Origin of the sequence: Micromonospora sp. NPDC050795, from assembly GCF_044456785.1 — a bacterium.
Classification (GTDB): domain Bacteria; phylum Actinomycetota; class Actinomycetes; order Mycobacteriales; family Micromonosporaceae; genus Micromonospora.
Genome location: NZ_JBITGE010000010.1, coordinates 57,112 through 114,782 on the forward strand (window position 1 = coordinate 57,112; position 57,671 = coordinate 114,782).

47 protein-coding genes and 1 pseudogene (2 of these 48 only partly in view) are annotated in these 57,671 nt (G+C 70.8%); 28 read left to right on the forward strand and 20 right to left on the reverse strand.

The window, feature by feature from the left end:
- The 3 genes from ACIBEF_RS11305 to ACIBEF_RS11315 form a co-directional block, all read right to left on the reverse strand.
- Positions 1–319: the start of an AMP-binding protein gene (locus ACIBEF_RS11305; RefSeq protein ID WP_396793199.1), read on the reverse strand. 1,253 nt of this gene lie to the left of the window's left edge; the window shows 319 of its 1,572 coding nt (coding positions 1–319); the start codon lies at positions 317–319; its stop codon lies off the left edge, out of view.
- A 37-nt stretch (positions 320–356) separates the two neighbouring features.
- Entirely contained in the window at positions 357–1,547 is a 1,191-nt protein-coding gene (locus ACIBEF_RS11310) for a cytochrome P450 (protein WP_396793201.1), read from the reverse strand.
- A gap of 77 nt (positions 1,548–1,624) precedes the next feature.
- On the reverse strand, positions 1,625–2,419 hold the full coding sequence (locus tag ACIBEF_RS11315; protein WP_396793203.1) for a TIGR03084 family metal-binding protein: 795 nt from the start codon (positions 2,417–2,419) through the stop codon (positions 1,625–1,627).
- Positions 2,420–2,814: 395 nt separating this feature from the next.
- On the opposite strand from ACIBEF_RS11315, the gene ACIBEF_RS11320 reads away from it, so the two are divergent.
- Positions 2,815–3,009: a DNA-binding protein gene (locus tag ACIBEF_RS11320; protein WP_355008720.1), complete on the forward strand. Its 195-nt coding sequence runs from the start codon at positions 2,815–2,817 to the stop codon at positions 3,007–3,009.
- Between the two features lie 162 nt (positions 3,010–3,171).
- Positions 3,172–4,371 (forward strand): FAD-dependent oxidoreductase, encoded by a 1,200-nt coding sequence (locus tag ACIBEF_RS11325; protein ID WP_396793205.1) that lies wholly within the window; start codon positions 3,172–3,174, stop codon positions 4,369–4,371.
- Here the strand turns inward: ACIBEF_RS11325 and ACIBEF_RS11330 are convergent.
- On the reverse strand, positions 4,358–5,410 hold the full coding sequence (locus tag ACIBEF_RS11330; RefSeq protein ID WP_396793207.1) for an LLM class F420-dependent oxidoreductase: 1,053 nt from the start codon (positions 5,408–5,410) through the stop codon (positions 4,358–4,360). The two genes, ACIBEF_RS11325 and ACIBEF_RS11330, sit on opposite strands and share 14 nt — an antisense overlap.
- A gap of 224 nt (positions 5,411–5,634) precedes the next feature.
- Between ACIBEF_RS11330 and ACIBEF_RS11335 the strand changes: the two genes are divergently transcribed.
- Complete coding sequence (locus ACIBEF_RS11335; RefSeq protein WP_357204124.1) at positions 5,635–6,084, forward strand: SCP2 sterol-binding domain-containing protein; 450 nt, start codon at positions 5,635–5,637, stop codon at positions 6,082–6,084.
- Positions 6,085–6,151: 67 nt separating this feature from the next.
- Positions 6,152–6,433: a hypothetical protein gene (locus tag ACIBEF_RS11340; protein WP_396793209.1), complete on the forward strand. Its 282-nt coding sequence runs from the start codon at positions 6,152–6,154 to the stop codon at positions 6,431–6,433.
- 162 nt (positions 6,434–6,595) lie between these two features.
- Here the strand turns inward: ACIBEF_RS11340 and ACIBEF_RS11345 are convergent, their stop codons facing one another.
- From ACIBEF_RS11345 to ACIBEF_RS11365, 5 genes are all read right to left on the reverse strand, one after another.
- Positions 6,596–7,366 carry a MerR family transcriptional regulator gene (locus ACIBEF_RS11345; protein WP_396793211.1) on the reverse strand — a complete coding sequence of 257 codons (771 nt, stop codon included), beginning with the start codon at positions 7,364–7,366 and terminating at the stop codon, positions 6,596–6,598.
- 164 nt (positions 7,367–7,530) lie between these two features.
- Complete coding sequence (locus tag ACIBEF_RS11350; RefSeq protein ID WP_396793212.1) at positions 7,531–8,367, reverse strand: helix-turn-helix domain-containing protein; 837 nt, start codon at positions 8,365–8,367, stop codon at positions 7,531–7,533.
- A 1,003-nt stretch (positions 8,368–9,370) separates the two neighbouring features.
- On the reverse strand, positions 9,371–10,471 hold the full coding sequence (locus ACIBEF_RS11355; RefSeq protein WP_396793214.1) for a carboxymuconolactone decarboxylase family protein: 1,101 nt from the start codon (positions 10,469–10,471) through the stop codon (positions 9,371–9,373).
- 60 nt (positions 10,472–10,531) lie between these two features.
- Entirely contained in the window at positions 10,532–12,166 is a 1,635-nt protein-coding gene (locus tag ACIBEF_RS11360; protein WP_396793216.1) for a GMC family oxidoreductase N-terminal domain-containing protein, read from the reverse strand.
- Positions 12,163–12,732: a DUF5987 family protein gene (locus ACIBEF_RS11365; RefSeq protein WP_357196735.1), complete on the reverse strand. Its 570-nt coding sequence runs from the start codon at positions 12,730–12,732 to the stop codon at positions 12,163–12,165. The genes ACIBEF_RS11360 and ACIBEF_RS11365 overlap by 4 nt, the downstream gene beginning before the upstream one ends.
- Before the next feature lie 375 nt (positions 12,733–13,107).
- Between ACIBEF_RS11365 and ACIBEF_RS11370 the strand changes: the two genes are divergently transcribed.
- The 13 genes and pseudogenes from ACIBEF_RS11370 (at position 13,108) to ACIBEF_RS11430 (ending at position 30,712) form a co-directional block, all read left to right on the forward strand.
- Positions 13,108–14,172 carry a carboxymuconolactone decarboxylase family protein gene (locus tag ACIBEF_RS11370; RefSeq protein ID WP_396793218.1) on the forward strand — a complete coding sequence of 355 codons (1,065 nt, stop codon included), beginning with the start codon at positions 13,108–13,110 and terminating at the stop codon, positions 14,170–14,172.
- 256 nt (positions 14,173–14,428) lie between these two features.
- Positions 14,429–15,007: a hypothetical protein gene (locus ACIBEF_RS11375; RefSeq protein WP_396793220.1), complete on the forward strand. Its 579-nt coding sequence runs from the start codon at positions 14,429–14,431 to the stop codon at positions 15,005–15,007.
- Positions 15,004–15,576 (forward strand): copper resistance CopC family protein, encoded by a 573-nt coding sequence (locus ACIBEF_RS11380; protein WP_396793222.1) that lies wholly within the window; start codon positions 15,004–15,006, stop codon positions 15,574–15,576. Before ACIBEF_RS11375 ends, ACIBEF_RS11380 begins: the two co-directional genes overlap by 4 nt.
- Before the next feature lie 103 nt (positions 15,577–15,679).
- Positions 15,680–16,672, forward strand: coding sequence for a DUF1702 family protein (locus tag ACIBEF_RS11385; protein ID WP_396793223.1), 993 nt, complete (start codon positions 15,680–15,682; stop codon positions 16,670–16,672).
- 146 nt (positions 16,673–16,818) lie between these two features.
- A complete protein-coding gene (locus tag ACIBEF_RS11390) occupies positions 16,819–17,787 on the forward strand; it encodes a DUF1702 family protein (RefSeq protein ID WP_396793224.1) in 969 nt (322 codons plus the stop codon).
- A 75-nt stretch (positions 17,788–17,862) separates the two neighbouring features.
- Positions 17,863–23,661 carry a type I polyketide synthase gene (locus ACIBEF_RS11395; RefSeq protein WP_396793225.1) on the forward strand — a complete coding sequence of 1,933 codons (5,799 nt, stop codon included), beginning with the start codon at positions 17,863–17,865 and terminating at the stop codon, positions 23,659–23,661.
- A gap of 5 nt (positions 23,662–23,666) precedes the next feature.
- Positions 23,667–24,107, forward strand: a complete 441-nt coding sequence (locus ACIBEF_RS11400; protein ID WP_396793227.1) for an acyl-CoA thioesterase — start codon at positions 23,667–23,669, stop codon at positions 24,105–24,107.
- A gap of 21 nt (positions 24,108–24,128) precedes the next feature.
- Positions 24,129–24,662: a flavin reductase family protein gene (locus ACIBEF_RS11405; protein WP_396793229.1), complete on the forward strand. Its 534-nt coding sequence runs from the start codon at positions 24,129–24,131 to the stop codon at positions 24,660–24,662.
- Positions 24,659–26,014 (forward strand): cytochrome P450, encoded by a 1,356-nt coding sequence (locus tag ACIBEF_RS11410; protein ID WP_396793231.1) that lies wholly within the window; start codon positions 24,659–24,661, stop codon positions 26,012–26,014. The genes ACIBEF_RS11405 and ACIBEF_RS11410 overlap by 4 nt, the downstream gene beginning before the upstream one ends.
- A 323-nt stretch (positions 26,015–26,337) precedes the next feature.
- On the forward strand, positions 26,338–28,272 hold the full coding sequence (locus tag ACIBEF_RS11415) for a CRTAC1 family protein (RefSeq protein WP_396793399.1): 1,935 nt from the start codon (positions 26,338–26,340) through the stop codon (positions 28,270–28,272).
- Complete coding sequence (locus tag ACIBEF_RS11420; RefSeq protein ID WP_396793233.1) at positions 28,269–29,315, forward strand: enediyne biosynthesis protein; 1,047 nt, start codon at positions 28,269–28,271, stop codon at positions 29,313–29,315. The genes ACIBEF_RS11415 and ACIBEF_RS11420 overlap by 4 nt, the downstream gene beginning before the upstream one ends.
- Positions 29,316–29,400: 85 nt before the next feature.
- A pseudogene (locus ACIBEF_RS11425) lies at positions 29,401–30,005 on the forward strand (hypothetical protein).
- Entirely contained in the window at positions 29,978–30,712 is a 735-nt protein-coding gene (locus ACIBEF_RS11430; RefSeq protein ID WP_396793234.1) for a hypothetical protein, read from the forward strand. The pseudogene ACIBEF_RS11425 and the gene ACIBEF_RS11430 overlap by 28 nt, the downstream one beginning before the upstream one ends.
- A gap of 23 nt (positions 30,713–30,735) precedes the next feature.
- On the opposite strand, the gene ACIBEF_RS11435 is transcribed toward ACIBEF_RS11430, so the two are convergent.
- A complete protein-coding gene (locus tag ACIBEF_RS11435; RefSeq protein WP_396793236.1) occupies positions 30,736–31,278 on the reverse strand; it encodes an SRPBCC family protein in 543 nt (180 codons plus the stop codon).
- 179 nt (positions 31,279–31,457) lie between these two features.
- Between ACIBEF_RS11435 and ACIBEF_RS11440 the strand changes: the two genes are divergently transcribed.
- Positions 31,458–33,002, forward strand: coding sequence for an NAD(P)-binding domain-containing protein (locus ACIBEF_RS11440; protein ID WP_396793237.1), 1,545 nt, complete (start codon positions 31,458–31,460; stop codon positions 33,000–33,002).
- Here the strand turns inward: ACIBEF_RS11440 and ACIBEF_RS11445 are convergent.
- The 8 genes from ACIBEF_RS11445 to ACIBEF_RS11480 form a co-directional block, all read right to left on the reverse strand.
- Positions 32,986–33,585, reverse strand: coding sequence for a nitroreductase family protein (locus tag ACIBEF_RS11445; RefSeq protein ID WP_355008772.1), 600 nt, complete (start codon positions 33,583–33,585; stop codon positions 32,986–32,988). The genes ACIBEF_RS11440 and ACIBEF_RS11445 overlap by 17 nt on opposite strands.
- Before the next feature lie 162 nt (positions 33,586–33,747).
- Complete coding sequence (locus ACIBEF_RS11450; RefSeq protein WP_396793239.1) at positions 33,748–34,899, reverse strand: glutamate--cysteine ligase; 1,152 nt, start codon at positions 34,897–34,899, stop codon at positions 33,748–33,750.
- A 72-nt stretch (positions 34,900–34,971) separates the two neighbouring features.
- Positions 34,972–36,114 carry a M20/M25/M40 family metallo-hydrolase gene (locus tag ACIBEF_RS11455; RefSeq protein ID WP_396793241.1) on the reverse strand — a complete coding sequence of 381 codons (1,143 nt, stop codon included), beginning with the start codon at positions 36,112–36,114 and terminating at the stop codon, positions 34,972–34,974.
- 91 nt (positions 36,115–36,205) lie between these two features.
- A complete protein-coding gene (locus ACIBEF_RS11460) occupies positions 36,206–36,772 on the reverse strand; it encodes a carboxymuconolactone decarboxylase family protein (protein ID WP_355008744.1) in 567 nt (188 codons plus the stop codon).
- 238 nt (positions 36,773–37,010) lie between these two features.
- Positions 37,011–37,976: an alpha/beta hydrolase family esterase gene (locus tag ACIBEF_RS11465; protein WP_396793242.1), complete on the reverse strand. Its 966-nt coding sequence runs from the start codon at positions 37,974–37,976 to the stop codon at positions 37,011–37,013.
- 154 nt (positions 37,977–38,130) lie between these two features.
- Positions 38,131–39,054, reverse strand: a complete 924-nt coding sequence (locus ACIBEF_RS11470) for an AEC family transporter (RefSeq protein WP_396793244.1) — start codon at positions 39,052–39,054, stop codon at positions 38,131–38,133.
- 97 nt (positions 39,055–39,151) lie between these two features.
- Entirely contained in the window at positions 39,152–40,108 is a 957-nt protein-coding gene (locus ACIBEF_RS11475; RefSeq protein ID WP_396793246.1) for a hypothetical protein, read from the reverse strand.
- Entirely contained in the window at positions 40,105–40,461 is a 357-nt protein-coding gene (locus ACIBEF_RS11480) for a PadR family transcriptional regulator (protein WP_396793248.1), read from the reverse strand. Before ACIBEF_RS11480 ends, ACIBEF_RS11475 begins: the two co-directional genes overlap by 4 nt.
- A 277-nt stretch (positions 40,462–40,738) precedes the next feature.
- On the opposite strand from ACIBEF_RS11480, the gene ACIBEF_RS11485 reads away from it, so the two are divergent.
- The 4 genes from ACIBEF_RS11485 to ACIBEF_RS11500 all read left to right on the forward strand — a co-directional run bounded on the left by ACIBEF_RS11485 (position 40,739) and on the right by ACIBEF_RS11500 (position 45,482).
- Entirely contained in the window at positions 40,739–41,530 is a 792-nt protein-coding gene (locus tag ACIBEF_RS11485) for an SCO2525 family SAM-dependent methyltransferase (protein ID WP_396793250.1), read from the forward strand.
- Between the two features lie 218 nt (positions 41,531–41,748).
- Entirely contained in the window at positions 41,749–43,590 is a 1,842-nt protein-coding gene (locus tag ACIBEF_RS11490; RefSeq protein ID WP_396793252.1) for an SCO2524 family protein, read from the forward strand.
- A complete protein-coding gene (locus ACIBEF_RS11495; protein ID WP_350853374.1) occupies positions 43,591–44,520 on the forward strand; it encodes an SCO2523 family variant P-loop protein in 930 nt (309 codons plus the stop codon).
- Between the two features lie 5 nt (positions 44,521–44,525).
- Positions 44,526–45,482 carry an SCO2522 family protein gene (locus ACIBEF_RS11500; protein WP_396793401.1) on the forward strand — a complete coding sequence of 319 codons (957 nt, stop codon included), beginning with the start codon at positions 44,526–44,528 and terminating at the stop codon, positions 45,480–45,482.
- Positions 45,483–45,488: 6 nt separating this feature from the next.
- On the opposite strand, the gene ACIBEF_RS11505 is transcribed toward ACIBEF_RS11500, so the two are convergent.
- A complete protein-coding gene (locus ACIBEF_RS11505) occupies positions 45,489–46,445 on the reverse strand; it encodes an SCO2521 family protein (RefSeq protein WP_396793254.1) in 957 nt (318 codons plus the stop codon).
- Positions 46,446–46,742: 297 nt separating this feature from the next.
- Between ACIBEF_RS11505 and ACIBEF_RS11510 the strand changes: the two genes are divergently transcribed.
- The 4 genes from ACIBEF_RS11510 (at position 46,743) to ACIBEF_RS11525 (ending at position 53,568) form a co-directional block, all read left to right on the forward strand.
- The gene (locus ACIBEF_RS11510) at positions 46,743–50,954 is read left to right on the forward strand and encodes a HEAT repeat domain-containing protein (protein WP_396793256.1); all 4,212 of its coding nucleotides are present in this window, start codon (positions 46,743–46,745) and stop codon (positions 50,952–50,954) included.
- Between the two features lie 76 nt (positions 50,955–51,030).
- Entirely contained in the window at positions 51,031–52,830 is a 1,800-nt protein-coding gene (locus tag ACIBEF_RS11515) for a RyR domain-containing protein (protein ID WP_396793258.1), read from the forward strand.
- A complete protein-coding gene (locus ACIBEF_RS11520; RefSeq protein WP_396793260.1) occupies positions 52,820–53,332 on the forward strand; it encodes a hypothetical protein in 513 nt (170 codons plus the stop codon). Before ACIBEF_RS11515 ends, ACIBEF_RS11520 begins: the two co-directional genes overlap by 11 nt.
- A 62-nt stretch (positions 53,333–53,394) precedes the next feature.
- A complete protein-coding gene (locus ACIBEF_RS11525) occupies positions 53,395–53,568 on the forward strand; it encodes a hypothetical protein (protein WP_167457586.1) in 174 nt (57 codons plus the stop codon).
- Between the two features lie 56 nt (positions 53,569–53,624).
- On the opposite strand, the gene ACIBEF_RS11530 is transcribed toward ACIBEF_RS11525, so the two are convergent.
- The gene (locus tag ACIBEF_RS11530; protein ID WP_396793262.1) at positions 53,625–56,711 is read right to left on the reverse strand and encodes a hypothetical protein; all 3,087 of its coding nucleotides are present in this window, start codon (positions 56,709–56,711) and stop codon (positions 53,625–53,627) included.
- Positions 56,712–57,053: 342 nt separating this feature from the next.
- Here ACIBEF_RS11530 and ACIBEF_RS11535 point away from each other — a divergent pair, with 342 nt between their 5' ends.
- Together ACIBEF_RS11535 and ACIBEF_RS11540 are read left to right on the forward strand one after the other, a co-directional pair.
- Positions 57,054–57,509 carry a hypothetical protein gene (locus ACIBEF_RS11535; protein WP_396793264.1) on the forward strand — a complete coding sequence of 152 codons (456 nt, stop codon included), beginning with the start codon at positions 57,054–57,056 and terminating at the stop codon, positions 57,507–57,509.
- Positions 57,494–57,671, forward strand: partial view of a trypsin-like serine peptidase gene (locus ACIBEF_RS11540; RefSeq protein WP_396793265.1) — the beginning only. It continues 422 nt past the right edge of the window; only the first 178 of its 600 coding nucleotides appear in the window; the start codon lies at positions 57,494–57,496; its stop codon lies beyond the right edge, outside the window. The genes ACIBEF_RS11535 and ACIBEF_RS11540 overlap by 16 nt, the downstream gene beginning before the upstream one ends.

Consider the following 57,671-nt stretch of genomic DNA (forward strand, 5'->3'; position numbering starts at 1 on the left):
CGGCGAGCGCGGCGTGCGCGGTCCCGGTGCCGGCGAGGCACACCATCGGCGCCCCCGAATTGAGTGCGCCGACGAGCGCGACGACCAGGTCCGCGCCGGGGGACGCGAGTACGGCCACCGGTCGTCCAGGTCCGGCACCGTACGCCCGTACCGCCGCCCGCACACCGGCCGCGCGGCGTGCCAGCTCGCCGTAGGTGAGCTCGACGTCGCCGTCCGACACGGCGATCGCTTCGGGATGCCGCCGGGCCTGCGCCCGGATCAGGTCGGCCACGGTCGGGCCGGCCTCGGCCGACTCCAGACCCTGGGTGTTCGCGGTCACGCCTCCTCCTTTCCAGATCGGTTGGGGCGACGGGAGTTCAGCGCAGCCGCACGGGCAGCGCGTTCAGGCCGTGCATGACGACGCTCGCCCGCCAGGCCAGCGATTCGGCCGGGTTGGCCAGCCGCAGGTGCGGATAGCGGCGCACCAGCGCGCGGATGGCGATCGTCGCGTCCAGCCGGGCCAGCGGCGCGCCGATGCAGTGGTGCAGTCCGTGCCCGAACGCCACGTGCGCGTTCTGCGGCCGGTCGACGCGCAGCGTGGCCGGCTCGGCGAACTTCTCCGGATCGCGATTGGCCGCCAGCAGCGAGACCAGCACCACCGCGCCGGCCGGAATGGTGGCCCCGCCGACGGCCACCGTCTGCCGCGCCCGCCGGGCGGCCACCTGCACGGGACTCTCGTACCGGAGAACCTCCTCCACGGCGTCCGGCACCAGGTCCGGATCGGCGCGCAGCCGCTCGAGCTGCGGCCGGTCGGTCAGCAGCGCCAGCATCGCGTTGCCGATCAGGTTGACAGTGGTTTCGTGTCCGGCGATCAGCAGGAGGAACACCATGGAGGTGAGCTCGTCCTCGGTGAGCCGGTCACCGCCGTCCCGCACCTGTGCCAGGGCGGAGAGGAGGTCGTCACCCGGCGCGCGGCGTTTGTCGCGCAGCAGGCCCTGGGCGTAGTCCAGCATCTCCCCGGCGGCCGCCTCCAGCTCGGCGAGGCTCAGCGCGCTCGCCGTCAGTGTGGTCGTCCAGCGGTGAAAGGAGGCGTCGTCCGACTCGGGGATGCCGAGCAGCCCGCCGAGCACCCGGATGGGCAGCGGCAACGCGTACGCCGCGACGAGGTCGACCTCGTCCGCGCCGGCCATCGCGTCCAGCAGATCCTCGGCGATCCGCTCGATGCGTGGCCGCATGTCCTCCATCCGCCGCCGGGTGAACGCCGCGGAGATCAGCCTGCGCAGGCGGGTGTGGTCCGGCGGTTCCCGGTTCAGCATGTGATTGTTCATGCCGAGGCGGAGCCGCTCGGAAAGACCGCGCCGGTCGGCTACCGCGCCGGTGCGGCCCTCCAAGCGGGTGTCGGCCAGGCACCGGCGCACCTCGTCGTACCCGACCACCAGCCACGCCGGACCGCCGGACGGCAGCGTCACCCGGTGCACCGGTCCCAGCGCCGCCAGGCGTGCGGATCCGGCGTGCCGCTGTGCCGCGGCACCCAGCAGGAAGTCCGCGGCGTGCGGCGCGACGGTCATTCCGTCATCCTGGCAACAGCGGGCGTCGCGCAGCGCCTTCGTGGTTGCGCTGCTGAAACGAGGTGCCTCCGGCATGATCAGGACCGGCCGAACTGTCCCGGCCTGCGACTCGCACCGGCCGGCCCGCGGTACGCCTGGGCGATGTCCAGCCAGTGCTCGGCGTCGGCCCCCGTCGCGGTCAGGGACAGGTCGTCGCGGTGCCGGCGACGCGTGACGAGCAGGCAGAAGTCCTCGGCCGGTCCGGAGATCCGCTGCTCGGCGTCCTCCGGGCCGAACTGCCAGACGGCGCCGGACGGAGCGGTGAGCGTGTAGCCGAACTCGACGTCGGGGGTCGACTCGCCGCGAGCCTGATAGCCGAAGTCCCAGGTGCGCACGGCGAAGCCGCACAGGAACCGGATCCGGTCCGTCCGCACCTGACGCACGCCGAGCGTGTCGGCGATGTCCTGACCGTGGCCGAACAGCTCCATCATGCCGGCGCAGGCGAGCACGGGCGCGGGCAGTGGCCGCACCAGCCAGGGCACCACTTGACCGTCCGGCACGGCGGCGAGAGCCTTCTCGGCCGTGGTGCGTTCCTCCCGCCACCGGTTCAGCAGGACGTGCGGCGGGTCGGAGAGATAGGCCGACAGCGCCACGTCGACGTTGCGGTCGAAGTCACCGCTCATAGTCGCGACGCGGGCACGGAAGCCGTCCGGGTCCGCGGCGGCGAAACCGGCCAGCCGGAATGTCGCGGCCAGGTGGGCCACCTGATGGGCGATGGTCCAACCGGGAGCCGGTGTGTCCAGCTTCCACTGTGTGTCGTCCAGGCCGGCGAGCAGCCGGTCCAGCTCGTCACCGTCAGCGGTCAGGGCGGGGATCGGGTCGGGTCCGGTCACCGTGAGGTCCTCTCGATCGGGCGTACGGGTGGCGTCGGGCCGGTGCGAGCCGGGCGGCGGTGTGGACTGGATCGGCGTCGGTTCTCTGCAGGCGGGGCCCGTGCGCCAATCCCCGGAAAACGTCTCCATGGTCGACCTCGCACGGAGGGTGACGCACCTTCGTCAGTGCGCAGCGGGGCAGTGTGGATCTTCGCCGCCGGGGTGTTCGGGGCGACTGCGCACGAACGCGTACGCGTGGCACGGGTGGTGCCGCTGGACCCGGACCCTGGTCGGCCGCTTTGCGGCGCGGCGCGCGACTCACCGGGACCGGAACGTTTCCGGACCGCCTTCGCACCGTCGCTGGGGCACCATGAACGCCGGACGGGCGCGTCCAAAGAATCGAAGGGAGTCACACGATGGCGCAAGGCACCGATCTGCCGAGCTCACTGGGCAAGCCCGCGCTGCGGGCGCTCGAGGGTGCCGGCTACACCAAGCTGGAGCAGTTCACCAAGATCAGCGAGTCCGAGGTCAAGGAGCTGCACGGGATGGGCCCCAAAGCCCTGAGCACGCTCAAGTCGTCGATGAAGGCGAAGGGCCTCTCCTTCAAATGAACCGTGACGACCGGGTGGGTGGCTGTTCGCCACCCACCCGGTCTCGTCGTAACGGGCACCCGCCACCGCACTTTGGAAGAAGGCATCTGATGTGAAACGGGTACGAAGGCCACACACCAGCTCCATCGCGAGGCAGTGGGGCGTCGACTCGGAGGAAGCGGCATGACACAGGCCAGAACAGCCATGATCATCGGTAGCGGCATCGCCGGCAGTGTGGCGGCGCTCGCGTTGCACCGGGCAGGCATCGAGCCGACCGTGTTCGAGGCGTACGACCGACCGTCCGACGATGTCGGCGGCGAGTTGATGCTGGCGCCCAACGGCATCGACGCGCTCGGCATCGTCGGGGTCGAGGACGAGGTGCACCGCCTTGGCAGCCCCATCCGCCGCACCGTGATGACGGACGGCCGAGGCCGCCCGTTCGGCGATTTCGAGCACCTGCCCGATCTGCCGCCGAGCCGCGCGGTCAAGCGCGCGGACCTGCAACGACTGCTGCGCGAGCGGACCGAGGCGGCGGGTGTCCGCATCGTCTACGGCCGGCGTCTGGTCGGCGCCACGGAGTCGCCGAACAGCATCACCGCGAGCTTCGCCGACGGCAGCAGCGCGACCGCCGACGTCCTGATCGGCGCGGACGGCATCCGATCGGCCGTCCGGCGCCTCATCGACCCGGGCGCACCCACGGCGCAGTACACCGGGATGCTCGGCCTGGGCGGCGCCGTGGAGGTGCCGTCGGTCGGTGAGCCGGGCGTCATGCATCTGGCGAACGGGCACGACGCCTTCTTCGGCCACTGGATCGGATCCGACGGACGCGTCAACTGGTTCAGCAACATCACCAGCGACGAGCCGATGGCGATGTCCGAGGCGCGCCGGGTGCCCGCGGACCGATGGCTGAACCGGTTGCGCCGGGTGCACGCCGAGGACGTACCGGCGCGCGACGTGCTCAACCGGGCCGGGCCGCAGGACGTGTTCCCGTTCGGCGCCATCGAGATCCTGCCCCCGCTGCGGACGTGGTACCGCGGGCGGATGGTGCTGGTCGGGGACGCCGCGCACGCGCCCTCCCCGGTGTCCGGTCAGGGCGCCTCGTTGGCCTCGGAGAGCGCCGTGCAGCTCGCCCGCTGCCTGCGTGATGTGCCCGGGGTGCAGGCGGCGTTCGCCACCTACGAGATGATGCGCCGGCCCCGGGTGGAGAAGATCGCTGCCGATGCCGCGCGCGCCAATCAGGCCAAGGCACCCGGCCCGGTCGCGTACGCGCTCATGCGGCTGCTGGCCCCGGTCGCGCGGCACACCGTGCTGAAGCCCGAGCGGATGTTCGGCCCGGTGCACCGGCACCGGATCGACTGGAACCGGACGGTCACCCCCGCCTGAGCGGCGTCGTCCGGTCTGCGGTGTACGCCTCGTGAACCTCCCGCAGGGCACCGATGCCGCCGCCGAAGACGGTGACCGCCAGCTCGGTGACGCCGGCCTCGGCGAACTCGCGGAGCCGCCCGGCGATCCGGTCCCCCGGTCCGAGCAGCGACGTACGGTCGACGAAGTCCGCCGGTACGGCGGCGGCCGCCTCGGCGTACCGCTTCGCCAGGTACAGCTCCTGGACGTCACGGGCGGCGTCCGCGTATCCCATGCGGGCGGCGAGGAGGTTGTAGAAGTTGCGGTCTCGACTGCCCATGCCGCCGAGATAGAGGGCGACGTGCGCGCGGACCCGGTCGACGCACCGCCCGACGTCGTCGCCGACGGCGAGCGGCACCGACGCGATCACCTCGAAGCCGTCCATGGGCCGGCCGGCTCGGTCCCGGCCGGCCCGGACGTGCCGCAACTGCTCGGCCGCGAACTCCGGGCTGAGGAATGGGGCGAGCCAGCCGTCGCCGATCTCCCCGGCCAGTTCCAGGTTGCGCGGGCCGACCGCGGCCAGATAGATCGGTAGGTCCGGGCGGGGCGGATGAACGGTGAGTCGCAGGGCTCTGCCGGCGCTGCCGGCCAGCGGCAGCGGGTAGTGCCGGCCCGGGTGGGCGAGCGGGCGCCGGGACAGGGCGAGGCGGAGCACGTCGACGTACTCACGGGTCCGCCCGAGCGGATCGGCGAAGGGCACGCCGTGCCATCCCTCGGAGACCTGCGGTCCGGAGACGCCGAGGCCGAGCCGGAACCGACCGCCGGACAGGCGATCGAGGGTCGCGGCGGTCATCGCGGTGAGGGCGGGGCTGCGTCCCGGCATCTGCATGACGGCGGAGCCGATGTTGACGGACCGGGTGTGCGCGGCGATCCAGGTCAGCATCGTCACCGCGTCCGAGCCGTACACCTCCGCCGCCCACACGGTGTGGAAGCCGAGCCGCTCGGCCTCGACGGCCAACCGCACCCGGCCGGCGGCATCGCCGGCGCCCACCAGATGTCCCAAATTCAGCGACAGTCGCATTCGACCATCGTGGCGTCGGGGCGCATCGGCGGGCATCTCGCGCTGTGCCGTTCCCGCAGCGCAGGGCACCGGCGACACCCGATCAGACAGGCCCTGGCACCTGCGCAGCCTGGGAGGTGCCCCCGGTCGAACTCGGGGCCAGGATGTGTGACGAGAACAGGGGGTGGCGATGACCGGAGGGCGCGGACGTCGCACCGCTGCTGTGGTGAGCTTGGAGGAGTTTGATGTCCATCCACGATTCACGTGTCGAAGCTATGGATCCGGTCGAGTTCGCCCGTCTGGTCAAGCACACTCCGGACGACGAACTGCGCGAGGTCATGCGCGGTGAGCGGCGTGCCGAAATCCTCGATCACCTGATCGGCGGGATGCAGTCCGCGTTTCGGCCCGAGGTCGCCGGCCGGACCCGGGCGGTGGTGCACTGGCGCATCGGCGATCGACCGGACGGCGGCGTCGACACCTACCAGATGGTCATCGCCGACGGCGTCTGCACTCTGTCGTCCCGCGCCGACGGGCAGCCACAGCTGACCTTGAACCTGGCCGCGGCTGATTTCGTCCACCTGGTCACGGGCAACGCGCACGCGGTGATGCTGGTGATGAAGGGCAGGTTGAAGACCCGAGGTGACCTCGGTCTGACCGCCCGGTTCCCCACCTTCTTCGCCGCCCCCCGGCCCTGAGCGGCGCGGCCCGGACCGGGTGGAGGCGTCCGTGTCCATGGCGATTCGGTACGTGAGGAGCGAGAACATGACCGCCACCGATGCGCACGGTGAGGATGGGCGCGATGCCGAGGACTCGGCCGCCGGCTCTCGCCACGAGGACCTCGAAGACCCGTGGCGCGGTATCCCGGCCACGCTCCTCGACGGTCCCGGCTACCACATCGGCGGGCCGGCCGGAGACGGGCGGGATGCCCCGCAGACGCTCGGAAACTCTCCCGCCGAGAACGGCGAAGACCGCTGGCGCGGCATTCCGGCCACGCTCCTCGACGGCCCCTCCTACGACACCGGCCCAGCGGGTGACTCCCGATGAACGGCGGGCTCGCGGCGCGCACCGTCGCGCGGTAGGACCTGGCCAGCACCCGCGGGCGCCACCGGGTCGCGTACGCCGACTGAGGTGCGCGCGCCGCGGCCGGTGCGGGTGTCGCCGCGCTCCCGCCGGGCGACGTGCCTGTGCCCGTCTCCCACGTGCCTTTCAGCTGGCACGGTCGGCCTGGCGGGGAGGCTGTTGGGGCACCCCGGTCGCCGGGTCGCCGGCGTGCCGCGTGCCGTTCGCCGGCGGCGCGTCGGTGGTGGGGGAGCGGCCGTGCGTCGACGGGGCCGCGCCGCACGTGTCGGCCGGTCTGCCGAAACGCTGGGTGACCAGGTGCTCCTGGGCCATCCCGCGCAGCGCGGCGAGCGCCGCGTCGAGCAGCACCGCGCGGGCCACCGCGGCGGCCCGCTCCACTTCCATGTTGTCGCGCGGCAGCAGACTGAGCTCGCGGTCCGCGGACTGTTCCGCGAGTTGTGCGTACGGATGGAAGAACTCGGTGCCGTGGCTGCAGCCGAGCTGGCGCAGAGCTGCGAGGACATGGGCCAGGCGGTTCCGTCCCGGGACGTCGTCGCCCACCTGCCAGCCCAGCTCGTTGATGAGGCGGTCGACCTCGGTGCGCTCGGCCGTCACGTCGTTGACGGCCTTGGACTTGTCGAGGTCCGGGTACACCACCCGGTTGGCGGTCCGGTACAGCCCGGGAAGTGGGAGGTCGTCGTCCTCGATGGCCGTGAGCAGTCCCATCACTGTGGACAGCTCGAGCTGGCCGATGCCGGTCATCGCACGGATGAAGAGCAGGCGCCGTCGGTGCGCCTCGCCGTACTGCGCCTGGTTGCGGCCAGTCAGTCGGCCCGGTGGGACGAGGCCCTCCCGAAGATAGAACTTGATTGTTGCGACGGGCACGCCGGTGTAGCGGCTCAGGTCAGAGATGCGCATCGAGTTCCCCCAGCTGGTCAACACAGCCCTGCGGTGCGATTCTCCCATGTGGAAAGGGTGGAGATTGATGGCGATCCCATGGCACGCTCGTGGCGGAAGCGTTCGGGCCGTCACCGCTTCGCGGCTGTGGCCCGTGTGGGACCGGCGGTCGAGCAGTCAGGCAGTCAGGCAGCGGTACGGTCGGACTCGCGGAGCTTCGTGATCATTACGGGCGCTGCGCTGAGGGGCGTCTCGGCGGCCTGCTGTTCCGCCGCGACCCGGGCCAACGCGAGCTTTCGGCTGTCCATTAGGGCCAGGAGCACGGGCGGATCGATGCTCTGGATCGGCTGCAGATCGAGGTCCACCCGGATGTCGGAGTTCCAGGAGACCGTGAGAGGCCCTTCCGAGGCCACCGCGATCGGTCGGTTCGCCTCGTCGGGACGCCCGCCCGCGTTGGTGTCGACGGCTTGAGCGAGCAGGTACCAGGTGCCCGGCGGCACCGTGTCGAAGTGGAAGTAGCCACCGTCGGGTAGCACCGCGCAGCGCACCGGACGACCCTCGGGGATGCGGTCCGTGAAGAGGCCGACGAAGACCGGCCCGTTCGGCCGGCCCGGCTGCGAGGGGATGCGGCCGTGCACCCGGGCCTCCGAGAGCGGGGCCGGTTCCGGATCGGTCGCGATCTGCGGGGCGAAGCCGGCGCGGCGCCGGTAGGTGGTCGGCGACATGCCGACGCTGCGGGTGAACCGCGAGCTGAAGGTGCCGACGCTGTTGTAGCCCACCCGGAGGCTGATGTCGGCGACGTTGAGTGTGGTGGAGATCAGCAGCTGTTTGGCGCGTTGCAGACGCAGGGCGGACAGGAAGCGGCCCGGGGAGACCCCGGTGGTCCGCTGGAAGATCCTGGTGAAGTGGAACTTGCTGAACATGGCCGCCCTGGCCATGTCGTCGACGGTGAGCTGCTCGCCGAGGTTCTCTCGCATGGTGCTGATCGCACGATTCACGGCCTGCTTGGTCGATTCCTCCATGATGCCTCCCCCTGACCCGTCCGGCGATTTTTCGTACTAGGTGGTAATAATTGTCGTGTAAAGCGTCGCGGTTTCGGTCCCATCGAGCGCTGTAGTGATGCATATGATTGCGCCGGTATGCCCTGCTGCCTCACTCCCGCCGCCCCGAAGGGCTCCGCTTCCGGTCGAGGCTAGCCCAGCCCAGAGCGATTGACAATACTGCTGATCATCGAGGGCAATAGACCGCAATCGTGAAGAGAGGAACGCCTTGAGCAGTGCTTTCGACGCTCATATGGAGCTCGATGGCCATCCATGCGGATAGCGGTGCGACCCACTTTCCACGGGGGCGCCGGCAGTGGTCATTGTGGAAACTGGTTACGCAGACGGTGCCCCTGGGCTGCGGTTTGACGCAAAACGTCGGTAATTGTCGATCATGTTCCCGGCCGTCTCGCTACCTTCAGTGAATCTGGCGGTTTGCCGACTGAAAAAGATTATTGACCGGAGCGCCGAGCGGACGGTAGGATTATTTGCTCACGCTGTTAACTGGATTTATGCAATGAATAGTTAGACTTTCCCGGATTTCCAATAGCTGTTTTGTTTTCAAAGAGAATCACTATCTGAATTTCTTGCGCCGGGACCGTGTGGCCAGCATTCGTCAATTCTTGGTCGGGGGTCGAATGGTTGGATCAGTCGCTCGGCGCGCTGGTTCCGAGTGGGCCCGAGCGGCTAGTCGGGGCGGATTCAGTAACCGACGTCCGGCCCGATGAACAATGGGAGGAGTGACAGTGCAATCCCGTCGGCCGCACCGCATCGTGCCACCCGGAACGGTCCCTACCAGGATGGGGGCGAGGGTTGCCTGACGTACCCCGTTCGAGTATCCCGTCGGTGGGACACCCGGGGGAGACACACCGGAGGGGCGCGTCCTACTGTTCAGGAAGGCGTACGACACCGGCCGCGTCGTCGCCACCTGAAGGCGCGGCCAGCGACATCCAGGAGCCGTCAGGCGGGCCGTACGCCCCCAGGATCAACCGATGGTGCGCCGGCTCCAGCCCGCCGTCGGGGCCGGCGCCACGCGAAGGGCGCGCGCGCCCAGGTAACGGGCGGCGGTGAGGCTCGACCAGGCGGCCAGTTCGACGAGGCCGCGGTCGTCGTACCCCCGGGCGCGTACCCGGTCGACATCGGCGGCGGTGACCCGGTAGGAGGCGAACGCCACCAGCAACGCCAGACGCCCCGCCGGGCGGTCCGACTCCGGCAGGCCCGCGACGCACTCGTCGAGCCAACGGAGTCGCAGGGCGGCCGGGCGCGCGTCCAGGCCGGACGGGGGCGCGCCAAGGCGAGGGAGTTGCGCCGTCAACAGCCGGCGTACCGGTGCCGGGACGCTGCGTTCGCCCGCCGCGTCGACCACCGCCGCGGAACGCGCGAACGCCGCCACCAGGTGCGGCCGGTCGCCGGTCCAGGACAGGTCCGGCGGCACCGTCGCCGGGGGCAGCAGGCCCGGGGACTCACCCGGGACCACGGTCCTGCCAGCCAGGCCGGCCAGGATCCGGGCCGCGCCCCGGCGCAGCACCGCCGCGACCGGGCCGGGCACCGGCGGCAGGGGCGAGTCCGGCAGGAAGACGTTGACCATCCGGTTCAGGTAGTGGAAGACCACCGCGACGCCGACGAGTTCGGGACCGTGCTCGGCCGGGAACGGCGGCGGCCCGCCGTGGGCGGCCCAGCCGGCCAGCTCACGCAGCCGCGGGTCCCGCAGGTCGGCCAACTGCCCGGTCAGCATGGCGGCGGCGTCCGGGCCGCTCAGCAGACCGGCGAGGGTGCCACCGTGCACGTCCACGCAGTACGGGCAACGGTTGGCCTGGGAAACCCCGGCGGCCACCACCTCCCGGGCCTCCCGGCCCGTCCGTCCGGATGCCAACAGCGCCTCGCGCAGCATGGTCCACGCCGCCGCGAGCACGACCGGAGAGGCCGCGTGCAGCGCCACCGGCGGTGCGAGCATCCCGAAGTCCCGTTCGATCTGCTGGTACACGGCCGCCACCGGGCCGTCGGCCCGGCTCGGCGCGACTGGCGTGACGTGCCGGAGTTGCAACGCCGTGGCGGGTCGAGCGACCCTCGCGATGATCTTTCGCACCGATTCTCCCTCGGAAGAACAGGCGCCGGCCGGCGCACGGGCCGGCCGACGCCCGACTGTTCAGCGGGTGAACACCGCCCGGCGGCCGGCGGTCTCGCCGTCCGGCGATGGTGCCCCGTAGGTGACGGAGACCCCCCGCTCCTGCGCGGCCCGAATGATGCCCGGCATGGCGCGTTCGGCCAGGGCGGCGATCGTGAACGCCGGGTTCACCGTGAGCGCACCGGGGACCGCCGATCCGTCGGTGACGAAGATCCCGGGATGTCCGCGAAGCTCGTGCCGGTCGTCCAGCGCCGAGGTGGCCGGGTCGTCGCCGATCCGGCAGGACGCCAACGGGTGCACCGTGTACGCGCCGACCAGGTCGTTCGTCCACGGCTCGACCCGGGCCAGCCCGTCGCGTTCCAGGATGTCCTTGATGTCGGCGTCGGCCAGTGACCAGCCCCGCCGGGTGTTCGCGGTGGGCTTGTAGCTGAGCGGACCGTGCCCCAGCATCTGCTGGGAAAAGCGGTGCGCGTTGCCGGTCTCCGGTGGCGGCCCGAAGACACCCTCGTTGTCGTCCTCGGACATGATGAAGATCGTCAGCCAGGACTGCCAGCGGCGCAGCATCTCCTTCTTGTCCACCCCGAACCAGGTCGGGCCGCTGGCGCCGGGCGCCTGCGCCAGGATGGTGCCCAGCCCCGGCGGGAAGTAGAGCTGCTCCAGTGAGTAGCGCTCGAACTCGGGCAGGTTGCCGTCGAGCCGGTCCCAGCTGGCCACCGTCGGGCCGCGCCCGATCTGGTACGCCTCGTAGGCCCGCCCGTCCGGTCGGGACAGCCCGAGCACGTCTCGGATGCGGTCCTCGTCGAAGACGGCGGTGTTCAGCCGCTCCCCGTTGCCGGAGAAGTAGCGGCCCACCGCGTGCGGCATGGTGCCCAGCCCGGGCTCCGACCGTTGCAGGATCACCGGTGTGGCACCGGCACCCGCCGCGACGATGACGAGCTTCGCGTCGATCGCACCTGCGTCGTGCAGGATCCGGTAGTCCTCGCCGTCCACGATCCGGTAGTGCACCCGGTAGCCGCCGTCGTCGTTACGGGAGATCTGCTGCACCTCGTGCAGCGGCCGGATCTCCGCGCCGTGGGCGAGCGCCGCCGGCAGGTAGTTCAGCAGCAGCGAGCGCTTGGCGTCGAACCGGCAGCCGGACATCATCCAGTTGCAGTTGGTGCACATGTTCACGTCGACGGCGGACGGCGCCGGGTTGGCGGTGCGCCCGGCGTGCCGACAGGCCGCGCCGAACAGGCCACCGGCGTACGGGATCTTGTCCCAGGTCTGCCGGGTGATCGGCAGTGCCTCGGCGACCCGGTCGTACCAGGGTTCGAGGGCGTCCCGGCTGATCGAGCTGGGCCACATCCGGCGGCCGATGCTGCCTTGTCGCTCGAAGACGAAGCGCGGCGCGCGCGGCATGGTGGCGAAGTAGACCACGCTTCCGCCGCCGACACAGTTGCCGCCGAGCACGCTCATGCCGTCGCCGACCACGAAGTCGAAGACCCGGGTGTACGACGAGCCGAGCAGGAAGTCGTGGTCGAACTCCTCGCCGCGCAGCCACGGGCCGCGCTCCAGGACGGTCACGCGGGCACCGCCCGCGGCGAGGTGGTACGCGGGGATGGCCCCGCCGAAGCCGCTGCCGATGATGAGAACGTCGGTCGATTCGATGCTGGTCATGCGGGGCTGCCCGTCGCCGTCGTGTCGGGGTGGAGGTCGGCCAGTTGCCGGCCGTAGGAGAAGGACTCGAACCGCCAGATGCCGTCGGCCTGCGGCTGTTCGTAGCCGATGGTGAGCAGCCCCGGGTGGCCGGCGGCCAGCGCGGCGGGAGTGCTGAGGTGGGCGGCGCTGTCGAAGGCCATGTTGCTGAACAGCGCCAGGCCCACCCACATCTGCTTTTCCGGGTGATCCGGCTGGGTGAGGTCGGCGACCAGGGCGGTGCGGTGGTCGAACGGCAGCGCCACGAACGGCGGCACCGTCGGGTCCAGCGTCAGGTCGCGGCCGGCCGCGTACTCCCGTGCGTGGTCGTTGAGGGAGAACACCAGGGAGTCCAGCCCTTCGGCCAGACCGCCGGCCGGGTTCTCGAGGAGCTCGACCGCACCGGCCGCCACCGCACCACCGCCGGCTGACACCCCGGCCACGCTGCGGTCCCCGGGAAACCGCTTCTCGCCGGGAATGATGGTGTCCGCGAACGCCTCAAGCACGAGGGTCCGATCAGGGTTGCGCTCGGATTCGTCGGGCTGCACCGCATCGTCTCCTGTCCGTGGTCGGCGCGCCGGTACGGGAAGTCCGCCTGCCGGACGCGCGACCGGAGGAGGTGCCCGCCGGGCCGGTCGGTGCCGTGGCCGTCGTGCCGGACCCGCGGCGGTGACCCACCGGCCACCGCTCACGGATCGCTTTCCCACATCCTGACGGCAGCACGACAGGGACCGCATCTTCGTCGTTGCGCTCGCACGGAACACCCCGAATCCGGAAAAAACCCCCGCGGTTCCGTGCGGGCTTCTCCGGTCGTGCGCTGGACCGTTCGTCGCCACTCCAACCGACCGCCGCCCGCTGATACTGACCGGGAACACGACGACGGACGGAGGACGGACATGGTCGCCGGGCGGGTAGCGTCCTCAATGGTGCGTCGGCAGGTCAGGTACGTTTCCCCGGTTTCCCCCGGGTCGGCCGACGGGCTGGTCGCCGAGGTGTACGCGCAGGTGGCCGACGAGATGCGACTCGTGGTGCCGCCCGCGTTGATGCACTCTCCGGCACCGGACGTGCTGGCCGCGTACTGGGCGCTGACACGGGAACCCCTGGTCACGGTGGGGCCGGTGGACCGGGCCACCAAGGAGGCGGTCGCCGCGGCGGTGTCGGTGGCGAACACCTGCCCGTACTGCGCGGACATGCACACCGTCGGCATGTACGACCTGTCCGGCGAGCACGCCGCCGAGGCGGTCGCCGGCGACCGGATGCAGGACATCACCGAGCCGGAGCTGCGCGCCGCGGCGGCGTGGGCGCGTACCGCGCACCAGTGCGACGACGCCGCGCCGCCGCCTGCCGGGCTGTCCCCGGCAGACCGCGCGGAACTGATCGGGGTGGTCGTCGCCTTTCATTACCTGACCCGCATGGTGAACGTGTTCCTGGCGAACTTCCTGCTGCCGCCGGGCCTGGCTCCGTGGTCCCGTCGCCGACTCAAGCAGGGGATCAGCCGGGTCCTGCGTCCCACCCTGCGGGAGCCGCGCGAGCCGGGCCGGGCCTCGGGCCTGCTGCCCGCCGCGCCGCTGCGCGCGGCCACCGCCTGGGCGGCGCCCCGGCCGGCGGTGGCCGCCGCGGTGGGCCGGGCCGACCAGGTCTTCCGCGCCGCCGGTGACCGCGCGCTCTCCCCGGAGGTACGCGACCTGGTCACCGCGCATCTCTCGGGGTGGCGGGGGAGGGACACCGGAATCAGCACCGACTGGTGCGAGCGCCTGATCGCCGACCTGGCACCGGCGGACCGGGCCGCCGCGCGATTGGCGCTGCTCACCGCGGTCGCCTCGTACCAGGTCGACGAGGAGGTGGTCCAGGAGTTCCGCCGCCACCACCCGGAGGACCGTTCGCTGGTCGACGCCGCGGCCTGGGCCGCCTGGTCGGCGGCTTCGCTGGTCGGCGCCCGGCAGGTGGCCGATCCGGTGACCGGACCACCGCCCCACCGCCACGGCTGACCACCGCCACGGCTGACCACCGCCCCAGCGTCACGGCTGACCACCGCGCCGCATCCGGACGTGCCACCCGGCCGCCGGGTGGCGCATCCGCGGGTGCAGAGCAAAGGCGGCGGACAGGGAAGCGGCGGCGGGCGAGGCGGGTCCGGCGCCAACTGAGCATTGTGGAAGTAAAACGATGCGCCGCGACCCGGAAGGGTGGGAGGGGATGCCGTCCGCAGGGCTCGGGCGGCGACCGCTACGGCGACTGGAGGTCAGGATGAGTGTTGATGCGGCGCGAACCGGGAGGGTCGGCCCGACCAACTGGTGGAACGGTGCCCACCACCGTACCGCGCTGAACCTGTTCATGGTCGTGGTGCTGGCGCACTGGGCCGAGCACCTCACGCAGGCGTTCCAGATCTGGGCGCTGGGCTGGCCCGTGCCGCAGGCGCGCGGAGTGCTCGGTCTGTACTTCCCCTGGCTGGTCACCTCCGAATGGCTGCACTACGCGTACGCGCTGGTGATGCTGGTCGGCCTGTGGCTGCTGCGCGGTGGTTTCGTGGGCCGGTCGCGCACCTGGTGGATGATCGCCTTCGGGATCCAGTTCTGGCACCACATCGAGCACCTGATGCTCTTCGTGCAGGCTCAGACCGGCACGTTCTTCTTCGGCCGTTCCGTTCCCACCAGCATGTTGCAGCTGGTCCTGCCCCGGGTCGAGCTCCACCTGTTCTACAACACCGTGGTGTTCCTGCCGATGGTGATCGCGATCATCCTGCACCTACGGCCCAACCGGGCCGAGTCCGCGCTGATGACCTGCAACTGCGCCCCACGGCTGACCGTGGCGCCCAGCATGCCGTGACGGCCCCGGAGGCAGCGCGTTCGAAGCCCGGGTCCCGCTGGTTCGGGTACCTGCTCGCCGTTGTGGTCTGCGCGGTGGTGGCGCTGGCCGCACTCACCGACAAGCCGACCGCCCGGGTCGCCGCGGTGACGCCGGCGGACGGCGCGACAGTGGCCGGTCCGCCGGCCGAGGTGGTGGTCACCTTCGAGGGCACGGTGCGAGCGAGGGAGTTCCATCTGGCCGTCGAGCCGGCCGGTCAGAGCCGTTCGATAGCGGCCGGCCCGGTGAAGCTGGAGGAGCAGCGGTTGGTGCTGCCCGTCAGTGTTCAGACCGCCGGGGCGTACCTGGCCGCGTACCACGTGCTGTTGACCGACGGACGGCAACTGAGCGGCACGACCCGGTTCACCGTGGCCGCTGCCGGGCCGCCCGTGTCGGTGGCCGCCGACGCCCCCGCGGTCGGGCCCGGTGGGCACCAACACGGTGCCGACGACCCGCTCAGCGTTGGCCTCCTCGTGCTGGACCTGCTGCTGGTCGTGGTCGTGGCCGTCGTGCTGCTGCGCCGGCCCCGCATCCGGGCGGGGCGACGCTGACGGTGACCCGGGAGCGCATGAACGAAGGCGCGCGAGACGCGGCCGGCGTACGACGATGGGTACGCCGGCCGCGGCACGTCGCCGGGCCGTGAGGAGGACGACGATGCCGACGACAGTGGGTTCGATACGGCGGCTGGTCCTGACGCCGTCACTGGCGGAGACGACCTTCGCCCGTCGCGGCTTCCCCGTGACGCCCGGCCCGGTAACCCGCCGCCTCGAGGCGATTCCGCAGGCGGTGATCTGCGGGTTCGAGTGGGGCATCGACATGCGCGACCAGTGGGAGCTGGAACGTCGTCTGGAACTGGTCGAACCGGAGATGCGCGGCTTCGCGTACGAGGGTGCGGCGATGGCGCTCACCGTCATCGACGCGATGCCGGGGCCACGCCGTCACCGAGCCCGGGAGCTGCTCGCTGGTCCGGGCCGCCCGCACACCTTCCTGACCTACATCGGCATCGGCTTCGCCATGGCCCGCCTGCCGCGCCCACTGTGGAAGGGCGTGCTGCCGGATCTGACCGGCACCCCCTACTACCCGACGATGAGTTGGCTGGCCGTCGACGGCTACGGCTTCGACCGGGCGTACTTCGAGACCGAGCGGTGGGTGACCCGGCAGGAGCTGCTGCCCGCGTACCCCTGGCAGGGGCGGGCGGACTACTTCCCGCGCGCCGTCGACCAGGGCATCGGCCGGGCGCTCTGGTTCATCCACGGGGCCGGCGCGGCGGACGTCGCCGCGGCGGTGCGGCGGTTCGCGCCCGCCCGGCAGGCGGACCTGTGGAGCGGTGTCGGCCTGGCGGCCACGTTCGCAGGCGGCGCCGACCTCGGCAGCCTGCGCTCGCTGGTGGACGCCGCCGGAGAGGACCACGCGCACCTGGCGCAGGGCGCGGTCTTCGCGGCGAAGGCCCGGCACTTCTCCGGTTTCCAGCCGGCGCACACCGAGGTCGCGCTGACGGCACTGGCCGGCATGTCGGTCGAGGCTGCCGCCGCCCTGGCCGACGACGTCGCGGTCGACAGCCTCGCCGACGACACCGAACCGGACTACGAAGTGTGGCGCCGCCGCATCCGCGCTCACTTCCCGGTGCCCGCGACGCGTGTGTCGTAGCGATTCCCGCTACCCGTTTTGGCGCCCATTTTCCGGGCGCTGCCCCTGCCTGCCCGAGGTCGGTGCAAAGCGCCGCAACAATGAAGAAGAATGTCATCGCCCGGGCTGCGAATATTGGCGACATATCTATTGCCCTGGGGGTGCTGATGAGAGCTTGGCGAAGGCTGCGACGGCGTGTCCTGACCCCGGACATCTCCCAGACGACGTGTGACGTCCGGGGCTTCCACGTCAAGGACGAAGCGACGCGCGAGCGCTTGGAGACCGTCGGCGGGTCCTTCCTCGCCGGCTTCGGTGAGGCCGCGGAGGCCCGCGTCGTGGCCGACGTCGTGGCCCCGCTGGAGCGGTTGGCACCCACCTGGCGCGGCTTCGCCTACGAAGGCGCGGCCATGGGCCTGAGCATCCGCGACGCGCTGCCCGGGCGGGGCGGGCGGGTGGCCGAGTTCCTCGCTGGGCCCGGTGACCCGCACGTCTACATGGCGTACGTCGGGGTGGGCTGGGCGATGGCCCGACTGCCCCGGTTCCTCTGGTCCCGGCTGCACGCGCCGGACCCACTGCTGCGCTGGCTGGTGCTGGACGGCTACGGCTTCCACCAGGCGTACTTCCGCACCGGACGCTACGTCGAGCAGCGCTACCGCGAGGAGACCTTCCCCTGGCCCGGCGACGACCCGGGCAGGTACGCGGTGCGTGCGATCGACCAGGGCGTCGGCCGGGCCTCCTGGTTCGTGGTCGGGGCCGATCCGGACCGGCTGGCCCGCCTGTTCGCCGGGTTTCCGGAGCGGCGTCGGGCGGACCTGTGGGCCGGTGCCGGGCTGGCCGCCACCTATGCCGGCGGCGCTGACGAGGCGGGGCTGGAGCGGCTGCGTGAGCTGTCCGGGTCGTACCGGGGCGACCTGGCCCAGGGGTCGGCCTTCGCGGCCGGGGCCCGGGTGCGCGCCGGCTTGACGGTGCCGCACAACGAGGTGGCCACCCGGGTGCTGTGCGGGTTGTCGACGCGGGACGCTTCGGCGGTCACCGACGACACCCGGATCGGGGTGGCCCCGGCGAACGGCTTCCCCGCGTACGAAGTGTGGCGGCAACGGATCAGGAACGCGCTCGTGCCGATTCGGAAAAATTGATTTGCTTCATTCACCGAAGACCGTGCGCGAATTGTTCCGTGCTGCGCCGGGCGTTTGAGGAAGGGCGTAGTCAGTATGACAAGAATCGCTGTGGTGGGCATGGCGTGCCGCTATCCCGACGCCACGTCTCCGCGGGAGTTGTGGGAGAACGCACTGGCTGGCCGGCGGGCCTTCCGGCGGCTGCCCGACGTGCGGTTGAAGCTGGACGACTACTGGGACGCCGATCCGAAGACCCCGGACCGGTTCTACTCGCGCAACGCGGCCGTCATCGAGGGGTACGAGTTCGACCGGGTGGCCTACAAGATCGCCGGCAGCACCTTCCGCTCCACGGACCTCACCCACTGGCTGGCGCTGGACGTCGCCGCCGCCGCGCTGGCCGACGCCGGCTTCCCGATGGCCGAAGGGCTGCCCCGGGAGCGGACCGGCGTGGTCATCGGCAACAGCCTCACCGGTGAGTTCTCCCGCGCGAATCAGCTCCGCCTCCGCTGGCCGTACGTGCGGCGGATGGTCGGCGCGGCGCTCAAGGAGCAGGACTGGGACGACGATCAGCTCGCCACCTTCCTGGACGGCTTCGAGGCCACCTTCAAGAGTCCGTTCCCGGAGGTCGACGAGGACACCCTGGCCGGCGCCCTGTCGAACACCATCGCCGGGCGGATCTGCAACCACTTCGACTTCAACGGTGGTGGCTACACCGTCGACGGTGCCTGCTCCTCGTCGCTGCTGTCGGTGGCCACCGCCTGCAAGACGCTGATCGACGGCGACGTGGACGTCGCGGTCGCCGGCGGCGTCGACCTTTCCATCGACCCGTTCGAGATCATCGGCTTCGCCAAGACCGGTGCGCTGGCCACCGGCGAGATGCGGGTCTACGACCGCTCCTCCAACGGCTTCTGGCCGGGCGAGGGCTGCGGCATGGTGGTGCTGATGCGGGAGGACGAGGCCCGCGCCGGAGGGCACCGCATCTACGCCTCGATCGCAGGCTGGGGCATCTCCTCCGACGGCAAGGGCGGCATCACCCGGCCCGAGATCAACGGCTACCAGCTGGCGCTGCGCCGCGCGTACGAGCGCACGGGCTTCGGCATCGAGACCGTCGGGCTGTTCGAGGGCCACGGCACCGGTACCAAGGTCGGCGACGCGACCGAGTTGGAGGCGCTGTCGCTCGCCCGCGCCGCGGCGGACCCGTCGGCCCCGCCGGCCGTGATCGGCTCGGTGAAGGGAATGATCGGTCATACCAAGGCGGCCGCCGGAGTGGCCGGCCTGATCAAGGCGGCGATGGCGGTGCACCAGGAGGTGCTGCCGCCCGCCATCGGCTGCGTGGACCCGCACCCGCTGATCAGCGAGGGCACTCCCGCGCTGCGGGCGCTGCGCCGGGCGGAGGCCTGGCCCGCGGACACACCGGTTCGCGCCGGGATCACCGCGATGGGGTTCGGCGGCATCAACACCCACATCGTCCTGGACAACTCCCGTTCACGCCGCCGGTCGACACTGGACACCCGGACGCGCGCGCTGGCCACCGGCCTCCAGGACGCCGAACTGCTGGTGGTCGACGCTCCCACTCCGAATGACCTGGTGCAGCGGCTGGACCAGCTGATCGAGTTCGTGCCGTCCCTGGCGTACGCCCAGCTCGCCGACCTGGCCGCGACCCTGCACGGTGAGCTGCGCGAGCAGCCCTTCCGGGCGGCCGTGGTCGTCTCCTCGCCCGAGGACGCCGAGCGGCGGCTGCGCAAGGTACGCGACTCGGTGGAGGCCGGGGAGACCCGGATGTTCTCCGCCGACGGCCGCTGCCTGCTCGGTCACGTCAGCGGGCCGGGACGGATCGGTTTCCTCTTTCCCGGCCAGGGCTCCGGACGGGGAGTCAGCGGCGGCGCGCTGCGTCGCCGGTTCGCCGAGGCGGAGGAGGTGTACCAGCGGGCGAACCTGCCCACCGGCGGCGACGTGGTGGCCACCGAGGTGGCCCAGCCGCGCATCGTCACCGGCTCCGCCGCGGGCCTGCGGGCGTTGACCACGCTCGGCATCGAGGCCGCCGTGGCGGTCGGTCACAGCCTGGGCGAGATCTCCGCGCTGCACTGGGCCGGCGCGATCGACGAGGCGGGCCTGCTGCGTATCGCCGCCGTGCGGGGCCAGACCATGGCCCGGCACAGCGCGTCCGGCACCATGGCCAGCCTCGGTGCCGCGCCGGAGGCCGTCGACCCGCTGATCGCCGACCTGCCGGTGGTGATCGCCGGCTACAACAGCCCCGACCACACCGTGATCGCCGGTGCGGAGGACGCGGTCAAGGCCGCGTGCCGGAGGGCGTCGGACGCGGGGCTGAACGCCTCCGTCCTGTCCGTCTCGCACGCGTTCCACTCACCGCTGGTGGCCCCGGCCGCCTCGGCGTTCGGTGCGGCGCTGGCCGACGAGCCGTTCCGGCCGCTGGACCGGCGGCTGGTCTCCACGGTCACCGGCGACGTGCTGCCGGCCGACACCGACGTGCCCGCCCTGCTGAGCCGCCAGATCACCGACCCGGTGCTGTTCACCCTGGCGGTCACCCTCGCCGCGAAGGACGTCGACCTGTTCGTCGAGGTCGGTCCGGGTCGGGTGCTGACCGGGCTGGCGTCCCGGACCACCGACGTACCAGCGGTCGCCCTGGACACCGACGAGGAGTCGATCGCCAGTCTGCTCAAGGTGGTCGGCGCGGCGTACGTGGTTGGTGCGGCACCGGTGGACAGCGGGCTGTTCCACGGCCGGCTGATCCGGCCGCTCCAGATCGGCCAGCGGTTCTCCTTCCTGGCCAGCCCGTGTGAGCAGGCACCGCCGCTACGGCTGCCGGAGGCCACCGCCGCGGCGGCGCTCACGCCGGCCGCCCGGCCCACCGAGCCGACGGTCACGGACCTGCTCGGCGAGTCCGCCGAGGAACAGCTGCGCCAGTTGGCCGCCGAGCGGGCGGAACTGCCGCTGGAAACGGTGCAGCCGGACAGCCACCTCCTGGACGACCTGCACCTCAGCTCGATCACCGTCGGCCAGGTGGTCAACGACCTCGCCCAGCGGATGGGTGTGCCGACCGCGGCGCTGCCCACCAACTTCGCCACGGCCACCGTCCGCGAGCTGGCCGAGGCGTTGGATGAGCTGGCCGGCACAGCGGGGCAGGCCGATTCGGTGACCGAGCCGTCGGTGGCCGGAGCCGCCGCCTGGGCCCGGCCCTGGCGGCTGGACCTGGACGAGCTGCCCGCGCCCGCGCGGGTGGCTCCCGAGGAGACCGGCCGGTGGCAGGTGCACGCCGCACCCGGACACCCCTGGGCCGACCGGTTGGCCACCGCCCTGCAGCGGGCGAACCTCGGCGACGGGGTGCTGGTCTGCCTGCCCGACCCCTGCCCGGAGGAGGCGCTCGACCTGGCGCTGACCGGGGCCCGAGAGGTGATTGGCGGTGCCCCTGGCACGCGGTACGTGCTGGTCCAGCACGGTCGCGGCGCGGCCGGCCTGGCCAAGACCCTCCGACTGGAGGCGCCCCGCGCCCGGGTCACCATCGTTCACCTTCCCGACGACGCGGCCGTGGTGGACCGAGTGGTGACCGAGGTGGCGGGCACCGCCGACTACCGCGAGGTGCACTACGACACCTCCGGCGTACGCCGGGTGCCGACGCTGCGCGCCATGCCGGTGCGTGCCGCCCGGCCCCGTCCCGCGCTCGGCGCGGACGACGTGCTGCTGGTCACCGGCGGCGGCAAGGGCATCACCGCCGAGTGCGCGCTCGCCATGGCCACCGACAGTGGGGCGAGCCTGGCCCTGCTCGGCCGTTCCGATCCGGCGTCCGACACCGAGCTGGCGGCCAACCTGGCCCGGATCGCCGAGGCCGGGGTGACGGTCCGCTACGCCCGCGCCGACATCACCGACACCGACCAGGTACGTCGTGCCGTCGCCGAACTCACCGCGCAGCTCGGCGCGGTCACCGCGGTCCTGCACGGTGCCGGCCGTAACGAGCCCGCCTCACTGGCCAGGCTGGACCTGGCAGACTTCCGGGCCACGCTCGCGCCGAAGATCGACGGCCTGAAGGCCACCCTGGAAGCGGTCGACCCGGACCGGCTCAAGCTGCTGGTGACCCTGGGCAGCATCATCGGCCGCGCCGGACTGCGCGGCGAGGCGCACTACGCCACCGCCAACGACTGGCTGGCCGAGACCACCGAGGAGTTCGGCCGACGGCACCCGGGATGCCGGGCTGTCTGCCTCGAGTGGTCGGTCTGGTCGGGTGTCGGCATGGGCGAACGGCTCTCCGTGATCGAGTCCCTCACCCGCGACGGGGTCACCCCGGTCACGCCGGACCAGGGCATCGCGATCCTGCGCCGGCTGCTGGCCGACCCGGACGCGCCCGGCACGGTGGTGATCAGCGGCCGCACCGAGGGCATCGACACGGTCCGCTACGACCTGCCGGAGCTGCCGCTGCTGCGGTTCGTGGAACGGCCGTTGATCCGGTACCACGGCGTGGAGCTGGTCACCGAGGTCGACCTCAACGTCGGCACCGACCTCTACCTGGCCGACCACCTCCTCGACGGCAACCTGCTCTTCCCGGCGGTGTTCGGCATGGAGGCGATGGCCCAGGTGGCCGGTGCGGTCACCGGCGACGGACGGGTGCCGGTCATCGAGCGGGCCGAGTTCCTCCGGCCGATCATCGTCCCGCCGTACGGCCGCAGCCGGATCCGGGTGGCCGCGACGGTGACCGACGACGACACCGTCCAGGTCGCCATCCGCAGCGAGGAGACGGGCTTCGCCGCCGATCACTTCACCGCGACGATGCGTTTCACCGACACTGTGGCCCCCGACGGGCCGCCCGACCAGGTCTGCGACGAGATCGCCCCGGTGTCGATGTCACCGGCCGACGATCTGTACGGCGACGTGCTGTTCCAGGGTGACCGGTTCCAGCGGCTGCGCCGCTACCGGCGGGCTGCCGCCCGCCACGTCGACGTCGAGGTGGAGGCAGTCGACAACGTCGACTGGTTCGCCCGGTTCGTGCCAGACCGCCTGCTGCTCGGTGACCCCGGTGTGCGGGACGCGCTGATGCACGGCAACCAGGTCTGCGTGCCGGACGCCACGCTGCTGCCGACCGGGGTGGAGCGGATCCACCCGGCGGGGGAGAAGCTGACCGGCCGGGGTGAGCTGCGCTACTGCGCCACCGAGCGTAGCCGCGACGGCGACACCTACGTCTACGACGTCGTCCTGCGGACCACCGCCGGCGAGGTCGTGGAGCGCTGGGAGGGACTGCGGCTGCGTGCCGTGCGCAAGCAGGACGGTCGCGGCCCCTGGGTGGCGCCGCTACTCGGGCCGTACCTGGAGCGGGCGCTGGGCGACGTCCTCGGCGCGCAGGTGGCCGTGGCGGTCGAGCCGGACGGCCCGACCGAGCCGGTCGACCAGCCGGGCGGCCACCTGGCCGTGCGGCGGGCCCGGTCGCGGATCGCGGCGCGGCGTTCAACCGGCGAGCCGGTCGAGGTGACCTACCGCCCGGACGGCCGCCCGGAGATCGCGGGCGGGCGGACGCTGTCCGTGGCGCACGGCGCGCGGCTGACCCTGGCGGTGACCGCGACCGGGGCCCTCGGTTGCGACGTCGAAACGGTGCTCCACCGCGACGACACGGTGTGGGACGGCCTGCTCGGCGAGCACGCCGGCCTGGCCCGGCTCGTCGCCGCGGACACCGGTGAGAACGCCGACACGGCCGCGACGCGGGTCTGGACGGCGCTGGAGTGTGTGCAGAAGTCCGGCGGCCAGCCCGGCGGACCGCTGACCCTGCTGCCCTCGCCGCGTCCCGGCTGGACGGTGTTCGGGGCCGGCGAGCTGCGGGTGGCGGCCTTCGTCACCGCGGTGCGCGGCGTCGACGAGCCGGTGGTGTTCGCGATCCTCACCGAGGGGAGGTGACGACGGTGGAGCGCTGGTTCGAGTACCGGCACACGGTCGGGTTCGAAGAGACCAACCTCGTCGGCAACGTCTACTACGTCAACTACCTGCGGTGGCAGGGGCGGTGCCGGGAGATGTTCCTCAAGGAGAAGGCACCGGCGGTCCTGGACGACCTCCGGGTGGATCTCAAGCTGTTCACACTGCGGGTCGATTGCGAGTTCTTCGCCGAGATCACCGCCTTCGACGAGCTGGCCGTCCGGATGCATCTGCGTGAGCTGGCGCAGACCCAGGTCGAGTTCGGCTTCGACTACGTCCGGCTGGACGCCGGCGGCGGCGAACTCCTCGTCGCCCGCGGCTCGCAGCGCGTGGCGTGCATGCGCGGCCCCAACACCCGCACCGTCCCCACCCGGGTGCCCGAGGCGTTGGAGGCCGCGCTCAAGCCGTACGCCGTGGGCGTACGGGCCTGACCGGCGACCCCAGGAGTCACTGTGACTGCTCATCCCCAACCCACCGGCCTGGTGACCGACTCGAAGACACTCCGTTGGGCACTCGCCGCCTTCGCCACCGGCGTCACGGTGGTCACCGTAGGCGGCCCGACCCCGCACGGCATGACGGCCAACTCATTCACCGCGGTCTCCCTGGACCCGCCGCTGGCCCTGGTCTGTGTCGGCCGGGACGCGATGATGCACGGCGCACTGACCGAGGCCGGGCAGTTCGGGGTCTCGGTGCTCGCCGCGGCGCAGGAGCCGGTGGCCCGCTACTTCGCCGACCGGCGCCGGCCGCTGGGCCGGGAGCAGTTCGAGTTCGCCGAGTGGCAGCCCGGCACCCGGACCGGCTCGCCGCTGCTGGTCGGCGCGATCGCGCACTTCGAGTGCGAGTTGTGGCAGGCGTACGACGGCGGGGACCACAGCATCTTCATCGGCCGGCTGGTGGCGCTGGACCGCAACGCCGACGATGCGCTGGTCTTCGTCGACGGTCAGTTCCGCCAGTTGGAGCATGCGCGTAGTGGGGCCACGACGTGAGCGTCGCGACGCGGGCCCGCCGGACGCCGCCAGGTCCGCCGCGCCTCGCGGCGCTACGCATGCTGATGGTGATGAATCGCGACCGGCTGGGAATGATGACCTCGGCCGCGCAACGGTACGGCGACGCGGCGCGCCTGCCCGTCGGCCCGAAGAGCCTGTACTTCTTCAACCACCCGGACCACGCCAAGCACGTGCTGGCCGACAACGCCGCCAACTACCACAAGGGCATCGGGTTGGTGCACGCCCGGCGGGCGCTCGGCGACGGGTTGCTCACCAGCGAGGGTGAGCTGTGGCGCAAGCAGCGCACGGTGATTCAGCCGGCGTTCCAGAGCCGGCGGATCGCCGCCCAGGCCGGTCAGGTGGCGGAGGAGGCCGCGGCCCTGGTCGAGCGGCTCCGCCGCCGAGCCGGCGACGTCGTCGACATGTCGGACGAGATGACCTCGCTGACGTTGGGGGTGCTGGGCCGTACTCTGCTCGACACCGACCTGGGCCGGTTCCCGACCATCGGCGGTGACTTCGCCGCCGTGCAGGACCAGGCGATGTTCGAACTGGCGACGTTGAGCGCGGTGCCGCCGGTGCTCCCGCTGCCCCGGCAGCTGCGGTTCCGGCAGTCCCGGCGGCGGCTGGAGGGAATCGTCGATCAGTTGGTGGCTGAGCGCGGCAGTGCCGACGACGACCGGGCGGACGTGCTGTCCCGGCTGATCGCCTCCGCCGGCCGGGAGCGGGATCCGCGCATCGGGCGCGCCCGGCTCCGCGACGAACTGGTCACCCTGCTGCTCGCCGGCCACGAGACGACCGCCAGCACGCTGAGCTGGACCCTGTACCTGCTCGACCGGCACCCCGAGGTACGCGAACGGCTGCGCGCCGAGGTGGTCTCGGTGCTCGGCGACCGGCTGCCCACCATGGACGACCTGGGCCGGCTGCGCTACACCTCGATGGTGCTGGAGGAGGTGATGCGCCTCTACCCGCCGGTGTGGCTGCTGCCGCGCAAGGCCCTGGCCGAGGACGAGGTGGGCGGCTACCACGTCCCCGCCGGCGCGGACGTGCTCATCTGCACGTACACCCTGCACCGGAACCCGCGGTTCTGGGACGACCCGGAGCGGTTCGACCCGGAGCGGTTCGACCCGGCCCGTTCCGTCGACCGACCCCGGTACGCGTACATTCCGTTCGGCGCGGGGCCCCGTTTCTGCGTGGGCAATCACCTGGGTCTGATGGAGGCCACCTTCGCCACCGCGTTGCTGGTGCGGGATCTGCGCCTGACCCGTCCGGCGGGTCGCCCGGTGGTGCCTGAGCCGATGCTGTCGCTGCGGGTGCGCGGCGGCCTGCACATGCGCGTCGGCCTGCCCGACTGATAGTGCTCCGCCACCGTCCCCGCCCGGTCCGCCGGGCGGGGACGGTGCCGTCCACGACTGTTTCCGGGCACTTTCCTGCCGAGTCGGAATCGTTGTGAGCAGTGGCACTCGCCGCTTTCGAAAAACATTTCTTCATCCGTGCGCGCTTCGCCGTAAACAGCTTCGAGAGCAATTCCTGAGAAGACACCGCGCCGCGCCGGACGAAAGCATGGCGATGGTTCGTACCGAGACGCCGCGTCCGACCGCACCGCCCGCTGCCGGCCGACCCGTATGTCCCGGCGCCGTCTACCCGAGGGGGACACTTGCCACCGCAATCCGTAGGCATCCTGCGCCGACTCATTCCACCCGTGTTCGTCCTGGTGCTGGTCGCCGGCCTGTTCTCGGTGGCCCGGCTGCCCTCGGCCTCTGCCGAGGAGCGCAGCGCGCTGGCCTCCCGATACGCGTTCACCGAACGACCGATCGCGCTGCCGCCCGGCCTGCCGGAGCGCACCGTGCGTCAGGTCAACCCCCGGTACGAGCACATCCGGTCCTGGATCTCGTCGGTCGGTGCCGCAGTGGCGCTCAACGACCTGGACGGCCAGGGTGGCGCGAACGACCTGTGCCTCGTCGACAGCCGCAGCGACGCGGCGATTGTCACCCCGGCCCCGGACAGCGGTGCCACGTACGCGCCGTTCGTGCTGGATCCGGCCCCGCTGCCGATGGGTCCGGCGATCGCCCCGATGGGCTGCACCCCCGGCGACTTCAACCTCGACGGCCGGATGGACCTGCTCGTCTACTACTGGGGCCGTACGCCGGTGCTGTTCCTGCAGCGCCCCGGGGTGACCTCGCTGAGCCTCGCGGCGTACCACCCGGTCGAGCTGATCCCACAGCAGACCACCGGCTCCCTCTACCGGGGCCCGCTGTGGAACACCAACGCCGTCGCGGTGGCCGACTTCGACGGTGACGGCCGCCCGGACATCGGGATCTTCAACTACTTCCCGGACAGCCAGGTCCTCGACCCGCAGGGCCTGCCGCACGTGCAGATGAACCACTCGATGTCGCACGCGCACAACGCCGGTGGCGCGTACCTCCTGCGGTGGACCGGCGCTACCACCGGTGACTCACCCTCGGTGAGCTACGAGAGGCAGGTGGGCGGCGATCCGGAGTTCTTCACCGGCTGGACGCTCGGCGCCAGCTCCGCGGACCTGGACGGCGATCTGCTTCCGGAGCTCTACCTGGCCAACGACTTCGGACAGGACCGGCTCTTCCACAACCGGTCCAGGCCCGGGCAGATCCGATTCGACCTGGTGGAGGGACAGCGCGACCCGATCACCCCGAAGTCACTCGTGCTCGGACACGACTCGTTCAAGGGCATGTCCATCGACTTCGCCGACCTGGAGGGGCGTGGACGGTTCGACGCGTTCGTCAGCAACATCACCGAGTCCTGGGGTCTGGAGGAGAGCAACTTCCTCTGGCAGAACACGGCCTCGACGCCGGAGCAGGCCCGGAAGATGCTGAGCAGGGGCGAGGCGCCGTTCCGCAACCAGGCCGCCGCCAAGAACATGGCGTGGGTCGGTTGGGGCTGGGATGCCAAGATGGCCGACTTCGACAACAGCGGACGGTTGGCGGTCGTCCAGGCCACCGGTTTCGTGAAGGGCACCATCAACCGGTTCAACTGGTTGCAGGAGTTGGCGATCAGCAACGACCTGCTGCTCTCCGACCCGGACATGTGGCCCAAGGCCGAGCCCGGTGACGACCTCGCCGGCGACAACGAGCTCGCGTTCTGGGTACGCGAGGACAACGGCCGGTACGCCAACATCAGCAAGGAACTCGGTCTGGCCCTGCCCGTTCCCACCCGGGGTGTGGCGGTGGCCGACACCAACGGCGACGGCGGCCAGGACTTCGCCGTGGCCCGCCAGTGGGGTCCGCCGGCCTACTACCGCAACGAGAAGCCCGGGAACGGCAACTTCCTGGGGCTGCGGCTGGCCCGGCCGACGCTGTCCGGCGACGGTTCCTCACCGGCGTACGGCGCGCAGGTGCGGGTCACCACCGCCGACGGCCGCACCCAACTCGCCCAGCTCGACGGGGGCGGGGGTCACTCCGGCAAGCGCAGCTTCGACGTGTTCTTCGGCCTCGGCGCCGCCGGGGACCGGCCGGTCAAGGCCGAGCTGTGCTGGCGCGACCTCACCGGTGCCACCCACAAACAGACGCTCGACCTGAGCGCCGGGTGGCACGACTTCATGCTGACCAGTCGAGCCGAGGAGTTGACCAAGCGATGACGGACGTCAAGCAACCCGAGGCGACCAGGGAGCTGTCCCTCGCCACCCCGGTCGCGCCGTCCGCGACGGCACCGCAGCCGACGCCCACAACGGACCGGCCCGCCGTACCGCGGGTGGACAGCAAGGACCCGCGCTACATGGCGCTGCGCAACTTCGCCATGTCGATGACGGTCTTCAACATCCTGGGTTACACCGTGCTCGGTTTCGAGCAGCCCTGGCTGTGGCCGATCCTGGCCCTGGCGGTTGGATACGGCACCGAGATCATGGTTGAGATGGTCTCGGCGCGGGCGCTGAAACGACCGCCGGCCTTCAGCGGCAACGGTGCGTGGGGGGTCTACACCTTCCTGCTGCCGGCGCACATCACCGCGCTGGCCGCGAACATGTTGCTGTACGCCAACGACAACTTCTGGCCCATCGCGTTCGCGGTGGTCGTGGCGGTCGGTCAGAAGGCGGTGCTCCAAGCGCCGATCAAGGGCCGGATGCGGCACTTCATGAACCCGTCCAACTTCGGCATCACCATCACGCTGCTGGTGTTCTCCTGGGTCAACATCGCCCCGCCGTACCACTTCACTGAGAACGTGCCCGGGGTCATCAGCATTCTGATCCCGGTGATCATCGTGACGGCGGGCACGGTGATCAACGCCATGCTGACCAAGAAGGTGCCGCTGATCGTCGGCTGGCTGGGCGCGTTCGTGATCCAGGCGGTGCTCCGGCACTTCATCTGGGACGTGTCGCTGGTCGCCGCGCTCGTCCCGATGACCGGGGTGGCCTTCGTCCTGTTCACCAACTACATGATCACCGACCCGGGCACGACCCCGGCGGCACCTCGGATGCAGTTCATGTTCGGTGCCAGCGTCGGCATGGTCTACGGCCTGCTGATGGTGTTCAACGTGGTCTACACGCTGTTCTTCGCCGTGACACTGGTCTGCCTCGCCCGTGGGCTGTTCTGGTGGGGCCGGTGGCTGGTGCAGCGCAACCGGCCCGAGGAGAACCTGACCCCCGCACCGCCGCCCGCCGCTGTGGCGCTACCGGTCGCCCGTTGACCGTCCGCCGGTCCCGGTCACCGGTCGGCCCGCTCGTCGTGGGTCCGCCGGTGGCCGGGACCGGCCGCTTTCGTGGAGGTGCACCATGAACCTGCTCGTCGTCGGCGCCTCGTACCGGACCACTCCGGTCGACGTACTGGAACGGCTCGCGGTCGGAGCCGCCGAGCTGCCAGGGCTGCTGCGCACGCTGCTCGACCGGCCGGCGGTGGAGGAGGCGGTGGTGCTGTCCACCTGCAACCGGGTGGAGGTGTGGGCGGCGGTCAGCGGCTTCCACGCCGGGCTGCGCGAGATCGGCGCGACGCTCGCCGCGCACGCCGACGCGTCGACCGACGTGCTGGCCCGGCACCTGTACGCGCATCACGACGACGCCGCCGTGGCGCACACCTCACCGTCACCGCCGGCCTGGACTCCATGGTGGTCGGCGAGGCGCAGATCCTCGGGCAGGTGCGGGCCGCATACCGGGCCGCGGTCTCGTACGGGAGTGCCGGCCGGCTGACCCACGAGCTGGTGCAGCACGCGCTGCGGGTCGGCCGACGGGTCCGGGCCGAGACCGACGTCGGGCGCTGCGGCGCCAGCACGGTGACCGCCGCCCTCGACGTGCCGGCGGGACACCTCCCGGTGGCCTCGCCGGCCGACCCGCCCTGGTGGTCGGTGCCGGGGCGATGGGCGGGATCGCCGTCGCCGCGCTGACCCGCGCCGGCGCCGGACCGATCACGGTCGCCGGGCGCGGCGCCGAGGGCATCCGCCGGCTCGTCTCGGCGTACGGCGTGCGGCCCGTGCCCGCGGCGGACCTGGTGCCGGCTCTCGCCGCCGCCGATGTCGTGGTGACCGCGACGACCGCACCGGACCCGGTGCTCACCGCCGAGCTGGTCGCGCCGGCGCTACGTCGCCGGCTGACCCGCGGCCCGGACCTGCCGCTGTTCGTGCTGGACCTGGCGATGCCCCGGGACGTGGACCCGGCGGTCGCCCGGCTCGACGGCGTGGTGGTCGTCGACATCGGCGGACTCGGCGCGGTGACGCGCCACGGTGTCGAGCGCCGGGACCAGGATGCGGCCGAGCGGATCGTGGCCGCCGAACGCGACGCGCTGGCCGGCCGGCTCCGCGGGGCCGACGCCGGGCTGACCGTCGCCGCGCTGCGCCGCCGGGCCGACCGGACGGTCAGCGCGGAGCTGCACCGGCTGGCCCAGCGCCGACCTGACCTCAGCGAGGCGCAGCGGGCCGAGGTGGCCCGCACCGTCAACCGGGTGGTCCAACAACTGCTGCACCCCCCGTCGGTACGTGTCCGTCAGCTCGCCGGTGAGCCGGACGGCGAGCGTTACACCGCGGCGCTGCGTCAGCTGTTCGACCTGGAGGTGCCGCACAGCACCCCGGTCGCCGACGTCCCCCGGGTGGCCTGACCGTCCTCGGCGGCCCCTCGTCCTCAGCGACCGTCGTCGGCGGGCGTCTCGGCGAGGGCCTTGATGCCTTCCAAGGTGGTGATCATCGCCTCCCGTAGGGCGGCCGTGCGGCGTTCGATGATGACCTCCTCCTGCTCCGGTGCGCGGTCGATGATGAGGCTCAGGCCGGTGCGGCCCGGCCCGATGCGGACCGAGTGGGTCAGTCGACATCCACCCGCCTCCTCGACGAGTTGGAACTGCCAGGCCGAACCCGGACGCTCCGGGTCGGCCGGGCCGCCGCCGAACCGGCCGGCCTCGTCGACCACCACCCAGGCGAACACGCGCGGCGCGTCGAGGCGCACCACGTGCGAGACGGTCTGCCACTCGCCCAGCAGGGGGTGGTGGTTCTCGCCTTCGAACCGGGCACCCAGCGTCGGCCCTTCGCAGTCGTCCAACCACCGCACGCGCCGTAACTCCGGGCTGAACCGCGCGGGCAGTTCGATGTCCGTCACCAGGTCCCACACCCGGGCGGGGTCGGCCGCCACATGCAGGTCACACTCGATTGTCGGGTTGTCGGCGTACCGCACGTCACCGCTCCTCTGATCGTTTTGGACTCGTGCCGGTCCACTACAGCGCATGACATGATCGGAATTCAAGTGCGCAAATTCCTGGTGGCGGTCGAGCGTCTGGGCAGCGACGGCATTGACACGCGCCGACATTCATTCCAAGGTCGATGGATTCGTCTCTCCGTCGAAGGGGCCGCAGGATGGTCAGCAACGAGCACAGGTACGTCATCGTCGGGGCGGGTCCCGCCGGCGTTCAACTGAGCTACTACCTACAGCAGCACGGTGCCGACTACCTGACGCTCGAAAGCGGAGACGCGCCGGGCGGGTTTTTCCGGCAGTTCCCACGCCATCGCAGGCTCATCTCGCTGAACAAGGTGCACACCGACAGCACCGATCCGGAGATTCGCCTGCGCTGGGACTGGAATTCGCTGCTCAACGACGACCCGGACCTGCTGTTTCCGAAATTCAGCGAGGAATACCTGCCGGCCGCCGATGACCTGGTGCGCTACCTCGCCGAGTTCCAACGTGTGCACAAGCTCAACATCCGATACGGCACGACGGTCGAGCAGATCACGCGTACGGGCGACGGCTTCACCGTGCGCACCGACCAGGGTGAGGTGCGCGCGCGCTGCCTGGTCGTCGCGACCGGCTGGGGCCAGCCGTTCGTTCCGGCCATCACGGGCATCGAGCACGCCATCGGGTACGAGGACATGGTCATCGACCCCTCGGCGTACGACGATCAGCGGGTCCTGATCATCGGTAAGGGCAACTCCGCGTTCGAGACCGCGTCGGCCATCCTCGGCCACGCGTCGATGGTGCACCTCGCCAGCCGGCAACCCCTGCGACTGGCCTGGAACACCAAACACCCCGGGGACGTCCGTGGTCAGTACGGCGCGATCCTCGACAGCTACCAGTTCAAGACGCTGCACTCGGTGCTCGACTGCACGATCGACGAGATCCGGCCGGTCGACGGGCGGTTCCAGGTGTCGATCACCTACACCCACGCCCAGGGGGAGACCGCTGTCCTCGACTACCACACGGTGCTGAGGTGCACCGGCTTCCGGATGAACACCGCGATGTTCGACGAGACGTCCCGACCCGACATGGTGCGCGACGGCCGCATGCCCGGGCTACGCCCCGACTGGCAGTCGAGCAACGTCGACGATCTGTACTTCGCCGGCACCATCGCCCAGGCCCGGGACGTCAAGCACGCGTCGTCACCCTTCATCGACGGCTTCCGGTACAACCTCCGTACGTTCACCCGGATTCTCCGTGAGCGGTACGACGACGTCCCGTTGTCGTACGCGACGACGCCGGCCGACCCCGCGTCGCTGACCAAGCTGATGCTCGACCGCGTCAACTGGTCCTCGGCGCTGTGGACCCAGTTCGAATACCTCTGTGACGTCTTCGTCCGCGACGACGCCAGCGGCGACTTCCACCACTACGAGGACCTGCCGGAGGACTACGCCGTGGAGCGCTTCGGGGCTGCCACGCAGTGGTACACGCTCGCGCTCCGGTGGGGCCGCGACGACTACGGCGACGTCTTCGCCATCGAGCGGCATCCGACCCCCGACCGGGCCAGGGAGAGCGCCTTCATCCACCCGGTGATCCGGCGCTACCGCGGTGCCGAACTGCTCGCCGAGCAGCATCTGCTGGAGGATCTGCTGGCCGAGTGGCGGCGAACGGACCGGCACGTCGAGCCCCTGGTCGATTTCCTGACCAGGGATCTCACCAGCGGATCATGACCTCGTCGAGGGGTTTGCGGGTCAGGTCGGGGACGTGGGCGTCCGGCGTGGGATACCCGACGGGCATCACCACGTACGGGCGCTCCTCGGGCGGACGCTCACACACCTCGTTGAGAAATCGCATCGGGCTGGGCGTGTGGGTCAGTGTGACCAGGCCGGCATGGTGCAGCGCGGTGATCAGCAGGCCGACCGCCATGCCGACGGACTCCTTGACGTAGTACGGCTTCGGGGTGTTCGGCCCCTGGTGCACCTCGAACACGACGATGACGGCCGGTGCGGTCTCCAGGAACGGTTTCCGCCAGTCGGTGCCGAGCCCGGCGATCGCACCGAGCCACTCCTGCGAGGCGCGGCGGTCGTAGAACGCGCGTTCCTCGGCCTCGGCCGCCTCGCGTAGCCGGCGTTTGCGGACCGGGTCGGTCAGCACGACGAACCGCCACGGCTGCACATTGGCCCCACTGGGTGCGGTCGACGCGGCCCGGATCGCCGCCTCGACCACCCCGTCGGGCACGGGGTCGCTGGCGAAGTCGCGCACGGAACGGCGCCGCGCCATGCGGTCGGCGAACGCCTCCGCCTCCCGCACCATGTCCGCGGGGGATCGACGCTCGAACTGGACGGGGACCTTGGAAAGCAGGTCTGTGTCGTGCACCTGGAACCTCCCCTGATCCGGCGTGCCGGTTTCTGCGGGAGGGTCACCTGCCGCCGGCATCCGGTTCGTTCAGCATTTCGGAGGCCCGACGGCATGTCGTTACGCAGGTGTGCTGTCTTCGCGGGTCGGCACGTCGGGCGCGGTCCGGGTGGCGATGTCGTCGACCACGTCGGTCAGGCGCCCACGCAGCGCCGCGGCGGCCCGCTGGCGGGTCGCCCCGTCACCGTCCACGGCGAGCCACCTCAGCCATGTCTCCACCCGGTGGCGGTCACCCGCCTCGTCCAGCGCTGGTCGGGCGAGCGCGACCAGCCGTTCGGCGAGAGCCGTGGCGGGCAGCAGTCGCCCCGTGGCGGCGTCGACGCCGTGACCGCCCATCCCGTCGCGGGCGGCCCGCCAGTACGCCAGTCGCATCAGCTCCGGGACCAGTTCCGGCCCCTCGTCGCCCCGGTCGACGGCATCCCCGGCGACGACCACCAGAGCCCGCACCAGGGCCGCGAGCGCCGCGGACTCAGCGGCACTGACGGGTACGTCGGCCACCCGTACCTCAAGGGTGGGGTGGTTGGTGGACAGCCGGAGATCCCAGAAGATGGTGCCGTGATCGACCAGCGCGCCCGCCTCGAGCAGCATGTCCACGTGGTCGTCGTACTGCCGCGCCGAGGTCAGGAACGGCGGCGGGCCGGCCACCGGCCAGCGCCCCCACGTGACGCTGCGCCAACTGGCGTACCCGGTGTCGCGTTCGGGCCAGTACGGCGAGTTGGCCGTGAGGGCGAGCAGCACCGGCAGGTGCTGGCGCAGATGGTTGCCGATCAGCACGGCCCGGTCCCGGTCGGGCTGCTCCACGTGGACGTGCACGGCGCAGATCGCGAGCTCGTCGTGCAGCCCACGGTAGGTCGCGGTGCCCCGGTCCTGGCGAGGCCCTTCGGTGAGGGGCGGCGGCACGGCACGGCCCAGCACCGGCGAGCCGCTGGCGATCACCCGCAGACCCGCCGACAGGGCTGCGGCCTGGACGGCGGCGCGGCCCTCGGTGAGCTGCGCGCCGATGTCCTCGACGCTCCGGCACGGGTCGGTTCGCGTCTCCACCTGAAACTTGGTGATCTCACCACCCACCCGGGTGCCGAGGGCCGGGCGCGCGCGGTCGACGACGACCGCCGCCTCCGGCACGAGCTCGCCCCGGTCGACGTCGACGACGAGGAACTCTTCCTCGACGCCGAGCAGGGGGATGGATGATCCTGCACGCTGTCCCGTAGTCATCCGACGCCGACCTCTCGCTGCCGGTCGTGTGCCGGCGGTGAGCACGTTACGTTACGGGATCACGTCGGTGGGTCAAGATCCGGGACGCTCTGATGTGGACAGAACCTCGACGAGCCCGGCCAGGAGCGCCGTCCGTTCGGGCATCCGGTCGAGGCAGACATACTCGTCGGCGGCGTGCGCTCCGCCGCCCACCGCGCCCAGGCCGTCCAGGGTCGGTACGCCCAGGGCGGCGGTGAAGTTGCCGTCGGACGCGCCGGCCGCGTACGCGCCGACGAGGCCCGGGATGCCGAGCTGACAGGCGACCGACTGGGCCAACTTCAGCAGCGGTCGCGCGAGCTCCTCGGACATCGGGTAGCGGTTGATCCCTCCCTGCACGGCCAGCGTCGCCTCGGGCAGGAACGGCACCAGAGCGCGGATGGCGTGATCGACGCGTTCCAGCTCGTCTCTGGTCCAGGCCCGTACGTCAACGGCCAGACTGGCGCGCTCCGGCACCGTGTTCGTCGTGGTGCCAGCGGAGAGCAGGGTCGGTGTGACGGAGGTGCCGCCGCTGTCCATCGCGCCGAGCGCACCCAAGGTGAGAACCTGGTGGGCGACCTCGACCGTGGCGTTCACTCCGCGCTGCGGTTCGACGCCCGCGTGGGCGGCGCGACCCTCGACGATGACGCGGTAGACCGAACCGCCCTTCCTGGCCACCTTCACCTGCCCGTCCGGGGTGGCCGCCTCGCAGACGAGAACCGCACCCGAACGCCGTGCCTCGCGTTCGATCAGTGGCCGTGACGTGACGGATCCGGTCTCCTCGTCGCAGGTGAGCAGCACGCCGACCGACGAGGTGTCCTCGATCAGTCGCAGTGCCGTGAACATCTGCACGATCCCGGCCTTCATGTCGCAGACTCCAGGTCCCGTCGCCACGTCCCTGCGTACGGTGAAGGGCCGGGATCGGATCGTGCCGACCGGGAAGACCGTGTCGAAGTGGCCCAGGAGCAGCACGCGCTGATCGGCGGCCGGCCACAGCAGGTGCGGCAGACCGTCGATCACGACCCGGCAGGCGGGCCGGCCGAGCGCCTCCTCGCCCCAGCGGGCGAGCAGGTCGGCACAGGACTCAAGATGGGGCAGCGAGCCCGGTGCCGACTCGAGCGCGACGAGCGCGCCCAGCCGGTCAACCATGTCTGCTCGAAGCTGCTTCGTCGCGGGGAGCAGCCGGCGTGCGAGGTCCATCGATCCCTCCAGCGTCACAGGTGCCGGGCATGGCCGGACCTGTCCGTCGACCATCGCAGAGGGATCGGGGTGTGGTCACCCGTGTCTGTGCTCAGGCGGCTGGGGGCCCGCTGACCGCAGCCCCGTAACCAACCTCGACGATCCGACGTGCGGTCTCGGCGTAGGCGTCCCGGCCCTCGGGCGCGAAGGTGCCGAGCCCGTCGACGTAGCGGTTGAACATGCAGAACGCGGCGGCGATCAGGACGGTGTCGTGGATCTCCAGGTCGGTGGCGCCCTCGGCGCGGGCGTCGTCGACGAGTTCGGTGGTGACCTCGCGACCACTGATCTGTACCGCACCGGCGATGCGCAGCAGTGCCCGCAGTTTGGCGGAGATCGGGGCGGTGTCCAGGTCCGCGCGCACCTGGTCGACGAGGGAGTAGCCCTCGTCGAGTTGCGCCGCGGCGAACGCGGAGTGCGACGCGCAGCAGAAGTTGCAGTCGTTACGCCCGGACACGTACGCGGCGATCAGTTCGCGCTCACCGGCGGGAAGCGAGTGAGGGGCACGCAGCAGCACCTCGGCCAGTTCGTTGAGTGGCTTCGCCGTCTCCGGCCGGTACCGCATCGGTCCGGAGATGCCGGGAAACTGCTTTTCGTCCAACCCGAGATCGATGTGCGCCATGGTCCTCAAAGCCCTTCGCTTGTGAGTCACGGCCCCGCCGACGCCATCGTCCACAGCGGACAGGAGCGTGCGCGCGGCCGTGCGGCTGTTGCCGCGCAGCCACGATCCCACTCGGTCCACCGCTCGGATCTCTTCATTTGTGCTCTCTTTCGTCGAGGCGGCGTCGGGCGCACCGCGACCACATCAGGTGCGTCGGTCGACCTGTCCACGGAACGACCGATTCCGGCCGACGCGGTCCTCACGACATCGAATTGCGCTCGGCGAACTCCCACATGATCGCGCTGGCGTCCGGGCCCGCGTGATCGGTGTACCTGCCGTCACCGTCGGGGCCAGGCCAGGCGTGCCCCATGTCCTGGACGCGGTACGCCTCGACGATCGACGAGCCGTCCGGCGCGGTGATCGTCGTCCGTGTGTAGGCGTGCCGGCCGGCGGCGCCCGGCACGGACATGGTCGTCGTGGTCGGGTCGAGGCTGTCGTTGGGCAGCCCGTCGTCGACGAGGTCACCCACCTCCGTCCACTGGGCGACGAGTCGGGTGCCCACCAGAGGCGGCACGACCTCGTCCTGCTCGCCCTGGATGACCAGCAGTGGCACCCGTCGGGCCCGGTCGCCCACCTGTGCCCAGCCCTGACGTGCCGTGTCCAACGGCGGCGTGGCGTCCGGGTTGTCCGGGTCGACCTGGTTGAGCCCGTACTCGCCGCCGGCGACCGAGGTCACCGTGGCGAAGACGTCGGGATGGGTCACGCCGAGGATGACAGCGGTCCCCGCGCCCGACGAGGCACCAGCTACGTGCACGCGCGCCGGATCCGCGTCGTACTCCTGGACCACCTCGCGGGCGACACCGGCCAACAGCGCGGGTTCGCCGGTGTGCCGTTGCTGATGCCGTGGGTCGGCGGAGTTCCAGCAGGCGATGACGTTGCGGGAGATCAGTTGCGTGGGGTAGACGACGATGAAGCCTTCCCGGTCGGCCAGGCTGTTGAACTGCGTCGTGGACTTCATGGAGTTACACCCGTAACCGGTCATCGCGCAGCCGTGGATGGCCATGACGACCGGAAGCCGGGCCGTCCCGTCGTGCTGGGGTGGAAGGTGAACCTGGTAGCGCTGCGAACCGGCAGCGCCCTCGTAGACGTGGTTCCGGTCGTTCTCGCCCATCTGCCAGGGCAGGCCGAGCTGAAGTGTGGCGACGCCGAGGCTGACGGCGGCCACGACGATGGCGAGGGTGCCGGAGACGATCCGCGTTCGCGGTCACCCGTCAGTGCAACCACGTCACGGATACCGGTGACGCTGTGTCACTGGTCGCGGCCGGGTTGCCGACGCACGCATGCCAGTCACGCGGTTCGGAACGGGTCAGCTGACCGGCCTACCTGAGCAACGTCGCCGCCGCGGTCAGTGTTGCCAGCGACAGCGTTGTGGTCACCACCACCGCCCGGTTGGCCACCGCCTCGCCGACGCCGTACTCCTGACCGTAGATGAACGTGTTCTGCGCCGTCGGCAGGCCCGCACACACCACCACGGCGAGCAGCTGCGGAGCGGACAGGTGCAAGGCCACCCCGGCCGCGTACGCGATGACCGGCTGCGCGACGAGCTTCAGCGCGGTGATCACGGCCAGTTCGCCCGGCACGGCTGGCTCGGCCTGCGACAGCGCCGTGCGGTGCAGCGACGCGCCGAGCGCGACCAGCGCGGCCGGAACCGCGGCGCCCGACAGCAGGGTCAGCGACGCGCCGGCCACCGACGGCAGATGCAGGCCGGTAGCCGAGCACGCGACACCGAGCAGCGACGCCAGGATCACCGGGTTGCGTACCGGCAGGGAGGCGATACGGCCGACCCGTACCCGCCCGGCCGGGTCGCCGTGCCGGTCCAGGGCGACCAGGATCACGGGTGTCACCACCAGCACCTGCAGCAGCACCACCTCCGCCAGGAACGACACGTCGCCGAGAACCTGCGTGGCGATCGGGATGCCGAGGTTCGCCGAGTTCACGTAACCGGCGGCCATGCCCCAGATCGGCCGTTCGCCGGCCGTGCGACCGAACAGCCAGCTCGCGCCGACCCACCCGAGCCCGATGACCGTGGCGGTGCTTGTCGCGAAGGCGAGCAGCGGGCGGCCGGCCAACCCGGAGAGCGGCATTCGGGACAGGGCGAGGAACAGGGCGGCTGGCATCGCAAGGTGGAACACGAATCGGCCGAGCACCGACGCCGCCGCATCGCCCAGCAGGCCCCAACGACAGGCCGCGTAGCCGACCGCGGTGAGGATCCAGATCGGTACGAACGCCGCTACCAGGCTCATACGGACATGTGCGCCGATCCGGAAGTCACGCGTTCGGACTCGCACCCAGCCCGGACCGGGCGAATGTCCCGCACCTCAGCAACTTCGCGGAGCGCGGTCACAGGGTGACGTGCCGGCGAGCGGCCATTCTGCTGACCGTGACGTTGATGGCGAAAATCCCGACCACGACTTCGAGGAGCACGTTTCGCGGGTTCCAGTCCCAACCGTAGAGCGTCCAATTGGTCGGCTGATAGGCCAGCATGGGCAGCATCAGCGCCAGAAGGACCGCGCTGGCCGCGATCGACACCCGCACATCGAGTGCCGCACCCACGAGGGCCGCCACCAGCCCGGCGGCCATGATGACCGGAAGGGTCAGTCCGTCTGTCCAGCCATTGAGCGGGTTGGGCGTAATTATCACTATGGCTGTCGTGGCGCCGAGAAGCCAGGTCCATTGTCGCGTTGCCCGTGGTCGGCGCGCTCGAAGGAGCGGCACCATTGTCAACACGGCCAACAGGCATACCCACGTGGATATTTGCATGATCAGGTAGAGGCCGGTCCGGAGCCCCAGAGCAGAGTCGTACCTTGCCCATGGCTCGACCGCGTACCTCAGGTCATTCGCTATGGAGTGCCAGATGTCCCAGCCGAAGGCGCCAATGGTCAGGGGAAGGGCGAGGCGGTAGCGAGCCCACACTGCGGCGGCCAGTGCGACAAGCAGCAATGCGGGCGTGACCGAGCTTCGCTCCCACAGAAAGCTGGCTGAATTACCCGGCACCAGCAGCCACAGGCGCCACGTGAGGGGCAGGGCCGTCAGGGCGACGCCGCACACGAGCAGGCACAGCGCGGTCGATCGCAGGGCGGAGTGTCGCAAGGCGTCCCGGGAGCGGAGCTGGTCCACACCGGAGCGGACCCGCAGACCTCCCACCACGAGTGCGAGGGACTCCCGAAGCCTCGGGTGCCTCCGGTCCGTCTCGCCCGCGACCAGCAGCGTTTCCAGCATCTCGTCGGCGCGGTACTGCCGGTAGGCCCGAGGGTACGCGCGCAGCAGCCACCGGTAGCGGCGCTCCAGGCCGGTCATGCCGACGCCGTCCGAATCGTCGCGGCCGTCGACCGTACGGAACGGTCTCGAACGACCCGGGCCGCAGCGGCCATCCGAGCCGCCTCCTCGCGCAGTGCGGACAGCCCGCGCTCGGTCAGCTCATAGGTGCGACGGGCGCGACCGTTGACCACCGTCTCTTCGGCCACCCGCACCATCTCCTCGCCGGTGAGACGGTCCAGCGCGGCGTACAGCGTGCCGGTCGTCAACCGCACTCGCCCGTCGGACAGCTCCTGCGCACGCTTGACGATGGCGTAGCCGTGCAACGGCTCGTCCTGCAACGCGGCGAGGATGAAGTACGTGGGTTCCCGCATCGACGGCGAGGGCTTAGTCATGTCATCAACATAAGCAGATGGTCGACGTATGCGTCAAGCTCCAGCCTCACCGATTGCCGCACCACCCCGAGGACTGCACTGAGCGCAGGCCGGGCCAATCACCGGGAAGCGATCTGGTCGGGTTGGCGACATCCGGCCAGCGTCCTGTCGTCGTCAATCTCGGCGGACGGTGAAGTTCCTGCACTTGTGGGCCAACACCACCTTCGATAGATAATGGACAGCACCGAGCGCCGCTTCAGCGACCAATGTGATCCGCCGATCCGATGGAGGCCCATCCATGTCGTTGACCCCGGCGACTGGGGGCGGTTGCGGCGAGTCGACGCCCCGCTCGCCGATCCAGTCGCCGAGGCCGGTCAATTCCGACGTCGAGTGGGACAGCTTCGACCCGCAGGCATATGTCCGGCACAACTACGCGGATCTGCGGTCCGACGATCGGGAAATACTCTGCCGCATCCGAGACTTCTTCGCCGAGGCGAAGCTCTCCGACGCGCGGTGCGTCGACGTGGGATCGGGAGCGAATCTGTACCCGGCCCTGTCGCTTCTGCCGTTCGCGACGGCCGTCGACCTGTGTGAATGGTCGACGCCGAACGTGAACTGGCTGCGCACACAGGTCGACAGCTACGACCAGCTCTGGGACCCGTACTGGCAGGTGTGCGCGGAGCACCCGGCGTACGCGGCACTGGCGGACCCTCGTCGGCGCCTGGCGCAGGTGGGCCGGGTGGTGCGGGCCAGCGTTTTCACACTGCCGAGGCATGCGTGGAGCGCCGGCACGATGTTCTTCGTGGCCTGCTCCATCTCGGCCGACCGGGCCGAGGCCGAGCACGCGATCGGTCGGTTCCTGGACGCGCTGCGGCCCGGGTCGCCTTTCGCCGTGACGGTCATGCTCGGGTCCCTCGGCTACAGCGTCGGTCAGCGGATGTTCCCGGCGGTGGCACTGCAGCGCGCCGACGTGGTGGCCAGCATCGCGGCGGGCGCGTACGACCTGGACGTCCACGAGGTGCGGCCCAAGCCGCCGCTACGGGACGGGTACTTGAGCATGCTGCTGGCCACCGGTCGTACTCGCGGATAGCGCCGACGCGTGCCGGTGCGATGCGCCGATGCCGTGCTGTCGGCGCAGCGTGGCGGCGCGACAATCCGTCGCGCACCATCGGCCGGAGTGTCAACACGCGGCCGTCGAAGCCATTCAAGTGGCACTCGACTGGCCCGCTACCATGATGCTGTACGTCATCGTGGGCACGGCAATACCAGAGGTTTCGAGTCGACGACTACAACAGACGGCGGTGGATCATGCGGATGCAGCCGCGCCAGGAGATCCTCGACATCTGGCGGGCTACGGTTCGCAGTTGCTGGGCGAACGGTGAATGGCACTGGGGTGGCCGAAGTGGCAGCAACTCGATCGGCGACGCGGAGCAACTGCTGACCCTGTTGCTCCCCGCGGCAAAGGTCCCGGTGTTGTCGTTGGACGACCCGGATCGCGCCGACGAGGAGGTGATCGAGGCGCTCAGTCCTATCGGCGGCGCGATCGAGATTCCCCGCCGGCTGGTCAGCGTGATGATCGACTATTTCCGGCGGTACACCGACGACGCCGGCACTCCGATCTTCGGCGGGGGCAGCTACCTCACCTCGCTGGAGGGCGGCCCGGAGCTCACCGACGAGCAGCGTTCCCTGGACATCGTGGACTCGTTCGCGGTGTCGGTCACACTCACGTTGGCGACCATCGGTTTCGTCAAGGTCTACCGGGGCTCCACCCAGCGGCGCGACCTGTTGGCGCAACTGGACGAACTGGACGCGATGGCGAGCGCACGCCTCACGGCGGCGATGGTCGGCCTGCTCCGCAGCTTCAGCACCTTCGTCTTCACCTCCACCGACGAGTACGGCATTCGTCTGTGCGACATGGTCAACCAGGACGAGCTGCCGCGCCGCGAGCTGGTGGCGGCGCTGCGCGAGCAGTTGCGGGACACGATGGCGAGTCTGCGCAGCGTGATCATCGGGTCGGGTCGGGTGACCGAGGACCTGGACAACAGCGAGATGCTGTTCGAGTGCGGCTGGTCCTGGGGGATCATCTCCGGTGCTGAGGAGGTTCCGACCACCGAGCCGATCGGCTTGCAACGTGAGGGCTCCGCGGAGAACGCCCCCTACCTCTACTTCACCGTCATCGCGATGGACGCCATCGAGGATCTGAACTCCGAACGCACCCGGCTGCTCGGGTTGCTCAACGAGGAGCAGCAGCGGCTGTCCCGGGCGCTGCAACTGCGTTGGGAGCTCACCCGCACGTACTGGGCGACGGTGGCCACCTTCGGCAACCGACGGCGGTGGCCCATCGAGGACATCCCCTGGCGGACGACCGACGGTGACCGGACCGACTACTACACCCTCCAGGCCACGTCGCTGGCGGTGAAGGGCCTGATCGCCGTTGGGCGCGGCGGTGACGAGGAGCTCGGCCGGATCGCCTCGGTGCTGGTGGAGCTGGCGCAGCGGGCGCGGATCACCCGGCGGGCGTCGCCCGGCGAGCCGGCGCTGTTCGTACACGCGCCAGGCAAGCGGGTGACCCTGAACGACGACACGTCAAAGCCGATCATGACGTGGAACGTGAACGAGTTCTCCGTGGTGCTGCTGCAGCGGGCTGCCGCCGTCGCCGGTCTGCTGAGCAACGCCCGACGGCGCAGTGAACTGCTCGAGCTGGCCGACGAGGTGTGGGACCACCTTCTGCTGCGGCGCATCCCGGACGGCCGGCACCAGGGGCTGTGGGACCACGCCGGTGGTGCTTTTCCCGGCCTGGCGCCGAAGCCGGACGCACCCTCCTGGTATCTGACCGAGCGGGTGGTGCAGGCTCTGGTCACCTCCGGTCAGCTGCTGTGGGAGCGGCCGTTCCCACGGGCCGGCCGGCTGGCCGACTACGCGCAGGATCTCATTGACGAGGCCGAATATCTGTTCGACCGGGAGTTGATGCGTGGCACCTTCGACGGTGAGGCGATGCAACGCAGCATGCGCAGCATCCGAGCCAGCCTGGGCCGCGCGCAGCTGCTGGTCGACGAGCGTCCCGGCACGGCGGCCGCTCTGGTGAACACTCTCCTGTTGCTGCTCAACGACATCGCCACCGGGCAGCAGAAGGCCAGCGAGGGGATCTGAATGCTGGTCTTCGTCACGTCGCACAAGGGCGGCACCGGGCGGTCGGTGACCGCGGCGAACATCGCCTACCGCAGCGCGTTGTCCGGTCGCCCCACCTGCTACCTGGATTACGACTTCGGCTCGCCGACCGCCGGCATCACCTTCCAGATTCCCCAGGCCGTCAACGGCGTGGAGGGCGCCGGGCCCAACGGTGGCGGGCTGCACCGATATCTGCGCGGGGAGATTCCGTCTCCGGAGCAGTTGGACGTGTGGGGCACCTCCGAACGTGCCAGTCTGCGTCAGAGGCCCATCGGGTCCGGTCCGTTGGTGCTCCTGCCGGGACAACGCAACGGTAGCGAGTTCGGTTTCACCAACGACATCGCCAAACGCTGCGCCGAGCTGTTCCTCCGCCTGGAGGAGGAGTTCGACCTGACCCTGGTGGATCTCAGCGCCGGCCGGTCGTACGCCAGCCAGATCGCGCTGGCCGCCACCGCGACCTCGACCCTGCGCAAGGTCGCCGTGCGCTGGTTGGTCTTCCACCGATGGACTCCCCAGCACGTCACCGCAGCGGCGGACCTGGCGTTCGAGGCGGGTGGGATCGTGGCCATGGGCAAGGAGTACGGCCACGAGCCGGACAGGCTACGGGAGTCGCTGCGCTTCATCCGTACGGCGGTGATCGACTCACGTGGCCCGGAGGTCGGCCACCTCGGCCTCGCTCAGCAGGCATTCCTGCGTAAGTGCGACGCGGAGCTGTCGGAGCTGGCCCGACGCCGAGGTGTCGGGCGTACGACGCTGCTCGGCGCGGTGCCGTTGGATCCTCTGCTGCAGTGGCGGGAGCAGCTCATCTCCGATCACGACGTGCAATCCAAAATTGCCAACGTCAAGACGGTGGACGCCTTCGTTGACCTGACTGAGAAGCTTTTCGACGAGACGGCATGGGACACCGCGTGATCGGCATGGATGTCAGGTTCCAGGAGGCAGCTGCGGTGCGTCGGACAGAGAGCGTGGCGTACTCGCATCTGTCCGTGGAGCTGGGGCACTTCTACGCGGAGGACTTCGGCGACGGGTGTGACGAGCTGAAACGCAAGTTCGAGCGGATCGCGGACTGGTCTGCCGCGATCCCGGCTCTGGCCCGACGAGGGCTGCCCGCGCACCGGGAGCCGCGGATCAGCACCTGCTTCATGATGGACGACTACTTCCACCGCTTCGGTACCCCCCGCGAGGTGATACCGCAGGTGCAGAGCGCCGCGGCGGAGCACGGCCTGGTCCTGGACTACGTGGCCCGGGAGTCCAGCTTCGCCCGGCACGACGGCGCCGAGCTGGCCCGGCTGGTGGTCGACACGCTGGTGGTCGAACCACCTCGGCACACCACCGGGAGTCGTCCACCGCTGAACGAGTCGGGCTGGCTGTCCAACGGTAAGCGGTCTCCCGGGCACGTCGACGCGCCGGCGATGACCCTGCCACGCCCGTGGACTCCGCCGTTGCAGTCCGGTGATCCCCGGCACTCCATCTTCGTCGACATCGAGCTCTGGTCCGACGAGCCGGACACCCGGGTGTGGGCCTGCGCCCTGCTCGCTTCGGTCTGGCAGATGACCCGACTTGGCGTGCTACGGCATCGCGGCGAGACGATGACGCAACCGTGCCGGCTCGCCGGCGAGCTGCCGACGGACTGGGACGAACTGCCGGCGATCGTCCAGCTGAACCCGGCGGCCGCGCCGTTCTGCGCGTATCGCACGCTGACCCTGATGGGCACCCAGTACCTGCCGGTGGAGCTGGCCGTACGGACCATCCTCGGTCAGGTGGCAGTGCCGCCGACGGTCGCGCAGCAGGTCGCCAAACGGGCTGGCGGTGAGGGCCTGCTCCTGCCCAGCGAGTTGGTCGACCGGCTGAGCTACGTGTTCATCAGCGACTGAACTTCGTCAGCTCCCGCACGGCTCGTCGACGGCCACCCGGCCGGCCAGGTCGCGCAGCAGAGCCATGTTGCTCACGCTGATCTGATCCCGGATCCAGTTGACCGACGAGTTCCATTGACGGCTGAAGCCGGGTACCTGTTCCAACTGCTCCCAGATCGGCCGCAGCCGCGGGTGCACCCGCGCGCCGGGCAGCCACAGGTGCAGCAGGTGCTCCAGCACCGGCCGCAGCCGCTCGACGTGCTCCTGCCCGGAGGCCGATCGGGTGACCGCGGACTCCACCAGCGAGGACAGCATGGTCAGCAGCCAGTCGTGCAACGCGAGATCTTCGCAGAGCCCGGCCACGGCGGCCGGCACGTCCTGCGGGTCGAGCACGAGTTCGACCGTACGTAGGGTGGGCGAGTCCACGGTCACCACCGCCGAGACGTCCCGGTCCGAGCGCGCGTCGGCCTGCGCGGTCCAGCGCAGCCGTGTGCGGGCGGTGCGCAGTGGCGGACGCCGGTCCAGCAGGTCGGACATCTGCACACCGTCGAGAACCCGGCCGGTGATCGCCTCCAGGTTCAGCACGTCGGCGTTGTTGCCGTGCAGGAAGCCCGCGCTCAGGTCGGCGACGTCCAGCTTGCCGACCGTCTCCAGGACGCCGGGGTTGGCCAGATAGTGCGACCACGGCTGGCGGCGCTTGCCGGCGACGACGTGGATGACCGAGGAGGCCTGCACCATCCGGCCGCCGGTGACGATGGCCCGGGTGACCACGGCTCCCACCCCACGCAACTGGCGTCCTCTGGCGCTCGGGAGCCAGCAGTCGACACCGGTGCGGACATCGGGTGACACCGCGTACAGCGATGGACGCCGGGAGGTCAGCACGGCCTCGCCTTCGATCAGGCTGAGCATTTCGGCGCTCTGCTCCTGGGCCAACGCCGTGCTGTGTTGCAGAAGGCTGGTGTGCACCTCACCGACAGTGAGCATGGCTTCCTCCGCAACGCTGCCACCGACCCACGCTCATCGCGCGGTATGCGGCTCATGCTGATTGACGTACACCCCTCGCGACCGGCACTGACACGGATCGGCGTCGGACAACCGAGACTCCACTGGTACGAGTATCGACCGCCCGGATCCGTATCTGTTGACGGTCATCATAGGCCCGGGGTGAGCGGGAATCCCATGTACGGCGGGCATTCGGAGTGTTCGCGGGTCGGACGGACGTGACAACTGCTGATATTTTCAATGGTGCGGTCGCCAGCCACTCCCTGGAGTTTGCCGTTCATGAAGGTCTACATTTCGGCCACACAAAAGGACCTGCTGGAATACCGCGCTGCCGTGCACGCCGTGGCTCGCCGTCTGGAGATCGACGACGTGGCCATGGAGGCGTACGGCGCCGACATCCGTCCGCCGTTGGAACGCTGCCTCGCCGACGTGCGCCGATGCGACCTCTACGTGGGACTGTTCGCCTGGCGGTACGGGTTCCGGCCGCCGGGCCAGGAGTCCTCGATCACCGAGTTGGAATACCGGGAGGCGCTCGCGGCGGGAAAGCCGTGTCTGGTTTTCCTGCTCGCGGAGGACACGCCCTGGCCGGTCGACATGATCGACCGGGACGCCGACTGGCAGCAGATCGTCGCTTTGCGCCGTGAGCTCAAGGAGCGTCACCTCTGCGCCTTCTTCTCCGGCGTGGACGACCTCACCGCCAAGGTGACCGCCGCACTGGCCGACGTACGCAGTGGCAGGTCCCCGGCGCGCGAGCCCGCCGACCCGGACACCCACCTGCCGACGGCCGTCCGCAACCAGTACTACAAGCAGTTGTCGCTGAGATACCACACCGTCTCGGTGGACGCGGTCTCACCGCGTCCCACCATCGGCTACCTCACCGTCGGGCTGCCCAAGGTGTTCGTGGAACCCCGCGTCCACGAGGACGCGCGACCGGAGATGCCCCTGGCGTGGTGGCGATGGGCCGGGTCCACGCCGGGCGACGACGTCGGCGGGCTGCCCGGGGTGGTCAACCCGGAGGAGGTGGAGCGGCTCTGGGAGGAGTACGCGGCCAAGGACGAGCTGTCGTTGTTCGATGTGGTGTCCGACCCGGGCCGGCGCATGATCGTGCTGCTCGGCGACCCCGGCTCCGGCAAGTCCGCGGCCGCGCGGTACCTGGCGCTGACGCTGGCCGAGGTCTGCGCCGAGCCTCGACTGAGTGCGCTGGACCGGTACCTACCCGTCCTGATCGAGCTGCGCTCGTACGCCACCCATCACGGGGACGGCCGGTGCGACGGCTTGCTCGACTACGTCGGCCACCGCCACCAGCAGGGGCTGGCCGGCATCGACCAGGACGTGCTGGAGGCGTACCTGCGCCAGGGCGGTCAGGCACTGTTCCTGTTCGACGGCCTGGACGAGGTGTTCGACCCGGCACAGCGGGAAGAGGTGGCCGCGCAGATCGCCACGTTCGCCAACGAGTACCCGGGAGTGCTGACGGTGGTCACCTCGCGGGCGGCCGGCTACCAGCGGCACACCTTTGCCAACGCCGGCTTCGACCACTTCACCCTGGAGGATCTCGACGACGAGCAGATCGCGAGGTTCCTCGGCAACTGGTACCGCTACGTGATGCCCACGCCGGCCGCGGAGGCAGAGCGGCAGCGGCGACAGATCCTCGACGTGGTGGGCAGTTCTCGAGCGATGCGCGAGATCGCCGGCAACCCCCTGCTGCTGATGCTCATGGCGATCGTCGGCCGGGGTCACCCGCTGCCCCGCAACCGACGCCGGCTCTACGCGCACGTGACCGACGTTCTGATCTCCGAGTGGGATGTGACAAAGCAACTGCGCGAGAGCCACGGCGACGTGCCGTCGCTGGACCTGCAGGCAAAGCGTCGGCTGCTGCGTCACCTGGCGTACTGGATGCAGTTCCGCGAGTCCGGCCCCGCCGGAAACTACATCGAGTCCGACGAACTGGCGCGCATCTTCCGGGACCACCTCGTCGCGTTCTACGGCTTCGAGAATGAGCGGGCGCTCGCCATGGCCTACTCAATGATCGAAAAATTGCGGCAGCGAAGCTTCATCCTGGAGCGTTACGGGCTACGACTGTTCGGGTTCGTGCACCGCGCGTTCCTGGAGTTCTTCTGTGCAGAGGAGATCGTGGACAGATTCGATCACGATCCGACCTGGGGCCTCGATCGTCTGCGTTCACTGTTTCGCGAGCACTGGGCCGATCCGTCGTGGCGGGAGGTGCTTCGACTCGTCGCCAGCGCTCTCCCCGCCCAGACCGCCAACGAGCTGGTCACCCTGCTCGCCACCGAGGCCACCCAACCGTGGCCACCGCTGAACCTGACCGGGCCGCCGTGGAACCTGGTGCTGGCGGCGCAGTGCGTGGCTGAGGCGCCGCAGCCCGCCGAACTGGCCGACGCGGGCGACGCCGTGCTGCGGCAGGTCGTGCGTCTCATCGAGCATGGCATCTCCGCGGACGACCCGAACCTGGTGGATCTCACCGAGCAGGAGCTGCTGTCCTCGATCCGGGCGCTCGGCCCGAGTTGGCCCGGCCGGGAGATCTTCCTGCACTGGTACCGCCGCCGTGGTGTCCGGACCAGTTGGCGATCCGGCTCTCCCTTCGCCACCCGGATCGCGGCGGTGCTGTCCACCGCCGACGAGCAGATGGAGGACCTGCTCGTCCGGGAGCTGGGGCAGGGCCGCGAGCGCCAGGCCCATCTCACCCTGGTCGCCGGGCTGGCCGAGGCCGCCGGCCGCCTGCAGGCCACCGGCGGCAGTAGTCGCCGATGCCGGGACATCCTGGTCGCCCAGGCGCAGGCCGAGGTCTCCACCGCGGTACGGCAGGCCGCCGTACGCGCACTGGTCGCTCACTTCAATGCCGACCCCGACCTCGTGGACGTGCTGCGCGGTTTCGCCAGTTCCCCCGACCTCGCGGTGCGGGCACTGGCCGTGCAGTCCCTCGGCGCCCGGTCCGAACTCTCCGACGACGTCCGTCAGGTGCTGGCCAGAGCCACCGGGGACACCGCCGTCGCGGTGCGGCGCGCCGCCGCCGGAGTGCTCACCGCACGTTGCGCCGACCTGCCGGACGCACCCGAGACAATGCAGCGACTGCTGGCCACCGACGCCGACCCCGGCGTGGTGCAGTGCGCGCTGAAGGGTCTGCTGGTTCTGCCGGAGTACGCCGAGACCGCACGAACCACGGCGTTGCAGCGGGTCACCGGCGATTCCCCGGACGAGGTCCGACGCGGCGTTCTGACCGAGCTGCTGCCCGAGCGACCCGACCCGGAGAGCACCGAGCTGCTGCTGAAGCTGGCCTGCTCGGACACGTCGGCGCGGGTCCGCGCGGTCGCCGTGCAGCGGTTGGCGCTCGTACCCGACCCGGAGGGGCGCTGCCGGGCCCGGCTGATCGATCAGATCGAGCAGGACGAGGAGTCCTCCGTGCGGGCCGCCGCGGTCACCGCTCTGATCGACCGGGACCGCGCCGACGACACGGGGTGGACCGTGGTGGCCCGCTCGGCTCGCGTCGACGAGGACGCGACGGTACGCCTCGCCGCGGTGCGCGCGCTGGCCGAGGCCTACCCCGACCACCGCACCGGGGAACTGCTGTTGGAGAGCGCTCGACGCGATCCGACCGCGAGCGTCCGGCTCGCCGCGGTCGACCTGCTCACCGGGCGACCGTTGTTCGGTCACGCGACCCGGGACCTGCTCATCAGCCGCGCCTCCCAGGAGCGGGACCCGATCGTCCGGCTGCGGGTCACCCGTAGCCTGGCCCGTCTCGCCGACCCACCGGATCTTGAGGTGCGGGAGTGCCTTGCCGAGCAGGTCAGTCGGGACCCCGACCCGAACGTGTTGTGCGCCGCCGCACAGGCGCTCACCCGCCACGGCGAGGCCCCGGGCCTGATGGAGACACTGTGCCGGCGGGCACGCCGGGACAGCTACGTCGGCATCCGGTTGGCCGCCGTGCAGACCCTCTGCGCGTACGGGAGCCCGGAACTGGTGACCGACGTGCTGCTGGAATGCGTCGAGTCCGACACCGACCCGACAGTGTTCGACGCTGCCGTGCGCTGTCTGACCGAGCAGGGGTCGGCGTCCATGGCGGTGACGCTGCGACTCATGCGCCGCCTGTCGGACCAGAACCCGGCGATCCGCGCCCGCATCGCCGCCGCGCTCGGCGAACACTTCGGTGCCGACCCGGAGGTTCAGGTGCTGCTGGTCGGGCTGGTCCGCGACGATCCGGCCCTGGAGGTTCGCCGCCGGGCAGTCGAGCAGCTGGGCGCCAGCCTGGCCGGCCGCACGGGGGTACGGGACCTGCTGCTGCGGCTGGCTGACGACGATGACTGGGAGATCCGCCGGACCGCGTTGCTCGCGTTGACCCGGCACTACGACAGGGACACCCGGACCCGGGAGATGCTCGTGCGGCTCGCGCATCAGGAGGATGACGGCGCGGTGCGGCGGCTGGCCGGGCAACTGCTGGCCACGCTGCCCGACACCCGACCCGACGACTTTCCGTGATCGATCCGGAGCCGTAGGTGTGCGCGCGTGCGCGTCGAGCGACGATCCGATCGACCTCGTCAAATACCATGAGCTCATGACGGATCCGGTCGCCGGCTCGTCCCGCCCGACCGGCTGGAGTCTGCGAGTCCTCTTCGGAGTGATCGGGCTGGCCGCTCTCGTCCTCGGCTATGTCGGCTTCGAGCGCCTGCTCCAGGCCCGACCAGACGTCGCCCACGATCCGTACGATGTGCTGTACTACGACCTTCAGCTCTTCGTCTTCGGCGCCGAACCATTCCAGGACGCCGGCCCCTACCCGTGGCAGTTGCAGGTCGCCCGGTTCGCCGCCCCGCTGTTCACGCTCCTCGCCGTCGCCGAGGCCAGCCGGCTGCTGCTGGCCGCCGAGAGTCGTCGCCTGCGCGCCCGTCGGGCACGTGGTCACGTCCTGGTCTGCGGGGACTCCCAGTTCGCCCGCATGCTCGCCGACCGGCTCTTCGCCGACGGCGAACGTGTGGTGGTGGTGCGCTCCGAACCGTTCGGGCCGCTGGAGTACCGGTGGCGCCGGTACCTTGGCGTGGTCGGCGACCCGACCAGCCCCGAGGTGTTGCGCGGCGCCGGCCTGCCCCGAGCCCACACCATCTACGCCTGCAGCGAGGACGACGACCGCAACCACGCGATCGCCAACACCGCCAACCGGCTCATCCAGGACCGACGGCAACCGCCGCGGGTCTACATCCTGGTGCACGACTCGGAGATGTGTCTGTCCCTGCAGGCCCGACGACTCGGTGCCGCTGGGTCCAGCCGGCTGCGGCTGGACTACTTCCACGTCGACGACGTCGCCGCACGCGCGCTGAACCGGCACCACCCGCTGCCCAGCGGGGCAGACCGACCAACCAGGATCCTCATCGCGGGCACCGGCGCCTTCCGCCGGGCTCTCCTGGTGGAGACCGCCCGGCACTGGCGCGCATCCCGAGCCGATACCCCCCGGGGCCAGGGCGTGCCACCCCTGCGGGTGGACGTCGTGGCACCGGATGCCGGGACCGAGATCGCTCTTGCGTCGTCGCGGTACCCGTTCCTGGCCACCGTGTGCCAGTTGACCGCGTACGACCTTGATCTCGACGGTGTCGTCGGTCTCGGCCGCGACCGCTACGACCGCATCTACGTCTGCGCACCTGACGAGATCAGCGGCCTGCGGTTCGTGCTGGACACGCCCGCCCTGTGGCAGGGCGCCGAGAGCGCCGTGTTCGTGCCGGTCTACCGGCAGGCGGCGCTCGCCGCGGCCTTCCACGGCGACTCCCGTCACGACCTGCTCGACGAGGTGCACGGCAAGCTCCGCCTCTACCCGGTGCTCACCCACGCCTGCGACGCCCGGCTGATCGCCGAGGACCTCACCGAGCGGCTGGCCCGGCTGATCCACGAGCGGTACGTCCAGGCTCAGCAACGCGCCGGGGTACGACTCGGCGATGCCCCGGCGATGGTGAGCTGGTCACGACTACCCGAGTCGTTGCGGCGGGCCAACCGGGCCCACGTGCAGGACATCGCCGCCAAACTGCTGGACCTCGGTTGCGTCGTGGCCCCCCGCCACGGTGGCACCGGTGACGCCTCGGCCGCCGGGCAGGCCATCGACGACAGGATCGAGGAACTCGCCCGCCTGGAGCACGACCGGTGGTGCCGGGAACGGCGCGGGGACGGCTGGACGTACGGTGACCCGCGTGATGACGTCCAGCGGCGGCATCCCGCCCTGCGGCCGTGGGAGGAGTTGCCGTCCGACGTGCAGGAGCAGAATCGTGAGGGGATCAGGGCCCTGCCTGATGTGCTGTCCGACAACGGGTTCGAGCTGATCCGGCTGGCACCTCCGGTGCCCGCGCAGCGGGGAGGCCCGAGGGATGCCGCCTGATTTCGGCCCGGTCCGCGTCGGCGTGACCGGGCACATCAACCTGACCCGCGACACCGAGCTGCTCGTCGCCGACGCGCTCCGCGTCGAGTTGGGCCGGATCAGCGACCGGCCCGTGCACGGCGTGACCTGCCTGGCGGCCGGTGCGGACCAGGTCTTCGCGCGTACGGTCCTCGATCTGGGCGGCACCTACGAGGTGATCCTGCCGGCCCGCGACTACCGGGCCGCGGTGATCAGGCCGGAGAACCGGCTCGCCTTCGACGAGCTGCTCGACCGGGCGGCGGCGGTCGTCTACACCGGTCACGTCCGCTCGGACACCGCCGCCTACGTGGTTGCCAACCGTGAGCTGGTTCGACGGGTGCAGCGGCTCGTGGCGGTGTGGGACGGCAAACCTGGCCGCCACCCCGCGTCGACGGATCGGACCATCGACTGGGCGCGGCACCACGGCGTCCCGACCACCATCCTCTGGCCCGCCGGTGCCCGCCGAACCCCCATCGAGGACTGACGGGCCGGTCCTGCCGCCGGGCCCGACGAGCGGTAGCGCCGAAAACGACGGATACTCTCGTGATGACTGGACCCGATCTCGACCCGGAACAGTATCCGCCCATCGACCCGCGCGAACCGGTGCCCGACGACGCGGGGGTCCTTCTGCCCGGCGCGCCGGACGAACTGCCAGAAGCCCCGGCCGAACCGATGCCGGACGACGGTGGGAACGCCGGTGGCGTGCGCGAGCCGGCATAGACCAGTCCGTGAACGCTGGTGGTCGGCCGCCACGGTTGCCTCGCCTGCGTGGGTGGTCAGGCGGACTGCCGGTGGCGGCCGAGTGTCAGGAGTAGGCCGGCGGTGGCCAGGGGGATTCCGGCGGCGGCGGTGTATGCGGGGAGTTGGGCGGGGATCCCGAGGTGGACGGTGATGCCGAGGATGCGGGACAGGCCCCAGGGCAGCAACGCGAGCTGGTCGTTCCACACCGTCAGCGCGCGTTCCAGGCCCACTACCCAGACCAGGGCGGACAGCACGCCGAGGGGCACGCCCGCAGCGGTCAGGGTCAGCCCGACGGCGCTTCGGCGGCGCAGGTCGTACCGGTCGCGCAGGACCACGGCGACGGCTACGAACAGCCAGCAGAACGCCGCGAACGCGACGGTGACGTACGCCGCGCGCAGGCCCGGTGCGGTCCAGAACGCGAACCAGTAACCGCCCGGTCCGCGTCCGGCGAGCGCCGCCAGCAGCAGCACGCTGCGCAGCAGCGCGACGCCGCCGACCACGGCCCACAGGTGGAACGGATCCCGCCGGCCGACGACGAGGCGTACGACGAGGGCGAACAGCGCCCACCCGCCGAGGGTGACCAGCAGGTGCGCCGGAGCGGCGAACCAGGTCAACACGAGCCGGCTCGCCACCAGCACCAGGGCCGGGACCAGCCACACCAGCACCCGGTCCGCCCGCGTCACGGGTGTCGGCAGCGCGGCCACCCGCCACGGCCGGAGCGCGCCGAGCAGCAACCCGCGCGCGGCGGCCCCGCCGAACCCGCGCCCGTACAGGCCGAGCAGCACCAACAGCAGGATCGACCCGAGTATCGCTCGGGCCGCCCAGGCCATCGCCGGGTCCCGGTCGGCACGCCGCGCCCCGAGGTCGGCGGCGGTGAAGTTGTACGCCGGCAGGTCCAGGTCGGCGCCGTAGCGCTGCCGGTGCGTGTCGCGCGCGTCGTGGTACGCCGCTGCGGCCAGCCGCCAGTCGTGGCGGGCGGCCGGGGCACCCGTGTCCAGCCACTGCGCGTGCCGCAGCACCATGGTCCGGTATGCGCTCAGCGTCTCGAACAGGTTGACCTGGTAGTCGAGAGTCGCGGTGAAGCGGCCGCGCAGTTCGGCGTCGCGCCAGGTCGCCGGTTCGGTAGCGGCGACCAGGTCTCGCATGCGCCGGGCCAGCGCGACGGCCTGCGTGCCCTCCTCGATCGCCTCGTCGACGCGACCGCCGGTCACCGCGTAGATGCTGTCCAGCGCGGCGGAGTCGCCGGTCGGGATGTCCCACTCGAAGATCCACATCATGGGCGGCGGTTCCAGCCCGAGCGCCCGCACCGACCGGTCGGCGTACGGGCCGATGTAGAGGCCTCTGGTGACCGCCTGCCGGGACAGAGCCATGGCCTGCCCGATCGCGGCGACGGTGTCCGGGTCGCCGGAGAACGTGCGGTACGCCCAGTCCGCCGTGACCTGCGCCGGGTCGGCGTACGGATCCCAGGCGAGTCGGCCGACGGCGTACGTGTTGAGGTCGTAGAGCTGCCAGAACCCCGCGCGCAGGTACAGCGACATGGGTCCGGCGCGCAACGGCCCGCCGTCCTGGGTCCAGTTCCAGACACCCTCGACGTTCGGGTTGGCCGCGAGGAATGCGCGCAGCGCCTGGCTGTGCAGCGGGCCTAGATCGTTGGGTAGCGACCCGAACGCCTCGAACTCGCGCCGGGCCTGGAACTCCACGATGCGGCGGTGCCCGCCGCCCAGCAGTGTGGTGTTCAGGGGTAGGTGGCTGTAGAAGTCGCCCAGGGTGTACTTGGTGGACACGACGAGATGCGGATCGTCGAGCCCGCCGAGCACCTGCGCGTACGACGCCGGGTTGGTGTGCAGGTCGCCGACGGCACCGACGCCCACCGTCCAGGTGCGGAAGATGATCTCTTTGCCGGCTGGACCCGCGGTGTCCAGCAGCGCCCGCAGCATCGCGCGTACGGACGCTTCCGTGGTGACCGCGAGCCGTGACGAGTAGTCCCAGCCGGTCCCGGCGTACACCTCGCCGCCCTCGCCGACGCGGACCATCAGGCCGTCGACGAACGGCATGCTCTCGAACAGCTCGGCCAGGCCGGCCTGGTAGACCGACCACAGCCGAGGGTCGGCCACGTCGAGGCCGCCGACTGTCCGCGTCAGGTATGCCTCCAGTGGGGGCGACACCGCGAGCATGTCGGTCAGCAGAAAGACCCGCATCCCCATGTCCTCGGCGTACCGGAAGACGGGGCCGAAGGCCGCGACCATCGCCCGCGCGCGGTCGACGTGTGGGTCGCCGGTCGGATAGACGGCGCGCCCGTCGCCGACCTTCGCGAAGGTGACGTACTCCAGGAAGCCGGGTACGACGATGCCGTTGAACCCCTGCGCCACCGAGTGATCGACGAACTGGCGGAACTGCGTGTCGATGCGGGTCACGGCGCCGGCGTCCACCCACGGCGCGCCAGGCAGCACCGCCGAAGCGACCACGTCGGTGTTCAGGCCGTAGTCGTCGCCGGCGGCGAAGACGGTCGGGTCGGGCTCGCGTCCGACCGAACCCGCGTCGGTCAGCCGCAGGCCGAGCCGGGGGATGACCACCCGACCCGCGTCCGACGCGGGAAGCGCTTCGCCACCGGAGCGGATCCGGTCGGCCAGCCGGTACATCCCGGCTGCCACGCCCGCGACGTCGCCGCCCTGGACGGCCAGTTCGGCGCCGTGCACGTCGAGCCGGTACGCCTCGGGTGTCCCGCCGAGGGTGGCCAGCACGCCCGCCCGCAGCGTCCTCACCGCCGACAGGTCCAGCGCCGGGCCGGTGCCCGTCGCGGCCGTCGCGGACCTGGCCGGGCTCGACGTGGCCGACACGAGCACGGGTCGGGGCAGGCCGCGGAGAACGACCGCGTCGGCGACGGCGGTTGCGGCCTTGCGGACGCGCGGCTCGTCGGGCACGACGAGGGACGCCAACGGCGGGACCGGTGCGGGCGTCCGCGCCGGCGCGGCGACAGCGTCCTCGCGGGGCACGGCGGCGGGGGAGTGGCTCAGCCCTAGCGTGTCGCCGACTCCCCACGCCGTGGCCGCGCCGAGCGCCAACACGACCGCCGCGGCGACGAGCAGCGGGTACGGCCTGCGGACCTGGGCAACGTGAGCCACGCTCGCATGATAGTGGCCGCACCGGCCTCCGTTCGACCTCGGCCAGCGCGGATGGCAGTTATGACATAGATGGGACTACATGTCTTGGGCGAACTCAGGTATGAAGGCCGAAGGCACGTCTCGGTGCTGATTCCTGAGAAGGAGCGACAGATGACACTTGCCCTGCGCCGCCTGCGAACGGGGGCGGTCGTGCTCGCTGCCTGCACACTTGGGCTGAGCCTCCTGTCGGTACCCGCCGCCGAGGCGTACTCGGTTGCCCCTCTCGCGCCAGGATCCGAGCGGGCACCGGAATCGCACCAGTTCTCGGCAGAGGGTGTGACAACGATCGGTGAACTCCGCACCGTGAACAGCTCTCTGTCCTACGCCCCCAGCGGCGGGACACAGATCATCCAGCACCCCGGTGCCACCTACGTCAAGGTGCACTTCAGCTCACTGCGACTGGCCGACGGCGACTACGTCACCGTGTCGAGCCGCGACGGCAAGGAGAGCTACCGGTACGACCGCCACCTGAACCGGGCGACCGGTTCGGACTACACCACGGACGGACAGCCGGGCTTCTGGGCGATGTCGGTGGAGGGTGACACCGCCGTCGTGACCCTGCACAGCAGCCGCACCGCACGTGGCAGCGCCGCGACCATTGACCGCTTCTGGCGCGGGTACGACCGCACGGAGATCACCGCGCACAACTTCACCACCCAGTCCGTGTGCAGCACCGACGCCCGCCGCGACGTGGTCTGCTACCAGAACAGCCACCCCACCGAGTACGCCCGCGGCGGGCGTCGGTGGCACGGCTGCTGATCAGCGGCGGTGGCCTGTGCACCACCTGGCGGATCGGCAGCACCAACCGGATGCTGACGAACAAGCACTGCTTCTCGACGCAGGCGGCCGTGAGTGGCAGCGAGATGCAGTTCAACTACCAGTGCGCCACCTGCGGCGGCGCGAACCCCGGCGCCGGCACCA

Excerpts from the sequence above, each read along its gene's own strand:
- ACIBEF_RS11310 (WP_396793201.1), bottom strand. The coding sequence starts at position 1,547 with ATGACCGTCGCGCCGCACGCCGCGGACTTCCTGCTGGGTGCCGCGGCA.
- ACIBEF_RS11320 (WP_355008720.1), top strand. The coding sequence starts at position 2,815 with ATGGCGCAAGGCACCGATCTGCCGAGCTCACTGGGCAAGCCCGCGCTG.
- ACIBEF_RS11325 (WP_396793205.1), top strand. The coding sequence starts at position 3,172 with ATGACACAGGCCAGAACAGCCATGATCATCGGTAGCGGCATCGCCGGC.
- ACIBEF_RS11330 (WP_396793207.1), bottom strand. The coding sequence starts at position 5,410 with ATGCGACTGTCGCTGAATTTGGGACATCTGGTGGGCGCCGGCGATGCC.
- ACIBEF_RS11335 (WP_357204124.1), top strand. The coding sequence starts at position 5,635 with ATGTCCATCCACGATTCACGTGTCGAAGCTATGGATCCGGTCGAGTTC.
- ACIBEF_RS11340 (WP_396793209.1), top strand. The coding sequence starts at position 6,152 with ATGACCGCCACCGATGCGCACGGTGAGGATGGGCGCGATGCCGAGGAC.
- ACIBEF_RS11345 (WP_396793211.1), bottom strand. The coding sequence starts at position 7,366 with ATGCGCATCTCTGACCTGAGCCGCTACACCGGCGTGCCCGTCGCAACA.
- ACIBEF_RS11350 (WP_396793212.1), bottom strand. The coding sequence starts at position 8,367 with ATGGAGGAATCGACCAAGCAGGCCGTGAATCGTGCGATCAGCACCATG.
- ACIBEF_RS11360 (WP_396793216.1), bottom strand. The coding sequence starts at position 12,166 with ATGACCAGCATCGAATCGACCGACGTTCTCATCATCGGCAGCGGCTTC.
- ACIBEF_RS11370 (WP_396793218.1), top strand. The coding sequence starts at position 13,108 with ATGGTGCGTCGGCAGGTCAGGTACGTTTCCCCGGTTTCCCCCGGGTCG.
- ACIBEF_RS11375 (WP_396793220.1), top strand. The coding sequence starts at position 14,429 with ATGAGTGTTGATGCGGCGCGAACCGGGAGGGTCGGCCCGACCAACTGG.
- ACIBEF_RS11385 (WP_396793223.1), top strand. The coding sequence starts at position 15,680 with ATGCCGACGACAGTGGGTTCGATACGGCGGCTGGTCCTGACGCCGTCA.
- ACIBEF_RS11390 (WP_396793224.1), top strand. The coding sequence starts at position 16,819 with ATGAGAGCTTGGCGAAGGCTGCGACGGCGTGTCCTGACCCCGGACATC.
- ACIBEF_RS11395 (WP_396793225.1), top strand. The coding sequence starts at position 17,863 with ATGACAAGAATCGCTGTGGTGGGCATGGCGTGCCGCTATCCCGACGCC.
- ACIBEF_RS11420 (WP_396793233.1), top strand. The coding sequence starts at position 28,269 with ATGACGGACGTCAAGCAACCCGAGGCGACCAGGGAGCTGTCCCTCGCC.
- ACIBEF_RS11430 (WP_396793234.1), top strand. The coding sequence starts at position 29,978 with ATGGGCGGGATCGCCGTCGCCGCGCTGACCCGCGCCGGCGCCGGACCG.
- ACIBEF_RS11440 (WP_396793237.1), top strand. The coding sequence starts at position 31,458 with ATGGTCAGCAACGAGCACAGGTACGTCATCGTCGGGGCGGGTCCCGCC.
- ACIBEF_RS11445 (WP_355008772.1), bottom strand. The coding sequence starts at position 33,585 with ATGGTGCGGGAGGCGGAGGCGTTCGCCGACCGCATGGCGCGGCGCCGT.
- ACIBEF_RS11450 (WP_396793239.1), bottom strand. The coding sequence starts at position 34,899 with ATGACTACGGGACAGCGTGCAGGATCATCCATCCCCCTGCTCGGCGTC.
- ACIBEF_RS11455 (WP_396793241.1), bottom strand. The coding sequence starts at position 36,114 with ATGGACCTCGCACGCCGGCTGCTCCCCGCGACGAAGCAGCTTCGAGCA.
- ACIBEF_RS11460 (WP_355008744.1), bottom strand. The coding sequence starts at position 36,772 with ATGGCGCACATCGATCTCGGGTTGGACGAAAAGCAGTTTCCCGGCATC.
- ACIBEF_RS11470 (WP_396793244.1), bottom strand. The coding sequence starts at position 39,054 with ATGAGCCTGGTAGCGGCGTTCGTACCGATCTGGATCCTCACCGCGGTC.
- ACIBEF_RS11475 (WP_396793246.1), bottom strand. The coding sequence starts at position 40,108 with ATGACCGGCCTGGAGCGCCGCTACCGGTGGCTGCTGCGCGCGTACCCT.
- ACIBEF_RS11480 (WP_396793248.1), bottom strand. The coding sequence starts at position 40,461 with ATGACTAAGCCCTCGCCGTCGATGCGGGAACCCACGTACTTCATCCTC.
- ACIBEF_RS11485 (WP_396793250.1), top strand. The coding sequence starts at position 40,739 with ATGTCGTTGACCCCGGCGACTGGGGGCGGTTGCGGCGAGTCGACGCCC.
- ACIBEF_RS11490 (WP_396793252.1), top strand. The coding sequence starts at position 41,749 with ATGCGGATGCAGCCGCGCCAGGAGATCCTCGACATCTGGCGGGCTACG.
- ACIBEF_RS11495 (WP_350853374.1), top strand. The coding sequence starts at position 43,591 with ATGCTGGTCTTCGTCACGTCGCACAAGGGCGGCACCGGGCGGTCGGTG.
- ACIBEF_RS11500 (WP_396793401.1), top strand. The coding sequence starts at position 44,526 with ATGGATGTCAGGTTCCAGGAGGCAGCTGCGGTGCGTCGGACAGAGAGC.
- ACIBEF_RS11505 (WP_396793254.1), bottom strand. The coding sequence starts at position 46,445 with ATGCTCACTGTCGGTGAGGTGCACACCAGCCTTCTGCAACACAGCACG.
- ACIBEF_RS11510 (WP_396793256.1), top strand. The coding sequence starts at position 46,743 with ATGAAGGTCTACATTTCGGCCACACAAAAGGACCTGCTGGAATACCGC.
- ACIBEF_RS11515 (WP_396793258.1), top strand. The coding sequence starts at position 51,031 with ATGACGGATCCGGTCGCCGGCTCGTCCCGCCCGACCGGCTGGAGTCTG.
- ACIBEF_RS11520 (WP_396793260.1), top strand. The coding sequence starts at position 52,820 with ATGCCGCCTGATTTCGGCCCGGTCCGCGTCGGCGTGACCGGGCACATC.
- ACIBEF_RS11525 (WP_167457586.1), top strand. The coding sequence starts at position 53,395 with ATGACTGGACCCGATCTCGACCCGGAACAGTATCCGCCCATCGACCCG.